Genomic DNA, 57,671 nt, shown 5'->3' with positions numbered 1-57,671 from the left:
CCTGCGTCTGTACTCAAGGAAATACTTTGAATATTAACGCTCATATTATTCGAAATTACTCGTGTAAGTTGGTTGGTAAGTCCTAAAACATCCATTCCTGTAATATTGATAATGGCTTTAAATTCCTCTTGTGAAGAATCAATCCATTTGGCACTCATGATTCTGTAAGCATAGTTAGACTGCATTCCGATTGCATTCGGACAGTCTTTTTTATGCACTTTTATTCCTTCATTTATAGTCACAAAACCAAAAACATCATCACCAGGAATAGGGTTACAGCATTGCGAAAGTTTATAATCTAATTTGTCATGTTCAGTTCCAAAAACCAGCATGTCGTAATTGCTGCTGATAACTGGTTTGTGAATATCTTCGGCTGCAGTATCTTTATTTCGTTTAATTTTATTTTTGAAGAAATTGATAAACGAATTGCTTTTCTGCGCGGCATAATCTTTTAACTGCTGATTTTCAATAGCACCAATTCCAACTCTATAAAATAAATCCAAACTGGTTTTTAGTTTAAAGAAATTTACTAACTCATTTGTAACCTGTTCGTTAAAGGTAACTTTTAGGTGTTTTAATTTTCTAACCAGTAATTCTTTTCCTTCTTCTGCAATTTTTTTGGTGTTCTCGTTCAGAACGTTTTTGATTTTATTTTTAGCTCTCGAAGTTGTTACGTATTCCAACCAGTTTACCGTTGGTTTCTGGTTTGGAGAAGTAATTACTTCGACCTGATCACCACTTTTTAGTTCATAATTCAACGGAACTAAACGTCCGTTTACACGAGTTCCGCGAGTTTTAATTCCAATTTCAGAGTGAATACTGAAAGCAAAATCAAGAGAAGTGGCACCTTTTGGCAACGATTTAATTTCTCCTTTTGGAGTAAATACGAAGATTTCTTTAGAATACAAATTCATTTTGAAATCTTCCACAAAATCAACTGCATTGGTTTCTGGGTTTTCCAAAGCTTCACGTAGTAAGTTTAGCCATGTGTCCAAACCGCTTTCTTCTGTTGCTCCATTTTTATATTTGTAATGAGCTGCGTAACCTTTTTCGGCGATTTCGTCCATACGCTCGCTTCGCACCTGAACTTCAACCCAACGTCCTTTTGGCCCCATAACGGTGATGTGAAGGGCTTCATAACCAGTTGATTTTGGAGATGAAATCCAGTCACGCAAACGGCTCGGACTCGGTCTATAATGGTCTGTTACGATAGAATATATTTTCCAGGCTATGAATTTTTCTTCATGCGGATCGGCTTTGTACACAATTCTAAGTGCGAACTTATCATAAACTTCATCAAATGTTACGTTTTGCGCACGCATTTTTCGACGAATAGAATAAATCGATTTTGGTCGGCCTTTGATAATATAATCTATGCCTTCGTTGTCTAAAGATTTCTTCAAAACCTCCGAAATGTCTTTGATGTATGCGTCCTGCTGTTCTTTAGTTTCGCGAATTTTGCTTACAATGTCATCATAGACTGCAGGCTCAGTATATTTTAATCCTAAATCCTCCAATTTGGTTTTAATGTTATAAAGTCCCAAACGATGGGCTAGAGGAGCATAAATGTATAAAGTTTCAGATGCGATTTTGGTCTGTTTGTATTCCGCCATCGAATCCATGGTTTGCATGTTATGAAGACGATCGGCAAGTTTAATTAAAATTACACGAACATCATCATTCAGCGTCAGAATCATTTTTCTGAAATTCTCAGCCTGCATCGAGGCATTCAAATCTTTTTGAACTAATGAGATTTTCGTAAGTCCTTCAACCAGCTGTGCCACTTTAGGATTAAACAAACGCTCAATGTCTTCAACGGTCATTGGCGTATCTTCTACAACATCGTGAAGTAAAGCCGCAGCGATAGAGGTCGCTCCCAGACCAATTTCTGAGGCAACAATTTTTGCAACTGCAATAGGATGAAAGATATAAGCTTCGCCCGATTTACGTCTCTGCTCTTTGTGCGCATCGACGGCAACATCAAATGCTTTTCTAATTAATTTTTTGTCTGCTGGGGTTAAAGTTTGGTAACTTATTCGAAGTAATTCCTTGTATTCCTGCGCAATAGCTTTGTTTTCTTTTTCGATATCTATTTCTGTCATAACGGCATAGTTCAAGTACTAAAAATAAGAATTAGTTTGAACATACACAAGATTTTAGATTGTTGATTTTAGAGTGCAGATTTTAGATTTTCCATGTAGGAATAAGGCTTCGACTCTGCTTAGCTAGACATTGAAGCAGTCGTTTTTTTAAATTAAAAATTAAAGATTAAAAATTAAAAGTTGAAGACTTTTAATTTGAACCTCAGAACTTTTGCATCTTTGTTCCTTTACACCTTTTAAATTAGAATCCTCTTTGTCTTTTTGCTTCAAAAATTAAGATAGCGGCAGCGACAGAAACATTCATGCTGTCGATTTCTCCTTGCATTGGAATAATGATGTTTTGAGTTGCTTCGTCACGCCATTCTTGCGTTAAACCAGTTGCTTCTGTACCCACAACTAAAGCGGTTGGAGTTGTGAAATTCTGGGTATGATATGAAGTGGAATTCTGTAAAGTGGCGCTGTAGAAATTAATCTTTTTTTCTTTCAAGAAAGCAATAATTTCTGCTGTTGTTCCAGTTGCAATCTGATTCGTAAAAAGGCAACCAACACTCGAACGGACAATATTTGGATTGTATAAATCGCTTTTTGGATTGGCGATCAAAACTGCATCTAAATTGGCAGCATCGGCAGTTCGTAAAACAGCACCAATATTTCCAGGTTTTTCTAAAGATTCTACAACCAAAATTAATGGATTATCAGATAGTTTTAAATCAGATAATTTTAAGGATTTGGTTTTAGCAACGGCTAAAATACCTTCTGTAGTGTCGCGATACGCCAGTTTTTGGTAAACTTCTCTATTGATTTCGATAATCTGAAAAGGAGCTTGTATTAATTTATTGATTTCTGATTCTGAAACTAATTCAGGTAAAAATAGAACTGTTTCGATTTCATAACCGCCTTTTATGGCTAGTGAAATTTCGCGTTGTCCTTCAATCAAAAATGTTCCGCTTTGTTTTCTGGCCTTGGCTTTTTCTTGAAGTAAAACCAAAGATTTGATAAACGGATTTTGAACTGAAGTAATTTGTTTCATTTTTTTTTGAGATGCTAAGTTTCTAAGGCGCTAAGGTACTGAGTTTTTTTCTTCTCGCAATAATTTAAAATAGCCACGAATTCACGAATTATTTGGTTTCATAATCAAAATAAAATTCGTGAATTCGTGGCTATAAAAAACTATTTCTCAAAAACTTCTTTAATCTCAGTTTCTACAGGATGATCGGTTTTGAAATTATATCCCATCAATTTTGCTAAAGTTTGAGCAAATTGTTTTTGATAGAATTGAGATTGTGTTGTTATTTCGCCTTTTGGAGCGATTTCAGGTCCCATTGCGGCAAACCAAATTTCTGAAGCTCCAGGAACATCAGAACCGTGATCTGTCCATTGCGATTTTACTTTGTCGCCGCGTCCGTGATCTACGGTTATGAATAAAGTAGTTTTGTTCTTGTATTGTGGATCATTTTGAACAAAATTCCAGATTTCCTGAATCCATTTGTCAACTTGATTGGCTGCGTCCAAATACGAACGGTATTGCCCATGATGTGCCCACTCGTCGGTTTCTCCGTATGCAATATAAAGCACTTTTGGCTTTTTATTTTTTAGTTCATCTAAAGCTTGATAATGCGTAAAAACATCTAGGCATTCATCCATATGAAATGGTTTATATGAGTTGTCACGCATCTCATTTAATAAGTGTTGAGCTGCTGTTGGTTTATTTCCGCCTACTTTGTCAAAGGCTGAAATTACAGGAAAACCGCTTCTTTCTTCATTTAAAATTCGGTCAAAAGCATCCCATGCGCCAAAAGCGGCAACTTTGCCTTTTAGTTTAGATTGCTGATTTAAAAATTCTAAAACATTTACGTTTGGATTGGCTTTGTATCCGTTTGAGTTGACTTTTAAATCGACATTTCCAGTCATGATTTCGCTATAACCAGGATAGCTAAACCAGTACGGATTGGCAACATCAACTTTGTTTCCTAAATCTCGATTTCCATAAATCTGACCTTTAGAAGCAATTTCAGACCAGAAAAAAGGCATTAGTTTTTTACGTGCTTCTTTTATGTCAGAATTGCTATATTTTTTATAAATGTAAGCACTGTCTCCCTGATTGAATTTTTTGTCATTGGCAATTGCAGGATCAATTCCTTTAAAAACTTCCTGCCATCTAAAACCATCTGTTGTAATGATGATGATATTTTCTGGTTTTTGCGCTTGAGATTGAATGCCTAATAATACGAACAGAATTAGAATTGTTTTTTTCATTTTTATCTGTTTTAATTTGGTGTACTTAGATTGTTATTTTCTTTCAAAACTAATTTAATAATGGAGATAATAGTAAAGCCAATCTGTAAAATAACCATAAGTTAACAGATTAAGCAAGACTATAAAATTCCTCTCGATTTAATCTCCAAATATTTATTAATGGCGTCAAGCGTAAGATTTTCTGGCTGCGTTAAGACAGAATGGATTCCATATTTCTTCAATTCGTTTACGATTAGGCGTTTTTCGAACATGAATTTTTCGGCAATTACTTTGTCATAAACTTCCTGAATTGTAGTGGTTTTTTTATTGATGATGCTGTTCAATTCTGTATTGCTAAAGAAAACTACAACCAATAAATGGCTTTTGGCAATTCCTTTTAAATAAGGTAATTGACGATTTAAACCGTCCATGGTTTCAAAATTGGTGTACAAAATTATTAAACTTCTCTGATTGATGTTTTTCTTAATGTCGACATACAATCTGCTGTAATCACTTTCGAAGAAATCGGTTTTTACATTGTACAAAGTTTCTAGGATTTTTTGCATTTGCGAACCTCTTCTTTCGGCAAAAACTCTGTTTTCTACTTTTTTAGAAAAAGAAAAAAGTCCTGCTTTATCTTGCTTTTTCAGGATGACATTGGATAAAACCAAAGCCGAATTAATCGCATAATCCAATAAACTTAATCCGTCAAAAGGCATTTGCATAACGCGCCCTTTATCAATTGCCATATAGACAGATTGCGATTTCTCGTCTTGAAACTGATTGACCATAAGCGAATTTCTTTTGGCTGTAGCTTTCCAGTTTAAAGTTCGCAAATCGTCGCCTTGAACATATTCTTTAATCTGTTCAAATTCCATTGTATGACCGATTCGTCGTATTTTTTTGATTCCGTATTGAAATAAGTTATTCGAAAAAGCAATCAAATCGTATTTTCTTAACTGAATATAAGAAGGGTAGGTCGGAACCATTTGATCTTTATCAAAAATAAATCTTCTGGAAATGAGTCTTAATGGAGATGAAACATAAATGTTTAGAGAACCAAAATGGTACTCTCCGCGTTCTGTCGGGCGAAGATCATAACCAATTTCTTTTTGCGTCGCTGCTTTTATTGTTTTTACAATTTTGAAATCTCGAACTTGAAATTGAAACGGAATTTCATCAATAATTTTAACCGAAACGGGAAAAGTATAATGGTTTTTTAAATTAATTTTTATCGGATTTAAATCACCATTTGATAATTTTTCTGGCGTAATTCTTTCAGCTTCGAGTCCTGTTCTTGCCAAGTATAAAAGCAAAATGTCAAGCCCTAAAAAAGTAACTAAACCCAAAACAAGCAGCCACACAGCATTATACATATTCGGAAAAATAAAAGCGCAGACAAACAATCCTATAATGCCAATGAGTACATAGAAAAAGAAATTGTTCAGATATAGACTTTTTATGAATTTCAAGTTTTTTCGGTTTTATGTTTTTCTAATAAATTTTAGTGAAGTCATTAAAATCAAAGCCTTCTAAAGAAGCTATTTTCCAAACTCCTCTTTCTTTAATGGTTTTCACTTTGTATTTAAAATCGCCCTTCCACGACCAAGTCCAATCAAAAGACGCTTTATCGTTTTCAATCTTCAGATGGTTGATCGTCATTGTTTTCCAAAAATTTTCTGGGCTGTCTTGGCAATTGCACCACGGATTAGAATCGCTTCCAAATGGAGGTAAATCTCCCTCAAGCCATTCTATTTTTTTAGTTTTAAGATTTGAGTCTATTCTTAAAGCGATTTTATTGTAATTGTCTAAAAACTGTTGCGAAAAGAAATTGGTTTTCTTCAGTTCTTCCAATCTTTTTTTATGTGAGTTTAAATCTAAGCCAATGTATTTATCTCCTTTTTTGTTTGAAATAGGATTGAAATCATTATTGCTATTTTTAGTTTCAACCCATTCGTATAATTTCTTTACTAAAATTTCAATTTCCTGTTTGTCGTTTTTGAAATAAAAAGATTTTTTTTGGGTTTCTAAAACGACAGCATCTGCAGATTGAAAAACAAGCAGCAACAGAAGGGAGAATGATATAAGAAGTTTAGTTGTTTTCAATGTTTTTTTGTTTTTTATTGTTTCAAGTTTCAAGTTTCAGGTTTTGCTTTTCTTTGTCAGGTTGCGAGGAGTCGAAGCTCTTTGCGCTCTTCGACTTCGCTTAGGGTGACAATTTAACTTTTAAGTTTGTTCACCATTAACCATTCACAATTCATAATTATCTCGGAATTTCTACCGTTTCAATAATTTGTTTAATGATTTCTGGACTTGTAATGCCTTCCATTTCGCGTTCTGGCGCTACAATCACACGGTGCTGTAAAACTGGAATTGCGGCTTCTTTAACATCTTCTGGCGTTACAAAATCACGCCCGCGGATTGCAGCAAAACCTTTTGCGGCGTTCAAAATCGCGATAGAAGCACGAGGCGAAGCGCCAAGATATAAAAAGGCATTTTCGCGAGTATTTACTACAATTCGGGCAATGTATTCCAACAAGTTTTGTTCTACTCTAATTTGTTTTACCAAACCTTGATATTCTTTAATTTCCTCACCAGAAAGAATCGTTTTAATAGCATCCAGCTTTCCGTGATCTTGCAACGAATGTTCTCTCTGAATGATTAAAATCTCTTCGTTCAATTTCGGATAATCAATTGTAATTTTAAAAAGGAAACGGTCCAATTGCGCCTCAGGTAAACGATAAGTTCCTTCTTGCTCTATAGGATTCTGAGTTGCGATAACCAAAAATGGCGCTTCCAATTGATAAGCAGAACCATCAATTGTAATCTGGCGTTCTTCCATTACTTCAAAAAGCGCGGCTTGTGTTTTTGCAGGAGCACGGTTGATCTCATCAATTAAAATTAGATTAGAAAAAATTGGTCCTTTTTTGAATTCAAATTCTGAGTTTTTCAGATTGAAAATAGAAGTTCCCAAAATATCTGAAGGCATTAAATCGGGAGTAAATTGGATTCTGCTGAAACCAATATTTAAGGTTTTAGACAATAATTTTGCCGTAATGGTTTTGGCAACTCCTGGAACACCTTCTAAAAGTACGTGACCGTTTGACAAAATAGCAACCAAAAGCTGATCTACCATTTTATGCTGTCCTACGATTACGGTTTCGATTTCTTTTTTGATCGTATTTACGTGATCTAAAAGCGGTCCTAAATTAATTCTTGTTTCAAAATTCACATTTTCATTTGTGATTTCGTTTGATGTTGTATTGATATCGTCCATAATTTGGTCTATTTTCTTTTTGAATTTCGTTTAGAATTTTAATGTAAAATCTTTTCTATTGCTGTATTTATTTTAATCAAATCTTCTTCTAGACTTCCATGATAACTATTTCTGTGATCGTTGATTAACTGAACCACATCGCGAATATCTTTTTCGTCTTTTCCTGTTTTATAATGCAATTTCATTATGAAATCGTCATCAAGTTTGCTGGTGTCAAGCAGATAATCGGTTCTGATTTTTTCTAAAAAGTAAATAATCTTTTTATCAATAATATTGGTATGATCGCCTTCTTGATAATATAAATTTCCAATTGTTTTGGTAAAATCAACGGTTAGATTCTGCAATGGTTTTATGATCGGAACGATTCGCTGCTTGCGTTTTGCATTGAAAATCATAAAAATAAGAATTCCGATTAAACCTAAATACCAAGCCGATTTTAACGCGGGCTGACTCCAGATATATCGCATCGGAGAACTCGAAATCCTTTTATCATTAAGAGTTTTATTGTACCAGAATACGTTTCCTTTCGGAATATAAGAAAGAATATTTTCTGCATATTGATAATGATCTTTTTTCAGCAGATTGTAATTGGTAAAAGCCACTGGCTGCGTATGCAGATAGAGATAGCCGTTTTTATAAGGGACTTCAATAAAATTAATCTGTTTTTCCTTTTTACGGTTCATTTGGTATCCCAAAACCTTTGTGTTTAAAGTGTCTATTTTAGAAAAATAATCACTTAATCCAGTATTAAAAGTATATTTTTTTGCGCCAGCTTTTTTGTTTGCCATCCAAACCGAGATGCTGTCATTGGGCATAAAATCGGTTTTCAGTTCTATTTTCAAAGAATCTAGCAATACTTTCGGGAAGACTTTCATACTCAAAAAAGCATTATTCCCGTGAGAAACAAAATATAGAATTTCTTTCATGGATTGCTGGTCAATATTATCGACTTCAGAAATATTCATAAAAGTACCTTTAACTTTATAGGTTTGTACATTTTCGCTAGAATTATATTGAGAATCCAAATATTCATAAGGCGTCTGCGTAGAAATTCTTTCTACTTTCTGCTTAAAAATACCGTCAGCTTCTTGGTCGAAAACGTATAATCCAAACGGGATTTTATCTTCAACAGAATACGTTGGACTCCAATCAATAGGTTTTGGCTGTCCTTTGTCTACGAGCAATGTTATTCCGAAAATTAAAACCAGAATAGCAATGTATATTTTAACTTTATTATCCATTGCCAAAGGTTTTTAATGCTTTTTTAAATCTATTTTCTGTCTTTCTGAATGTTGCATCATCAATTTCAAATTCACCATACCAAATATAATTGTACAGATAAGAAAGATAAGTAAACTCTTCTTTGTGAGCAGGATTATGCAGTTCGTACAAATAATCCGAATTGGTTTTTTCGATATCCCATTCAATATAATGATGTTGCGCCATTACTTTTAAAAGCCATAAATAATAATATCGCACGGCAATCCTCTTTTCGCCAGCTTCGATGCTTTCTTTAATAAGTTTTTCAAAATCTAAAAGATGGATATTTTTTTCGGCATCAGAATAAAACAAAGCTCTTTTGTCGGCATTCTTTCCAAAAATCCACATTCCTTCTCGTTTGATTAATGCCTTGACAATAAAGTATATTAAAAGTATAACAACCAGAACAGCAATTATTCTAAACAAAATTGAAATAAAGTTTAGAGATGATTTTACGCTTCCGAAATTAAACAAATTGGCAATTTGTCTAGCGAGCCAATGTTTAAAATGATCCCACCAGCTTTTTTCGGGTTCTTTGTATTCGTAAACAAAGTCCTTATCGTTATATTTTTTGTTGAAATCCTTTTCAAAATGTCTGGCTTCTACAGCTCCAGAATCTACCTTGATATCTTTTTCGGTATACTTAATTCCAGCAATTTTTGGAGGATTTTCTTCAACCAGAGTATCTTGAGCATAGAACGGACTCAGACAGAAAAGAAAATATAAAATAATAACAAACCTATTCATTTGTAGTATCTCCAATTAAATCAATTGATTTCGATTCTTGTTTGTCTCCTGACTCTAAACTATAATAAATCATTCCCTGATTCACGATAATAATGTTGTTGAAAATGTTGCCAAGAACAATTAGCACAATTACGACAATCGTTATAAAGCCAATCAGTAAAGGCGAAGATTCTATAGAATCTGTATGGTCTGAAGCAGAATTGCCAATTAAATAGGCTAAAGCGATAAACATACCCACAAAGTACAAACACATTGTTATGGCAAACTGGACAAACTGCATTATCATCATAATAATAAAAGTTGTTCCAATTGTATTCCAAAAATCCAATTTTACTAAATCGTAAGCGTGTTTTAGAGATTCAAAAAAGCGTTTTTCTTCTGTAAGATAACTGTAAAAATGCAGGTTTAAAAAGGTAAATAATGCTGGTAATGCAATCATTATCAGTGGAATTCCAATAATAATGAAGCACAGAAAAAACAAGATGATTAAGGCAATTATTAAAACCGGAAAAACTAAAAACAAATAGCCTATGCTGAATTTTATTAATTTAAAAAGAACTTTAAAAAAACTTGCCGAGAGATCATTCACTTCAAGATCTTCTTGGCCAGCAGCAATCAATTTTAAATATAAAACCGGATAAGCATAATTAAACAATGACATGATAAAGAATAAAAAAACGCAGATAAATACCAATGCAATGACCAATCCTTCATTATGATTGAAGTATTCAAGAAGATCGCTTTTTAATTGATTGTTTTCGAGACCAGATTCTTGGATGTGTTCAAAATTGACTTTAAGGAGCGTATAAATTACTATGGCAAAAAGAAGTAAAAATGCTCCATTTGTGATAAAAAATATCTTGAAAAAGTTCTTTCCGTAATTTTTGAAAAAAGTAAAAGTATCGCCTAGATTATCACCTAATTGTCTTTTTCTGTAAAGCTCGAACATTATAAATGAATTGGTTTTGAAGTTATTTTTTTGTGTACAATAAATGGGTATATCAAGTAGTAAAATGAAATTATTGCCAGTGTCAATAAAATAATAAAACTACTTAGCCAATTGGGCATATCGATTGAATATCGTGTAATAAAACCTTCTAAAAATCCAGCGCTTATGGTGAAAGGAAAAGTGCTTAAGAATATTTTAAAGCTGTTTTTGAAACCGATTTTAAAAGAATTTACTCTAGAAAAAGTTTTAGGAAATAGGATGGAAGCTCCTAAAATAAATCCAGCTGTAGTCTCGATTACGATGGCAAAAATCTCCATAGAACCGTGAATCCAGATGCCTCGAACGCTTTTCCAGAAAACGCCTTGTTCGTAGAAAAAATACTGAAAAGAACCGAGCATAATACAGTTTTGAAGAAAAACATTAAAAGTTCCGATTCCTGCAAAAATTCCGTAGAAATAACATCTCGCACCTACAAAAAGGTTATTGACCGTAATGCCAATAAAACTTCCCCAATTGCTGCCCGAACCATATACGGCCATCGGATTGCCTTTTTTGATGTTTTCTAAAGTCATATTTACATAATCGTCACCTAAAATGAGGCGCACAAAATCACGATCATAACGAGCAGAAAGAACTCCGATAGAAACGGTAACAAAAAATAAGGCAAATGCATAAACCAAATACCTTCTGTATTCGTAAACCAATAAAGGGACTTCGATTTTAAAGAAATCTACAAGCCGATTCTGATCGGTGCGTTTGGTTTTATAAATTTTTTGATAAATCTGAGAGGCAAGATGATTGAGATACACAACCGTTTTACTTTTAGGATAATACGTTTGAGCATACGACAAATCATTCATCATTTGAATGTACAAATTAGCTAATTCATCAGGATTTTTTTTAGCTTTACCAAAAATTGCCAGCTCAAACTCGAGCCATTTTTCTCTGTTTTGTTTTATAAAGGCGATTTCTCTCATTGTAGGCTAAAATATGAAATATGTCAGAATTATCTATTAATACGACACAAAATGTCAAAATAAATTTTATTGCGGCTTCGGTTGGTGAAAGACTGGGTGCTTTTTTTATCGATTTGTTTATTGTAATCTGTTATATAACAGCACTTTCCATAATACTTTTTGATTGGCTGGAACTCGATAGATTGATGGTTAATTTAGACGGCTGGTCGCGTGGAGCAATTTTTTTATTATTGTATTCTCCCGTTATAGTTTATTCGCTGGTTTTAGAAAGTGTTTTTGAAGGACAGTCGCTTGGCAAAAAATTACTGAAAATTAAAGTCGTAAAAATTGACGGTTATCAGGCAGGTTTTGGAGACTATTTAATTCGCTGGTTTTTTAGAGTAATAGACTTTTTTACTTTTTTCGGACTTCCGGGACTTATCACGGTTATTACGAGCCAGAAATCACAACGATTGGGAGATATGGCGGCAGGTACTGCAGTGATTACTTTAAAAAATAAAATCAACATTAGCCATACTATTCTAGAAGATATTGGCGAAGCTTATGTGCCAACGTATCCTTTAGTAATAAAGCTTTCAGATAATGATATGCGTATTATTAAAGAAACTTATCAAAAAGCGGCTGCTAAAAACGATCATGAGATTATTTACAAGCTCGTTGCTAAGATCGAAAGTGTTACAGGAATTAAAAATCAATCTGGAAACAACAGTGATTTTATAAGAGTGATTTTAAAAGATTACAATTTTTACACGCAAAACATGTAATTTTTTTATTTGAAAAATTGTTTGATTTTTCTGTTTTTTATTGATAATTTTTTAAAATTTCTTTGTAAATTTATATATAGATAATTAATTCATAAATTTCCAAACAAATGAAAATTACAAAGCCTTTTCTCGTATTACTAGTACTATTGTCTGCTTTTGTGAGTTTTGCCCAAAGCGGAAAAAAATTAGATAAAATTATAAAAAGAGATTATCAGATTATTGAATGCACAGTTTTAAAAATGTCTGATAAAACAGTAGAATATTCACTTCCGGGAGAGACCGTTCAGATTTCGCTAGACGTTTCTCAGATTGCCAAAATTGATTTTGCAAGCGGAAGATCTCAAACCTTTGATATTTCTCCAAACACTAGCAGTGCTGATCAAAGTACAAATATTGCAAGCGCTGAGATGAAACGTAATACAATTGCCGTATTGCCAATTCCGTATGTAAATGCAGATAATCAGCAAGGTTCTGAAGATATGGCAAAATTTGCTCAAAACGATTTGTACAACAAATTGTTAGATAAATCTTCAAACATTTTTCCGCTAACAGTTCAGGATTTAAGAACAACAAATAGTTTGTTGCACAAAGCTGGAATCGACCATAATAACATTGACGAAACGCCAATAGAAGATCTTGAAAAAATATTAGGAGTTGATAATATTGTGGCCGCAAAAGTTTCATACACAATTGGAACCGGTACTACAGCTACCACATATAACAGCGGAAATGCAAAAGTGAGCGACAACAACAAAAAAGTAACCACAAATGATATTTCTACAACAACCGCAAACAATCAGACGTATTACTATTATACGGTCTATTTTGACATGTATAGAAATACAGATAAAATCTATTCACAAACCCGTAAGCCTTTGCTGGCAGTAAAAGACGGTTGGATGGATTCTATTTCTTATTTATTAAAAAGAAGTCCGATTTACGTGAAAAAATAAGAAACGTTTATGAGTAAGAGTTGTTAACATTATTCGGTACAACTTTGTAACTTTGACCCTTTGCATCTTTGTAACTCAAAAAAAATGTTTCACTTACTTGATATTATTGGGACAATGGCGTTTGCAATGTCAGGCGCCTTGACCGCAATGCACAAAAAACTAGATCCGTTTGGGGTTTTTATCATTGCATTTGTAACTGCCGTTGGAGGCGGAACACTTCGCGATGTCTTAATCGGAAGAACTCCTGTGGGCTGGATGCGTGACATGCAATATGTGTATGTGATCATTTTAGGATTTTTTCTAGCGATTCTTTTTAGAAAAAGTTTCGATAAGCTTCGAACTTCATTGTTTCTTTTTGATACAATCGGGCTCGGAGTTTTTACTTTAATTGGTTTAGAAAGAGGAATTCTAACAGGACTTCATCCCGCAATTTGCATTGCCCTTGGCACCATGACAGCTTGTTTTGGAGGCGTAATTCGTGATATTTTGTGCAACGAAATTCCAAACGTTTTTAGAGAAGAAATCTATGCCACAATCTGTATTTTTGGCGGAATGGTATTTTTTGGATTGCGAAAACTAAATTTAAACGACGACATTTTATATTTAGTTACCTCGCTTGTGATTATTGTGATTAGATTAATGGCAGTAAAGTATAAATGGCATTTAAAAGCATTTGATCATAAATAGAGATGAAATATACCATAAAAAAGTATTCTCAAGAAGATTATTCAATTTGGAACGATTTTGTCGCTCAAGCCAAGAATGCCACGTTTTTGTTTCACCGCGATTTTATGGAATATCATAAAGATCGTTTTGATGATTTTTCGCTTTTGATTTTTGAAGATGAAAAACTACGCGCTATTCTTCCCGCGAATAAAAAAGAAAATGCCATTTATTCGCATCAAGGACTTACTTACGGCGGATTGGTTTATTTGCCGAAATTGAAAGCAGAAAAGGTTGAATCCATTTTAGATGAAATTTTACTTTTTTTGAAAGAAAATAAATTCGAAACCTTTTATTACAAACCAATCCCGAATTTTTATTTTTCTGAAGGAAACGCAGCAATGGATTTTTTTTTGTTGAAAAGGGGAGCGATTCTAGAACGAAAAGAAATGAATTTAGCAGTTAATCTGCAAGCTCCTTTAAAGATTTCTAAAAGCAAAATGAAGCATTTTAGAAGAATCGAAAATTTAGATTTGGATATTTTTGAAGAAGAAAATTTTGATCCATTTTGGGAAAAAATTCTTGAGCCAAGATTAGCAGAAAAATTTAATGTAAAGCCAGTGCATTCCAAAGAAGAAATGGCACTTTTGAAATCTAAATTCCCGAAAAACATCAGACAATATTCTGCTTACAGAAATGATGAAATTATAGCTGGAATAACGATTTTTGAAACCAAAAATGTTATAAAATCGCAATATGGCGCCACCTCAAAAACAGGAGAAGAATTTAGAGCGCTAGATTTTTTATTCATTAATCTGATTCATAAATACAAACGAAAAGGAAAGCATTTTTTCGACATGGGAATTGTGGGTGAAGAAAATGAATTAGGTTATAATCAGGGACTTTTAGTCCAGAAAGAAGAATTAGGCTGTTCTGTTTATAATCAAGACTTTTATAAAATACAAATAAAGTGATACCATTCTTAGACCTAAAAAAAGTAAACGAACCGTATGAAAGCGCTTTTCAGGAAAAACTGAAATCGGTTTTAGAGAACGGCTGGTATATTTTAGGGAAAGAAGTGGAAACATTTGAAAAAGCTTTTGCCGAATATTGCCAATCAAAATATTGCATTGGAGTAGGAAATGGTTTTGATGCTTTGGTTCTTATTTTTAAAGGCTATATCGAACTCGGAAAGCTCAAAAAAGGCGATGAGGTTATTGTTCCAGCAAACACATATATTGCAAGTATTTTAGCCATTTTACAAGCCGATTTAGTTCCTGTTTTGATCGAACCAAGATTAGAAACCTACAATATAAATCCAGATTTAATTAAAGAAAAAATCACTTCAAAAACAAAAGCCATTTTAGCCGTTCACTTATATGGACAATTGGCTGAAATGCAAAAAATAAGCGAGATTGCAGAAAAGAATGATTTGATATTGGTTGAAGATGCAGCACAATCTCATGGAATAGAAAGGTTTAAATTCCAAAATTTAAATTCCAAATTCCAATCGCACGAAAATCTAAAATCTAAAATCAACAATCTAAAATCAGCAATCGCTTACAGTTTTTATCCAGGCAAAAATCTTGGCTGTTTAGGCGATGGAGGAGCAATTACAACAAACGATTCTGAGTTGGCAAAAGTGCTTTTTTCGCTTCGAAATTACGGTTCAGAAAAAAAATACCACAACGAATATGTTGGCGTAAATTCGAGATTAGACGAACTGCAAGCGGGTTTTTTAAATCTAAAACTTCCCAATTTAGATTCTGATAATGAAATAAGAAGAGCAATTGCAAAACGATATATATCAGAAATTAAAAATGATAAAATTGTGCTTCCGTTTTGGGATTTTTCTACTAATCATGTTTTTCATTTGTTTGTCATTCGAACAGAAAAAAGAGAGCATTTACAAGAATATTTAGCTCAAAATAACATCCAAACTGTTATACATTATCCAATTCCTCCGCATAAGCAAAAAGCTTTTTCGCAATGGAATAATTTGTCATTTCCGATAACTGAAAAGATTCATAAAGAGGTGTTAAGTTTGCCAATGAGTCCAGTTTTGACAGAATATGAAGTGGATTATATTGTTGAAATTTTAAATCAATATTAGTTTGAGTTTTTATAGAAAAATAATTCAAACGAATTTGTTTAAGATTACTTCTTTAAACAGTTTGAGTGTTGCTTTAAAAATCGGAATTGGATTAATTACTTCAAAAATATTAGCAGTTTTTGTTGGGCCAAGCGGAATGGCTCTAGTTGGAAATCTTCGCAATTTTTTGACTTCATTGGAAAATATCGCCACTTTAGGTTTTCAAAATGGAATTGTAAAATACACTGCTGAAAGCGAAAAAAGTAGAATTGAACTTCAAAAAATAATTTCGACCGTTTTTATTGCTTTAATAGGAGTTGCGATTCTCTTAAGCATTATTCTTTTTTGTTCAGCTTCTTATTGGAATGAAAAAATCTTTGAAGATAATACAGAATATTTAATTGTTTTTAAAACCTTATTGTTTGTCTTGCCAACTTACGGACTTTCTATATTTTTTATTGCTGTAATTAATGGTTTAGGCAAGTTTAAAAAAGTAATTAGTATTAATATTATTGGAAACATTGTAGGGCTGTTGACTTCTGTTTTTCTGATAATTCAATTCAAAACCATTGGAGCTTTAATAGCTATTATAATTGCTCCAGCATTGCTGTTTTTCATCACGTTTTATTTAGTTCAAAAAGAGATTCAGATTTTTCAATTTATAAAATTAGATGTCTTCGATTTTAAAGTTTTGAAAAATCTTTCGGCTTATTCTTTAATGACACTGGTTTCGTCTGTTTTCGGTCCTTTTGTATTTCTTGCAATTCGAAATCATATTATTCAGGATTTAGGAATAGAACAAGCTGGATATTGGGAAACCATGGCGCGAATTTCAAGCTATTATTTAATGTTTGTCAGTGCAATTTTGAGTGTTTATTTTCTGCCAAAATTGTCCAAAGCTCAAAATAATCAGGAAACTAAAAGTGTTTTTTTGCAGTACTATAAATATATTTTACCAGTTTTTGCACTTGCGTTGGCAGTACTTTATTTGAGTCGCTTTTTTGTTATTCAATTGCTTTTTACAAAAGAATTTTTACCTGTAACCGATTTGTTTTTTTGGCAGCTTTTGGGTGATGTTTTTAAAGTTTGCGCTTTAATCTTGGGGTATCAGTTTTTCGCAAAAAGAGAAACTTTGATGTTTGTTTTAACCGAATTCTTTTCGTTGTCAGTCTTATATTTTTCTAGTTTGTATTTTATTAAAGAATTTCAAATTGAAGGTGTTGTTATGGCTTACGCCTTTGAAAATTTAATCTATTTACTTGTATTAGTTTTTTACTTTAGAAAGAACTTATTTTAAAAACGCAGTTTTATTTCAAGAGGGATATATTTTATAAATAACCAAAAATCTAAGGTTCTATAGGCTTTTTCCATTTCAAAATGCAGTCTTTTCATCAGCGCCTTATTCTCTTCTTGTGTTTTATTTAATGCAATTGCCTTTTTTATAACCAAATAGGAGGAATGGTTTATTTTTCTGGTTCGCGAATTAAATTTTTTATAAAATTGATTGCCCAAAGAGGAACCAACTTCTCTTTTTTGAACTAAAATGGAATCAATGAATTCAAAATTATAATTTCTGGAAGCTCTAATCCAAAAGTCCAAATCTTCATAAGCAAGATTTTCGTCGTAGCCATTAAGCTGTTCCAAAACTTCTCGCTTCATCATTGAGGAGACAGAACAAATCATGCTGCTTTGATTTAACATTGCTAAATAAATATCTCCTGAAGCGGGTTTTTTTATCGTTTTTTTTTCGGTGTCAACTTCATAATAATAACGAACATGATTGTTGTTTTCTGAAATTACTTCGGCATTTCCGTAAACTACAGCAAGATTTTTTTTATTAGAACTTAAGAAAGTATTCACTTGTTTTTCAATACAGTCCTTCAATAGAATATCATCAGCAGCTAAATCTATTATATATTCTCCTTTTGCAAATTGAAATGCTTTATTAAATGTTTTAGTATTTCCTAAGTTAATTTTGCTTGAAATAAACTGAACTGTTGGATAATCTTTAAGCCAATCTACGATAACTTTTTTAGAATCATCATTGCTACAGTCGTCTGCAATAATAAGTTCAATGTTTTGATAGCTTTGGTTTAGTACCGAATTTAATGCTTCAACTACAAACTTTTCATGATTGTAACATAAACAGATAACAGAAACTAAAGGTAGGTTTTGCATAAAAAGAATTGCGCTTTGAAACATCCAAAATTAACGAATATTGTAAAGGTTTTATAAAAATTAAATAACAAACTATATTTAGTATTTCTATATTTGTTTTACCATGAAAAATGAGGCAAATAGCTTTTTTGAAGAAGATGACATCGAAATTTTAATTTCTACAATGAATCGAGATTCATTAGATTTTTTAATTCCAATGTTTCCTTATTCGCATTTTTCTAATTTTTCAATTTTAATTGTAAATCAAACCCAAAAAGAGAAAATTTTAACTTCAGATTTTTCTAATATAAGAGTTATAAATTCCTTCGAAAAAGGTCTGGCAAAAAGCCGAAATTTAGCTTTTGAAAATGCTATCGGAAAAATTCTAGTCGTTGCTGATGATGATGTTGTATATCAAGAAGGATTTACCGCCAAAATAGTCGATGCTTATAATAAATTCCCCCAAGCGGCTGCGATAAATTTCTCAGCAGTAAATTCAAATGGAAGTTTACTTAAAAAATATCCTCTAGATTCTAAATCCAATTTGAATATTTTTGATATTCTGAATACAAGTTCAATAGAAATGACTTTGAATAAAAAGATTATTAATGAATCGGAAGTTTTATTTGATGAAAATTTTGGTTTAGGAGCAATTTTCGAAATGGGAGAAGAAGCCATTTTTTTATCAGATTTGAAAGCAAACCAGAAACAGCTTGTATTTGAACCTCAGTCTATTGTAATGCATAAAAATCAGACTTCTTCAGAAAAGAAAAGTCTGGTTGATAAATATTATATACAAGGTGCACTATTTTCGAGAATGTTTAAGAAGAAATATATTTTCTGGCTCTATCTCAAACTGTTTTTTGATTTAAAGCAGAAAAAAATAAAATTTGATAACATAAAGACCGTTTTAGAAAGTGCAAAAAAAGGACATGTAAAATTTGAACAAATCCAAAATGAAAATAAATAATAACGGTTTCCAAATTATTCCGATCCCGAAAATTGAGGAGCGAAGAGGGAATTTATCTGTAATTGAAAATGATACTATTCCTTTTGATATTAAAAGAGTGTATTATTTATATGACGTGCCAACAGGATCTGAGCGAGGCGGACATGCGCATAAAGAACTTCAGCAGTTTTTAGTTGCTTTAAGCGGTAGTTTTGATGTGGTTATAAATGATGGAAAAGAGGAAACAATTATTGCCTTAAATAAACCATACGAAGGTCTCTTGATTAAATCTGGAATTTGGCGGGAATTGAGAAACTTTTCTTCAGGTTCTATTTGTCTGGTTGTGGCTTCAGAAGTCTATATCGAAGAAGATTATATTCGGGATTTTGATGAATTTGTAAAATATGCTAATCATAGATAGAAAAATCAAACCCAATTCTTTTTAGAGTGTTTTTTGATTTTAAAAATATGCGTAGAAAAACAGAAGGCATTTTTAATAAAAGCTGAATTTTTAAACTAATATTTTGTGGGGCAACATCTTTTAGATAAAAGTTCGCTTTTTCCTTATTTCCAAAAATATAATACCGTAGACCGTATTCGATTCTGTATAAATCTAGAAAATTTTTGAGTGACGAATTTTCTTTTTCAGATTGTTTGAACTGTTCAAAATCCATCAACTTCATTGAGTTTACATATCTTTTAGCAAGACTGTCTGGAATGTTATTGTTATAGATAGCTGTTGTTTTATTTGTGAGAGCAACAGTATGTTCTATGCCAATTTTAGTCCATAACTCTAAATCTTGGCCATTTGTAACTCCTGGCGTAAATCCTTGAAATTTTTGTAATATTTCTTTCGGAATTGCCAGAGATGAAGTCCATGTAATTCTAAAAGGTCTGTTTGAGAAAAAATAATCGGGAACAATTCCTCTAAAAGATTCATTGATTCCATTGTAAACAGGAATTTGAAAATGTTTTTTTGATATTCTGATTTTATGGCGTGAACAATAAATGCCACAATCAGGAAAATCGCGATACAAATTGGCTAATTCCTGCAAATGATCTGCAAACCAAAAATCGTCTGCATCCATAAATGCAATCAATTTTCCTTTTGATTTTTCTATCCCGAGATTTCGTGCAACTGAAACGCCTTGATTTTCTTGATTGTAAACTTGTATTCTGTCATCATTAAAACCGCGTACTAAAACTTCGCTATTGTCAGTCGAACCATCGTTTATTACAATGATTTCATAATCAATAAAAGTTTGGCTTAGAATACTTTTAATTGTGTTTTCGACATGATTTGCCTTATTGAATAAAGGAATAACAATAGAAAAAAATACCATGACAGTTTATTGTTTTAAATCACAATAATAACCCAATTTATAAAAATCTAATAAGTACAAATTAGGACTTTTTGAAGTCAAATTATTAAGGACCTGTTTTTTACTTATTTTGTACATCAATTTTAAAACTCCTGTTAAGTGAAGTTTTTTTAAAACTACATAAATCTTAGTCAGTTTAACGTCTTTAGAATCTATTTTTCTATAAGAAATTAAGTTGTAAAGATTTCTAACAGCTTTTTCGGTTTTATTGATAAAGTCTATACTGTTTTCATCATTGCAATGAATTAGTATATTTTCAATATGAGTAATAGGAACTGAATTTAACTGCAGCTTCTTTATAAAAACAAGGTCTTCGTAACCGTATTCATGTATGAATTCAGCAAAAGGATATTGCAGAAGAATTTCCCTTTTTAAAAGTAAATTCCAAGTAAAAACAAAATCATACTTGTTTTTAAGTCTTTGACTTAAAGTTTTTACTTCTCTGTTTCTGCCATATTTCCATCGAAGTGTTTTTTCTTTGGGAGGAATGCTGTCAGAGTATTTAACGCCTCCAGAAACTGCATCCGGTGTTTTTGATAACAAATCAATGTATTTTTTAAGATATGATTTGCTTTCTGGAAAGGCATCAGCTTCCATTATCAAAACATAATCATATTTTGATTTGGAGCATAATGAGTTGATGTTTCTACCTCTTCCTAAATTTTTTTTGTTAATAGAAAAAAAGCAGTTTTCTAAAGAATTTATTTGATTGTTTTCTTTAACAAATTTTTTGCTGGCATCATCTTGAACAATGATTTCATATATAATTCCTAAATCATCAGCTTGATGTTTAAGCTCTACAACAAGCGGTAAAACATCATAATTATAAACCGGAATTAAAATGGAAAGCATTACACGCTTCTTTGAACCACTTCGAAGATTCTTTCATCTTCACATTTCAAAGTCTTAGAAGGGAATTTCATTAATAAAGCATAATCGTGAGTTGCCATAATTACAGTTTTACCTGCGGCGTTGATCGCTTTTAGCACTTCTAATACTTCAGAACTCGTTTGCGGATCAAGGTTTCCTGTTGGTTCATCGGCCAAAATAAATTCTGGATCGTTAAGCAATGCTCTTGCAATCGCAACACGTTGCTGTTCTCCGCCAGAAAGCTGATGAGGCATTTTGTTTACAAAATCTTTCATGCCTACTTTGTCCAAAACTTCATCGATTTTGTGCTGCATGGCTTCTTTTTCTGTCCATCCTGTTGCTCTCAAAACAAAAAGCATATTGTCTTTGATGGAACGGTCTGGGAGCAGCTTAAAATCTTGGAAAACGATTCCAATTTTACGTCTTAAATACGGAATATCGTTTTCTTTTAAAGTTGCCAAATCAAATTCAACAATATGTCCTTCGCCTTCAATTAACGGCAAATCAGCATATAAGGTTTTTAGGAAACTACTTTTTCCAGAACCAGTTTTCCCAATAATGTAGATAAACTCACCATGCTTAACATCTAAATTAATGTGAGATATAATTTTTCTTCCTTCTTGATATATAGTGACTTCTTTAAGAGACAGTACGGTTTGTGACATAATAAAATTGGTTTGAATGGTAAAAGTACTAAGATAACGCTTGTATTCAAAATAAATTTCTCTGATTTCTGAATAAAATTGCGAAAAATGACAATAAAAAAAATAACCATATAAGTTATATAAGCTCATTTTTGATGCACGAGTGTAAAGGTTCTTGCTTATAATAACTTACATTGTTTATACGGTTTAAAAATAAAGTTTGAAAAGCCGCGATTTGACGTTTTATAAAGCATATAATAGCATTAGTTTGATAATTTGTTCATAATAAAACGGCAAAACGTTTCGTTATAACCCGTATAAAATGATACATTTGAATACTAAATATTATTAAAATGCGTAAACTTTCCAGGTTCTTTTTATTCCAAATTTTCCTTGCTTCGAGTATAGCTTCAGCACAAAAATCGGCTATTTATACTTACGAATTAAAGGATTTTGACAAAGCACTGGCTTTATATAACGATAAACAATATGCTTCGGCACAACTGATTTTTGAAAAAGTAAAATACAATGCGACTAACGAAGAAGTTCAGTCAGATTGTGCGTACTATATTGCCAATTGTGCGATAAGAACCAACAAAGCAAATGCTGATGCTTTGGTGGAACAATTTGTGAATGATTATCCGACGAGTACCAAACAAAATCAGGCTTATATTGAAGCCGCGCAATATTTTTTCGAACAAGGGAACTATCCAAAAGCTTTACAGTGGTTTGATAAGGTAGATGAAAGTTACATGAGCAAAACTGAGTCTGATAAGTTTAATTTCATGAAAGGCTACAGCTATTTTAATGCTAAAAAGAAAAAAGAAGCTACCAATTATTTTAATAAAGTTGTCAATTCTAAAGAATATGGTTCGCAGGCAAAATATTACTTAGGTTTTATGGCGTATGAAGGCGACGATTACAAAGAAGCAACTAAATATTTTGATGAGGTTTCTGGCGAAGAAAAATACAAAGAAAAACTTTCGTATTATCAGGCTGACATGAATTTCAAATTAGGAAATTTCCAAAAAGCGATTGATTTAGGATTGGTAGCCATGAACAAATCGAACGATATTGAAAAATCGGAACTGAATAAAATTATTGGAGAAAGTTATTTTAACTTGAAGCAATACGGAAAAGCAATTCCATATTTAGAAAAATATGCTGGTAAAAAAGGAAAATGGAACAACACCGATTTTTATCAGTTAGGATATGCGTATTATGAGCAGAAAGACTACGAAAAAGCAATTTCTCAATTCAATAAAATTATTGAAGGAAAAGATTTTGTTGCTCAGAATGCTTATTACCATTTAGGTTTAAGCTATTTAAATACAGGTAAAAAGCAAGAAGCTTTAAATGCTTTTAAGAATGCTTCTGAAATGGATTTCAACGCGCAGATTCAAGAAGATGCCGCTTTAAATTATGCTAAATTAAGTTACGATATCGGAAATGCTTATCAAGCCGTTCCAGGTATTTTATTAGATTTCCTTAAAAAATATCCAAACAATTCTAGCCGTGCAGAAGTAGAAAAACTTTTGGTTGATTCTTATATTTCTTCTAAAAACTACAAAGAAGCTTTAGTTTTATTAGAAAAAAATAGATCTGCTGAGAATAAAGCAGCGTATCAAAAAGTGCTTTTCTATCGCGGATTAGAATTGTACAACGAAAATAATTACCAAGAAGCGGGTAAAATGTTCAGAAGTGCGATCAGCGAACAAAAAACGCCTGAGTTTACAGCACGTGCCACTTTCTGGAAAGCAGAAACAGAATATTTGAACGACGATATACAAAATGCTTTGTTAACGTACAAGCAATTTGCTGGAATGGCTGCTGCAAAATCTACAGATGAATATAAAAACATCAATTACAATATTGGTTACACGTATTTTAAACTGAAAGAATACGATCAGGCTGCAAATTCTTTTCAAGCTCAGATTGATAATTCGCCTTCAGACAAAGTTCGTTTAAACGATTCTTATTTGCGTTTAGGAGACTGCCGTTTTGTGACTTCAAAATATAGCGCTGCTAACGAGGCATACGCAAAAGCGATTGCGGCTAAAGGCGTAGATGCTGATTATGCGCAATTCCAAAAAGCACTTTCTTACGGATTCATGTCAAATAATGCGAAGAAAGTCGACGAATTGAATAATTTCCTTCAGATGTACAAAAAATCGTCTTACAGAGATGATGCTTTGTTCGAATTAGGAAATACTTACGTTGCAGAAAAGAAAAACGATCAAGCTTTGAAAACGTATGATCAATTGATTTCAGAATTCCAAAACGGGTCTTTTACTTCAAAAGCAATCTTAAAACAAGGTTTGATTTATTATAATTCAGATCGCGATCAGCAGGCTTTAACGAAATTTAAAAAAGTAGCGGCTGAATTTCCAAAAACGCCAGAAGCTTTAGAAGCGGTTTCAACAGCAAGATTAATCTATGTTGATTCAGGAAAAGTAGACGAATATGCAACTTGGGTTCGTACTTTAGATTTTGTTGAGGTTTCAGATGCTGAATTAGATAACGATACTTATGATGCTGCCTTTAAACAATACAGCCAAAATAATAGCAAAGCGGCAATTACAGGTTTTGGAGGTTATGTGAGTAAATTCCCAGCAGGATTACACGCTTTAGAGGCTAATTTCTATTTGGCGCAATTGTATTATGCTGAAGGTTCTGAGACAAAATCGACATCAAATTACCAATATGTAATCGATCAGCCTAGAAATGAATTTACAGAGCAGGCTTTAAATAGATTAGCTCAGATTTATTTGAAAGCAAAAGATTGTGATAAAGCAATTCCGGTTTTAAAACGTTTAGAAGCCGAAGCTGATTATCCGCAGAACAAGACTTTTGCGCAGGCAAACCTAATGAAATGCTATTATGACAAAAAAGATTATGACAATTCGGTTACTGCTGCTGAAAAAGTTTTAGAAAACCCAAAATCGGATGCTGGAGTAAAAGCAGACGCACAAATCATTGTAGCAAGAGCGGCGATTCAAACAGGAAACGAGGATAAGGCTAAAATTGCTTACGCTAAATTAATGACAACTTCAAAAGGAGAATTAGCAGCAGAAGCGTTGTATTACGATGCCTATTTTAAAACCAAAGAAGGGAAATTTGATGCTTCAAACACCGCTGTTCAAAAATTGGCAAAAAGCTATTCGGCGTATAAATATTACGGAGCAAAAGGTTTGGTGTTAATGGCGAAGAACTTCTACGGACTAAAAGATAGTTATCAGGCGACTTATATTTTGGATAACGTAATCAACAATTTTACAGATTATCCAGATGTTGTCGAAGAGGCGAAAAAAGAATTGAGGGCTATTAAAGCAGAAGAGTCAAAAACAAATTCGTCGATTAATAGATAAGAAAAAAGATAATAGAGTATAGAGAAAAGAATAAAGAGTATAGATATTAAAGCAAAGATTGGAAAGTCTATTCTCTATGTTCTATTTTCTAAAAGAAAAAAAGAAAGAAATGAGTTTACCTTTTTACATAGTTGATGTTTTTGCTGATAAGAAATATGCCGGAAATCAGTTGGCAGTTTTTTTAGATGCTGAGAATTTGAGTTCGAAAGAAATGCAACAGATTGCGCGCGAGATTAATTTTGCGGAAAGCACATTTGTAACCAAACTGGACAGAGAAAACAATAAAGCAGAAATAAGAATTTTTACTCCTGCTCACGAAATGCAGTTTGCAGGTCATCCGATTATTGGGACTTCTTGGGTTTTGATGAATAAGATTTTTGAAAATTCGCCTAACGAAATAAAATTAGAAGTTCCGATTGGGCCAATTGCAATCAATAAAACCGAAGATTTGATTTGGTTAAAAGCAGCACAGCCAAAGTTTTGGGATGTTTTTGCAAAAGAAGATTTTCCGTCTTTCAGTAACTTGACAATTGATGATTTTGACAATCAATATTTGATACAAGAAGTGACTACGGGAAGTGCATTTGTAATTGTTCCGTTAAACAGCAAAAGAGCTTTGGAGAATTTAGTTTTAGATAAAGATAAAACCGATAAATGGTTGAAACAGCATTGCAAAACAGATCACAGAGGACTGTATTTTTATAGTTTTGAAGATTCGAAGCTGGCAACCAGAATGTTATGTGTAGAAAATAATCAATTGGTGGAAGATGCAGCAACAGGAAGCGCAAGTACTTGTCTGCAGGCCTATCTTTTAAAATATCATTCTCCTGTAATTGAAGTAACAAACCATCAGGGAGATTACATTGGCCGACCGTCTGAAATTTATTTTGATGGAAAACTTAGCGGAGATCTGTTTGATATTAAAATAGGAGGAAAAGCTCAGTTTGTGGCTAAAGGAGAGTGGGAAGCTTAAACAAGATTATAGAAAATAGAACAAAGAAAAAAGATTTTAGAATATAGAAAGAGAACAAAGAGTTTTTAGGATAAGAATTAGATAAGTCTATTTTCTATACTCTTTTCTCTATACTCTTAAAAAGAAGAAATATGAAATTAAATTGCCAGTATAAAATTATCGTTTTGCTAGTATTATTTGCTGTTCAGTTTTCGTTTGCACAGGTAAAGAAAAATGAAAGCATCGGAACTGAGACTGTGAATGTAGTAAAACCTTATTCGCCGACTGTTTCAGATGCTTTTAAAGTAAAAGAAACACCTTCGCTTGACGATAGCGGGAATCAGCCGAAAGAAGTAATTAAATATAGTATTCTGTCTGTTCCTGTGGCTTCTACTTTTACGCCTTCAAAGGGAAAGGCTGAAGGTGTGGAAAAAGCTAAAAAAGAAAGATTGTTTAATAATTACGCGACTTTAGGACTTGGAAATTACAGCACTTTGAACGGTGAATTATTCGTAAATCAGGATTTGGGCAATAATGATTATGTAGCCGGAATGTTTCGCCATCACTCTTCTCAAGGCGGAATTAAAGATGTTGAATTGAATGATGAATTTTACGATACATCAATAAATGTTGGTTACGGTCAAAACAATAGAGATAATACTTGGGGAGTCGATTTAGGATATCAAAACCAAATTTATAACTGGTACGGACTTCCATCAGATTTTGGATCAACAATTCCAGATCAGCGTTATGATTTGGTAAACAGCATTAATCCAGACCATTCTTATAATACCATTTGGGTTGGCGGAAATGCAGAATTTACAGAAAGTATTTTTAGTAAGCTTTCTGCGAAATTCACTCATTTTGCAGACAGTTATTCTTCATCAGAAAACAGATTTTATGTAAAGCCTACTTTTACAGTTGATGTAATGGATCAGGCAATTAAAACCAATGTAATTGTAGATCATGTAAGCGGATCTTTTAAAAACAATTATTTTCAAGATAATACAGAAGCTTTAAAATACAGTTTTACAAATGTTGGAATCGAACCAAGTTTTGTAATCAATGAAAACGAATGGACATTAGAACTAGGAGCTGGAATATATTATAGTGCAGATTCTGAAAACAGTGGCAATAAATTTTATTTCTATCCAAAAGTAAATGCTTCATATAGATTGGTTGGCGATTTGATGATTTTTTATACAGGAGTTAATGGAGCTTTAAACCAAAATTCGTATGCCGATTTTGTGACCGAAAATCCGTTTTTGTCTCCAACTTTAAACATGCGTCCATCAAGCACACAATACAATGTTTTTGCAGGTTTGAAAGGGAAATTGGCAAACAATGTAAATTATAATTTGACTGCTTCTTATTTGAACGAAAAAAACAAAGCTTTGTTTAAAGCAAATGATTATACAGAAGTAATTACAAATGAAGATTATGCTTTCGGAAACTCATTTGGAGTAGTGTATGAAGATATTAGAACATTCCGTTTCTACGGAGAATTAAAAGCTGATTTCTCTCAAAATGTAACTTTCGGAATCAACGGAACTTTTAATAGTTATAATACAGACAATGCAGTTGAAGCATGGAATTTGCCATCAATGAAATTAAGTTCGACTTTAGACGTTAATATTACAAAGCAATGGTACGCAGGATTGAATGTGTTTTATGTTGGCGAAAGAAAAGATATGCAGACCAATACTTCTTTAGGAATTGATGCTACGCCAATTACTTTAAAAAGCTATTTTGATGCTAATGCTCATGTTGGATACAAATTCAACGAGCGTTTGACGTTTTTCTTAAAACTGAATAATATTGGAAATCAAGCTTACGAAAAATGGTTGAATTATCCTGTACAAGGATTCCAAGTTTTAGGAGGTGCAAATTATAAATTTGATTTTTAAGGCTTAATGCCACAAAGACACTAAGGCACAAAGATTTTATAAAAGATAAAGTGCCTTTTTTTTCAGCCATGGGCTCATGAATTTTTTGGAGTAGATTCGTGAATTCGTGGCTGTTTTTTTTAATTTTATAAAATGGAAATTATATTACGTCAAGAAAATAAAAAAGATTTTGAAAGTGTTTTTCAATTAATAGAAAAAGCTTTCGAAAAGGAAGAATACAGCGATCATAAAGAACAGTTTTTAGTAGAAAGACTTAGAAATTCTGACGCTTTTATTCCTGAATTGTCTATCGTTGCAGAACTTGATAATAAAATAGTCGGGCATATTTTATTTACTAAATTGAAAATTAAAAATGATTTAAATTCATTTGAATCTCTAGCACTTGCTCCAGTTTCGGTTTTACCAGAATTTCAAGGAAAAGGAATCGGCTCTAAACTTATTTTACAAGGACATGAAAAGGCAAAAAGTCTAGGTTATAAATCTGTTATTTTATTAGGTCATCAAGATTATTATCCAAGATTTGGATATGAACTTTGTGAAAAATACCATATCAAAATGCCTTTTGATGTTCCAGCAGAAAACTGTATGGTTATTGCATTAGCAGAAGACGGTTTAAAAGATGTAAATGGAGAAGTGGTTTACCCAAAAGCTTTTTTCGAATAAAATTTGAAAAATCATTCTTAGCGCCTTAGTGCCTTTGTGGCAAAACAAAAAAAACTTTGCACCTTTGCACCTTAGAACCTCAGTACTTTTAAAAAAAAATGACTTTCAAAGAAAAAATATATTCTCACTATACTCAAATGGTTCAAGACAGAATTGATGTTTTTAAGGACATGATTTCAGGCTTGACCGAAGATTCGAAAAACGATGCAAAAGGTTCTGCAGGCGATAAGCATGAAACGGCTTTGTCGATGATGCATATTGAGCAAGAAAAACTGACCAATAAATTAAAGGAAGCACTAGAGCAAAAAGCAATTTTAGATAAAATAGACCCGCTTAAAACAACAGAAAACATCGTTTTAGGCAGTTTAGTAAAAGCCAACGGAATTTATTTATATGTGAGTGTTGCGCTTCCTAAAATTGCAATTGACGGAATCAATGTCATTGCGCTTTCTCCACAATCTCCTTTAGGAAATCATTTAATGGGAAATAAAGCAGGATTTCAATTTGAAATAAATAAGACGCATTATACAATTCAGAGCGTTGAATAATTGTTTTTTAATGTTTAGTCCCTGCAGGACAATTTTATTAATACGTAATTTTTTTTTCTACCGATATTTAATCTCTACGAGATATTTTTTGTGTATTGTATTCGATTTCTAATAAATAACTCCGCTAGGAGTTAAATATTGGTAGAACTATAATCGAATGACGCATTGTCCCGTAGGGACTAAATATAAGAAGCCTTCAATATAAAGTCTTTGATTTTATTAAAATTATAATTTCAGAACAACTTCATTCCTTCTCTTTAAGAATTTTTTATCATTAATGGAATAACTCAAAATTTAATTCAAAAAATCAGTTTAAAGTTTCAATTTTCAACCAGTTTTATAGTCAAAATTAAAAATTTTAAGTTCAGACCTTATTTTTACTTTTAAATTTTACATTTTATATGTAAAAATAAAATTTTGGTTTTAAATTGTAATTGAAATTAATATTTATGTTTTTCAATTGTAACTAATATCACATCTTTGCCTTATCAAATTAAAATTTACAAAATAAAAATATAAAATTATGTGTGGAATTGTATGTGCCTTTGATCTTAAACAAAAAGCTGAAGCTTTAAGACCTCAAGTATTAGAAATGTCAAAAATCATTCGTCACCGTGGACCAGACTGGAGCGGAATTTTCAGCAATGATAAAGCAATTCTTTCTCATGAGCGTTTGGCAATTGTAGATCCAGCGTCAGGAAAACAACCTTTATTTACTGAAGATAAAAAATTGGTTTTGGCTGCAAATGGTGAAATCTACAACCACAGAGACCTTCGTAAACAATTTACTGGAAAATACAACTTTCAGACTGAAAGTGACTGTGAAGTTATTTTAGCTTTATATAAAGAAAAAGGAGTAAACTTCGTTGATGAACTAAACGGAATCTTCGGATTTGCAATCTACGATGTAGATAAAGACGAGTATTTTGTTGCTCGTGACCATATGGGAATTATTCCGTTGTATATTGGTTGGGATCAGCACGGGACTTTCTATGTGGCTTCTGAGTTAAAAGCTCTTGAAGGATACTGTACAAAAATCGAATTATTCCCTCCAGGACATTATTTATCAAGCAAAGACGGTGAATTTGTACAATGGTACAAAAGAGACTGGACAGAATATGATGCAGTAAAAGACAACGAAACAAGTATTCCAGAAATCAGAAAAGCATTGGAAGCTGCAGTTCACAGACAATTAATGAGTGACGTTCCTTACGGAGTTTTACTTTCAGGAGGTTTAGATTCTTCTATTACTTCGGCTGTGGCTAAGAAATTTGCTCAAAAAAGAATTGAGTCAGATGACACTACAGATGCTTGGTATCCGCAATTGCACTCTTTTTCAGTTGGTTTAGAAGGTTCTCCAGATTTAGCTGCAGCAAGAAAAGTAGCAGATCATATTGGAACTATTCACCACGAAATCAAATTTACGATCCAAGAAGGATTAGATGCGGTTCGTGATGTAATTTACAACCTTGAAACATATGATGTAACTACGGTTAGAGCTTCAACTCCAATGTGGTTAATGGCGAGAGTGATCAAATCTATGGGAATCAAAATGGTTCTTTCGGGAGAGGGTGCAGATGAGTTGTTTGGAGGATATTTATACTTCCACAAAGCGCCAAACGCTAAAGAATTCCACGAAGAAAACGTTCGTAAATTAGGAAAACTTCATATGTACGACTGTTTACGTGCCAACAAAAGTTTAGCGGCTTGGGGAATCGAAGGTCGTGTGCCATTCTTGGATAAAGAATTTATGGATGTTGCCATGCGTATCAACCCGCAAGATAAAATGATCAACAAAGAACACCCAATGGAAAAATGGGTAGTTCGTAAAGCTTTTGAAGATATGCTTCCGGAAAGCGTAGCTTGGAGACAAAAAGAGCAATTCTCTGATGGAGTAGGATACAGCTGGATTGATACTTTAAAAGAAGTGGTAGCTAGAGAAGTTTCAGACGAACAATTGGCAAATGCGAGATTTAAATTCCCATTGCAAACGCCAACATCAAAAGAAGAGTACTACTATCGTTCAATTTTTACAGAACATTTCCCAAGCGATGCAGCGGCATTATGTGTGCCTCAGGAAGCAAGTGTGGCTTGTAGTACAAAAATTGCTTTGGAGTGGGATGAAGCTTTCAAAAACTTAAACGATCCATCAGGAAGAGCAGTAGCAAATGTTCATGATGATGCTTACGTTAAAGCGTAATTAAGAGTTTAATTTTTAGAATTAGTATATATATTGCGGAAAAACGTTCTCTTGTGAGAGCGTTTTTTTGTCTTAACTGTTAAATTAAATAATTAAGACCTCTCTAAAATCTGTTATTTGTAATTATTTAACTTTCTTTTAATATATTTGAAACCCCATAAAAAAAACGTTAAATGCTATTGTGTTTTAAGAATTTAATAGCAGGAAGCAAAAATTAATATTTAGTTTTGCTTTGTATGAAAAATTTTAATGATTTTTTAATGTTCAGTTAGCCTAAAAACTGAATATAAAATAAATAAAAATAGAAGTATTATGTCTGGATTATTGGCCGTAATTGGAAAAGGAAAAGACCCGAAACTTGTAAAAGAACTTTCAGAAAGAATGTCTCATCGTGGTCCTGATGAAAGCGATGTTCATATTATGGAAAATGGCAGTATTCTTTGTCATGAAAGTTTATCAATTATCGATCTTAATTCGGGAAGGCAGCCAATTCAAGGAACTAATAAAGCTTGGATGGTGCATGACGGGGAAATCTACAATTATAAAGAACTTAAAAATACGGTATTAAAGCACCATACTTTTAGAACAGAATCAGATTCAGAAGTAATTGTACATCTGTATGAAGAATTTGGATATGATTTCTGCAATAAATTAGATGGAGATTTTGCTTTTGTGGTTATCGATGGAGATAAATATATTGCTGGCCGTGACCCGATTGGGGTAAAACCTTTGTATTATGGTTTGGATGAAAGAGGACGAATTTATTTTTCGTCAGAAATGAAATCTATTGCAGACCAATGCAAATCGTTTTCTACTTTTCCTCCAGGACATTATTATACAGCAAAAACTGGTTTTGTAAAATACTATCGTCCAGAATACGAAGACCATAAAAATGCAACTCAGCCACTAGATTTAGAGTTAATTCGCGAAAGCTTAATTCAGGCAACGCGCAAACGTTTATTGGCAGAAGTGCCTTTGGGAGTTGTGCTGTCAGGAGGTTTAGATACTTCGTTGATTTCAGCTATCACTTCGAGATTGCTAAAAGAAAAAGGCGAAAAACTGCATTCATTTTCTATCGGATTAGATGCTGATGCTCCAGATAATGTTGCGGCAAGAAAAGCTGCTGAGTTTTTAGGAACTGAACATCACGAAATTCATTTTTCTGTAGAAGAAGGAGTAAAAGCCTTAGAAAAAGTAATTTATCATATCGAAACGTATGATATTATTTCTGTTAGATCTGGTGTGCCAATGTATTTGCTTTCTAAAGCTATCGCTGATCAAGGTATAAAAGTAATCTTGTCTGGCGAAGGAGCTGATGAGGTTTTTGGTGGGCATTTGTATTTTAGAAATGCGCCTTCAGAAGAAGAATTTCAGGATGAAACGATAGAACGAGTACAGAAGCTTTTTACAGCCGATTTGCTTCGTGCGGATAAAACGACAATGGCAAATGGTCTGGAAGTTCGAATCCCGTTTTTGGATACTGAATTTTTAGATGTTGCCATCCGAATTAAAACAGAAGAAAAGCAGCCAAAAACATATGATGGCGTTGAAAAATACATTTTAAGAAAAGCTTTTGATACAGAAGATCCTTATTTGCCTTCAGAAGTTTTATGGCGTCAGAAAGAACAATTTTCTGATGGTGTAGGATATAGTTGGGTTGACGAGTTGATCGAATATTGTGCTTCGCAGGTTACAGATGAGCAATTGGCTGGGGCAAGTGTTGAATTTCCATACAATTCGCCAACAACCAAAGAAGCGTATTTATACAGGTCGATTTTCCATAAATTCTATCCGCAGGTCAGTGCAGCGCAAACTGTTCGAAAATGGATACCAAAATGGCAGGAAAATCTTGATCCAAGCGGACGAGCAAATGCTGCGCATTTAAATGGAAATTTTGAAACTGTAAAAACTACTGTGATTGCTTAAAACGGTAAATTCCAAAAAAGGAAAAAAATCTCAAAAAATAAATTCCAAATTCCAAATTGGAATCGATATAGAAAAGCCGAAATGCATCAAAAATGTATTTCGGTTTTTTGATTTAATGTTTTTAAGTACATTTTAAAATTTTCATTTAGAGTGCCAAAGTTGGAGCTTTGGGTTTTAATAAAATTGAGATTTATCCTAAGGTTTTTGGATTTGAGATTAGGACTTTAAAAATGAGATTTAGAGTTTCAAAGTTGGAATTTGGAATTTGACATTTTATAATTACAATTTACAATTTAGAATTTAGAATTTGGAATTTCAATTTTGTAATTTTCCTTTTTTGGAATTTCAAAAACAGTTAGATTTTTACGTTATTTCCATTTTTGGAATTCGGCATTTAAGAAATTGGAATTTAATTTTAATTTTTTTTTGTTTTTCAGACAATTGTGTTAATAACTTAGGTGCTTTAAGTCGTAATTTGCTGGGTATATAGCTCGCGTTTTTATATATTTGCGTGTTAGACAGTAAATACATTTTTAGAATAAATTATATGAGCGAAGAAATCAAGAAGAACAATTATTCAGCAGATAGTATTCAGGCATTAGAAGGAATGGAGCACGTAAGAATGCGTCCATCAATGTATATTGGAGATGTAGGGGTTCGAGGACTGCATCATTTAGTTTATGAGGTTGTTGATAACTCTATTGATGAGGCCATGGGAGGGCATTGCGACACCATTAGTGTCTCAATAAACGAAGATGGTTCTGTTACAGTTGAAGATAACGGACGTGGTATTCCAGTTGATTTACATAAAAAAGAAGGTGTTTCTGCACTTGAGGTTGTAATGACAAAAATTGGTGCCGGAGGTAAATTCGACAAAGATTCATATAAAGTTTCAGGAGGTTTGCATGGGGTTGGGGTTTCTGTAGTAAACGCTCTTTCTGTTCACATGAAATCTACTGTATTTAGAGAAGGTAAAATTTACGAGCAGGAATACGAAAGAGGAAAAGCCTTATATCCTGTAAAACAAATCGGTGAAACAGAGAAAAGAGGTACGCGCCAGACTTTCTTCCCAGATGATACTATTTTTCAGCAGACTACTGAATTTTCATATGATACGCTTTCAGCTCGTATGCGTGAACTTTCTTTCTTGAATAAAGGAATTACAATTACGTTTACCGATAAGAGAGAAGTTGATGAAAAAGGAGAATTTAGAAGTGAAGTTTTTCATTCTGATGAAGGATTAAAAGAATATATCCGTTATTTAGATGGAAACCGTGAGCCGATTATTTCTCACGTAATCAGTATGGATCACGAAAAAGGTGAAATTCCAGTTGAAGTTGCTTTGATCTATAATACAAGTTATACTGAGAATATTTTTTCTTATGTAAACAATATCAATACGCACGAAGGAGGAACGCATTTGCAAGGTTTTAGAAGTGGTTTGACAAGAACGCTTAAAAAATATGCCGATGCTTCTGGAATGTTAGATAAATTGAAATTCGAAATCTCAGGAGACGATTTCCGTGAAGGATTAACCGCTATTATTTCGGTAAAAGTGGCGGAACCTCAGTTCGAAGGGCAAACTAAAACTAAACTTGGAAACAGAGAGGTAGTTTCTCCGGTTTCTCAAGCAGTTGGAGAGATGTTGGAGAATTATTTGGAAGAAAATCCAAATGATGCAAAAGTAATTATCCAAAAAGTAATCTTAGCAGCTCAGGCACGTCACGCAGCTAAAAAAGCTCGTGAAATGGTACAGCGTAAAACCGTTATGGGCGGTGGAGGATTACCAGGTAAATTATCAGATTGCTCTGAGCAAGATCCAGCAAGATGTGAGGTTTACCTTGTCGAGGGAGATTCGGCTGGTGGAACAGCAAAACAAGGACGTGATCGTAACTTTCAGGCGATTTTGCCATTGCGTGGTAAGATTTTGAATGTTGAAAAAGCGATGCACCATAAAGTGTTCGAAAACGAAGAGATTAGAAATATCTTTACTGCATTAGGAGTAACGGTTGGAACTGCTGAAGATAGTAAAGCGTTAAATCTTGAAAAACTAAGATATCATAAGGTAATCATCATGTGTGATGCCGATGTCGACGGTAGCCACATTTCTACCTTAATATTAACGTTCTTCTTCCGTTTCATGAAAGAACTTATCGAAGAAGGCCACGTTTACATTGCAGCGCCACCTTTATATTTAGTTAAAAAAGGAAACAAAAAAGAATATGCTTGGAATGATGTTCAGCGTGATCAGGCTAACGAAAGAATGGGAGGAAGTGCTTCTATCCAGCGTTATAAAGGTCTTGGAGAGATGAACGCGGAACAATTATGGGAAACTACAATGGATCCAAATTTCAGAACATTACGTCAGGTGAATATTGAAAGTCTTGCTGAAGCTGATCAGGTTTTCTCTATGCTGATGGGGGATGAAGTACCGCCACGTAGAGAGTTTATCGAGAAAAATGCAGTTTACGCAAATATCGACGCATAAAATGAAAAATTAATAATTTCAATTCGTTTAATTGTTTAAATTTACTAGACAATTAAACGAATTGTCTTTTTAGAGAATAGACATAATTAATAACCGATAAAGTAAAAAATATGAAAGTTACCATTGTAGGAGCAGGAAATGTTGGAGCTACCTGTGCAGATGTCATTTCTTATAGAGAAATTGCAAGCGAAGTAGTATTGTTGGATATTAAAGAAGGTTTTGCAGAGGGGAAGGCGCTGGATATTACACAGTGTGCCACAAACACAGGTTTTAATACCAGAGTTTCGGGAGTTACCAACGATTATTCTAAAACCGCGGGAAGCGATGTAGTAGTAATTACATCAGGAATTCCGAGAAAACCAGGAATGACTAGAGAAGAATTAATAGGTATTAATGCAGGAATTGTAAAAACAGTTGCCGAAAATGTACTAAAATATTCTCCTAATACTATAATTGTCGTAGTTTCCAATCCGATGGATACGATGACGTATTTGGCTTTGAAAGCTACAGGTCTTCCGAAAAATAGAATAATAGGAATGGGCGGTGCTTTAGATAGTTCTCGTTTTAGAACTTACCTTTCATTAGCTTTGGATAAACCCGCAAATGATATTTCGGCAATGGTAATTGGAGGTCATGGAGATACCACTATGATTCCGTTAACGCGTTTAGCTTCTTATAATGGAATTCCAGTATCGCAGTTTCTTTCGGAAGAAGTATTGCAAAAAGTTGCAGCAGATACGATGGTAGGAGGAGCTACTCTTACTGGGCTTTTAGGGACTTCGGCGTGGTATGCGCCAGGTGCTTCTGTAGCGTATTTAGTTGACAGTATTCTAAACGATCAGAAAAAAATGATTGCATGTTCTGTTTTTGTAGAAGGAGAATATGGACAAAATGATATCTGTATTGGAGTGCCATGTATAATTGGTAAAAACGGAGTAGAAGAGATAGTTGATATTAAATTAAACGATCAGGAAAAAGCATTATTTGCTAAAAGTGCAGATGCCGTTCGTAGTATGAATGATGCCTTAAAAACGATTTTAGTATAATAAAAACGGCAAAAAAGAAAAGAAGCTGCACTTTTGCGGCTTTTTTTTTGAGATTAATTAATAAATAAATTGGTTAATATTTTCGTTAATTATATATTTGCTCGGTTTAAAAAAAAATTGGTAATTCGTGATCTCGTTTTTTTGTTTTAAAAAATCATGTCAGGGCTTATTTTATGGGACTTTAAAACAAAATCAAAAATAAAACATAATTAATTTTTAGTAATAATGCAGAATAAAGGACTTATTAAATTTTTCGCAATTCTATTTGCATTGGTAAGTATTTACCAACTATCCTTCACTTTTGTGGCAAATAGTGTCAAAAGTGAAGCTAAAGCTTTTGCAGGAGATAATCCTGATAAAGAGCTGAAATATTTAGATTCTATTGGTAAAGAAAAAGTATTAAATCTTGGTTTTACTGATTTCACTTATAACGAAGTGAAAAACAAACAGCTTAATAAAGGTCTTGACTTAGAAGGAGGAATCAACGTTATTCTTCAAATTTCTATTAAAGATGTATTAAAAGGTTTGGCTAATAATTCTAAAAATCCAGTTTTTAATAAATCATTAGCTGATGCATCTGCAAACTTAGAAGGAAACAAAACATATTTAAATAAGTTTTTTGAAGCTTTTGAAGCAAATTCAAAAGGAACTGTAAAATTAGCATCTCCAGATATTTTCGCTAACAGAAGTCTTCAAGGAGAAGGTGGGGTTGACTTTCAGATGTCTGATGCGCAAGTTCAAAAAGTGATCAAAAGAAAAGTTGATGAGTCTGTAGAAAGTGCTTTTAAAGTATTAAGAGAGCGTATCGACAAATTTGGTGTTACTCAACCAAATATTCAAAAATTAGGAGAAACAGGAAGAATCTTAGTTGAGCTTCCAGGTGCTAAGGATGTTGATAGAATTAAAAAATTATTAGGTGGAAAAGCTCAATTAGAGTTTTGGGAAACTTTCAAAATTGAAGAAATTGGAAATTTCTTAGTATCTGCAAACGAAGCTTTAAAGAAAACAGAAGTTAAAAAGACTGAAACTAAAACGGTTGCTAAAGATTCATTAAATGCATTATTAACAGATGCTAAAGATTCTTCAGATGTTAAAAAAGGAAACAATCCTTTATTTGATAAAATGATCGTTCAAGGTGGTGGACCAGTTTTAGGATACTTTGCTCCTAAAGATACTGCAGCTATCAATGATTATTTCAAAAGACCAGAAATTAGAGTATTATTGGCTGCTGACCAACACTATGCAAAATTTGTATGGAGTAAGCCAACAACTATAAAAGATCCTAAAGCTAAAGATATTAAAAGCGCTGCTGATATCGAAGCAGTTGAATTATATGCTTTAAAAGGAAACAGAGACAATAACCCAGCAATGAGCGGTGGTGTTGTAACTGATGCAAAAGATACTTTTGACCAAATGGGTAAACCAGCTGTTTCTATGCAAATGAACAGCCAAGGTGCTAAAGTTTGGGAAGAATTGACAGGTAGAGCATTCGCTCAAAAAAGCTACATTGCTATTGTATTAGATGATATCGTATATTCTGCTCCAGGTGTAACAAGCGGTCCTATTGCTGGAGGAAGATCTGAGATTACAGGTTCATTTGATGTAGCTGAAACTAAAGATTTAGCTAACGTATTAAATGCAGGTAAATTACCAGCTTCTGCAGATATTATCCAGTCTACTGTTGTTGGTCCATCTTTAGGACAAGCGGCTATTGATGCAGGTACAATTTCTTCTGTATTAGGTTTCTTATTAGTTTGTGTTTGGATGGTATTCTATTATGGTAAAGCTGGTTGGTATGCAAACCTTGCGTTATTATTGAACTTATTATTCTTATTCGGAATTATGGCAAGTTTTGGTTTTGTATTGACATTACCAGGTATTGCAGGTATCGTACTTACATTAGGTACTGCTGTAGATGCGAACATTATTATCTACGAAAGAGCGAAAGAGGAATTGCGTGAAGGAAAATCTCTTTCTGAAGCAGTTACAGCTTCTTACGGATGGCATGGTGCAATGCGTTCTATTATTGATGCTAACGTTACTCACGTTTTAACTGGAGCTATCTTGTTCATTTTCGGAACAGGTCCTATTAAAGGATTCGCATTAACATTATTAATTGGTATCGTAACTTCATTGTTTACATCAATCTTTATTGCGAGAATCTTCATTGACAGAAATATTGCAGGAAAAGCAGATTTGACTTTCTCTACAAATATTACTAAAAACTGGTTTACAAACTTCCACTTTGATTTCATTAAAATCAAAAAATTCACTTATATCTTCTCTTCAATTGTTGTTGTGGTGAGTTTAATTTCTATCTTCTTCGTTAACGGATTAGATGAAGGTGTTGATTTTGTTGGAGGAAGAACTTTCCAAGTTAAATTCGAAAAACCGGTTGATGCTACTGCAGTTTCAGATGAATTGTCTGCAGCATTCGGTACTCCGGTTGAAGCTAAGATTTTAGGTGATGATGATCAATTGAAAATCACTACTAAATATAAAATTAAAGAAGACGGTGTTGCTATCGATGAAGAAGTAAACCAGAAATTATACGCTGCATTACAGAAATATTTCCCAAATACTACTTATGATAAATTTATCAATTCATTTGATGGTAAGAGAGTTGGAGTATTGCAAGCTTCTAAAGTAGGTGCTTCTATCTCTGAGGATATTAAAACTAACTCTTACTGGGCAGTTCTTGGTGCAATGGCAGTTATTTTCTTATACTTAATGGTGTCTTTCCGTAAATGGCAATATTCATTAGGTGCGATTGCAGCAGTTGCGCACGACGTAATCTTCGTATTAGGAATTTACTCTTTATGCTACAAATTCATGCCATTCCATATGGAAATGGATCAGCACTTTATCGCTGCGATTTTGACTGTAATTGGTTACTCTATGAATGATACGGTAATTGTATTTGACAGGGTGAGAGAATTTATCATCGGAAACCGTAAAGGTACCTTCGAAGATATCGTAAACGCTTCTATTAATACTACATTATCTAGAACATTGAATACTTCATTAATGATGATCATCGTATTATTAACGATGTTTATCTTCGGTGGAGAGTCTATCAGAGGATTTATCTTCGCAATGTTAATCGGTATTATCGTGGGGACTTACTCTTCATTATTTATTGCTACACCAGTATTGGTTGACACGATTTCAAGTGATGAGAAACACACAATTGAAGACAAACACAATAAGGCATAATTAAAACCTTGTTTGATATAATAGAAAGATCCAGTGAAAACTGGATCTTTTTTTTATGTTTGCATCTGCCAATCCAAAACGAATTATGATCCAAAAACAAATATTCTTTATTGCTGTTTTATTAGCGGTATTTCAGCTTCAAGCGCAAGAGAAAAGCAGTAATTATAGATTAGGTTTGAGTTATGGTTTTGGAAGTGAATTTAGTAATACCGATTATACTTTTGAAAATCATTTTTATAAGGCGCAACTCTATTACAAGATCAAAGAGACTAAAAATTTTGAATACGAAGTTTTAATTCAGTCCGAAATCAATTTTGGAAAACATCAATTATTGAATTATTATTTTGTAAAGCCAGAGAAACCAGATTTCGAGCAGAAAAGAATAGAATATACGAAAATGAAGGAGGTGATGGAATATGTTCTGAATATTGGATTTGTGGTTAGAAAGCCAATTGGGAAAATGTGCTCGATATATATATTAGGAAGTGTTGGTCCTCTTATTACAGATACAGAAACAGAGAGAATGTCAAAAGGATTTGCTTTTGCTGATGTTTTAGCAGTTGGTTTTACTGCAAGTTATCATAAATTTCAGTTTGATCTTCGCCCGAGTTTGCGGCACGTTTCTAATGCAGGTTTAGGAAGCAGTAATGCAGGATATAATACTAAGAATATCGAATTTGGTATTTCGTATCAACCATAAAAAGAAAATGCCCAATACTTTAAATATTGGGCTTTTTTTATGAATTAAAATTGTTTTATGCGTCAGCTAAAGGATTTCTTTGTGCTCTAATAACAAAGAAAAGTCCAATAATGATAAATGGTATGCTTAGCCATTGTCCTGTCGAAAATAAGCCTAATTCGCTCTCAAAACCGCCTTGGCTTTCTTTTACAAACTCTACGATGAAACGCACAACAAATAAAAGAACTAAAAACAATCCGAATAAAAGTCCAGATTTAAGTCTTGCATTTGTTTTCCAGTATAAAAAGTATAAAATAGCAAAAACAAAAACGTAACAGATCGCTTCGTAAAGCTGAGTAGGATGTCTTGAAGGTACCTCGGCTAATATGTTTGCAAATCTTGGGTCTGAAGCTATTGCGTTATAAGCTTCTTTTGGATCGGCTATTCCTGTTTTCTGTACGGCTTCGGCTTTGCTGAATTTGTCGTGAAGAAAACGGATTCCGAATGCAGAGTCAGTTTCGTGACCAATAATTTCAGAGTTAAAGAAGTTTCCTAAACGAACAAAAATAGCACCGCTTGCAACAGGAATTACAACACGGTCTAAAATCCATAATAACGGACGTTTTAATATTTTTTTACTGTAATAGTACATCGCAACAATGATTGCAATAGCTGCGCCATGGCTTGCTAATCCTTGGAAACCTGTAAAATGAAATTCTGGTTCAAATCTAAATGGAAGGAAAATTTCAAGTAAATGATTTCTGAAATATTCCCAATCATAGAAGAAAACATGACCTAAACGAGCGCCTATTAAAGTGGCTAAAACGGTCCAAACGAATAAAGAATCCAGTTTTTCAATCGATTCGTTTTCTCTTTCGAACATCTTTTTCATTAGGAACCATCCTAAGCCAAATGCAATTACAAACATTAGGCTATAATATCGGATCATAAAAAATCCTAAGTTGATTCCTTCAGAAGGATTCCAAACTAAATTTAAGGCGTGTGTCATGTATAAATGTTTTTATATAGCTGTAAAAATAAATATTTAATGTAAAGTACCGCTTTCTAAAAAGTTAATGTTTGTGGTTGCATTTCTTTTCTGGTACAGGATCGTAACCGCTTCTTCCCCAAGGATGACAGCTTAAGATACGTTTGATGCCTAAAAATCCGCCATAAAACAATCCGTGAATTTGCAGTGCTTGAATCATATATGTCGAACAAGTTGGCTCAAATCTGCAAGAAGCCGGTGTAAACGGTGAAATGGCAGTCTGATAAAAACGGACTAACAATACAAACGGATATATCAGAATTTTTGAAAACATATTTTTCTTGTATCGTTTAGTTGGTGTTCAATACTCAGTTTTTAGTGTTCAGAATGAATGAAACACTAAAAACTAATATTGAATACTTTTTTATTGAATGCTAAAAGTAGTTCCTTCTTTTCCGTCTTTAAGCTGAATTCCCAAAGCAATTAATTGATCGCGAATTTGGTCAGAAAGCGCAAAGTTTTTATCTGCTCTCGCCTGATTTCTCATTTCGATAAGCATGTTTACTACACCTTCCAGTTTATCGCTATCGCCATCAGCAGCTTTGTCGTCATTAAGTCCTAAAACGTCAAAAACAAAAGCATTTACGGCTTTTTTGAAATCGGCTAAATCATCAGCAGAAATCGTTTCTTTGCCATCTTTTAATAAATTGATGTAGCGAACGGCTTCAAACAGCTGCGCAATTAAAATTGGCGTGTTGAAATCATCATTCATTGCATCGTAGCAAAGCTGTTTCCAAGCAGCAAAATCTATTGAACTAGAATTTCCTGCAGTAATATTTGGTAAAGCATCTAGTGCTTCCATCAATCTTTTATATCCTTTTTCGGCTGCAACAATAGCATCATCAGAAAAATCTAAGATGCTTCTGTAGTGTGCTTGAAGCATGAAAAAACGAGTTACAGAAGCAGAAAATGGTTTGCTTAAGATGTTGTTGTCTCCGCTAAGAATTTCGCCTGGAAGAATATTGTTTCCAGTCGATTTTGCCATTTTCTTTCCGTTTAAAGTAAGCATGTTCGCATGCATCCAGTAATTTACTGGCGCCTGACCTGTGCAAGCTTCATTTTGAGCGATTTCACACTCGTGGTGAGGGAATTTTAAATCCATTCCGCCTCCGTGAATGTCAAAATGATTCCCAAGATATTTGGTGCTCATGGCAGTACACTCTAAGTGCCATCCAGGGAAACCATCACTCCAAGGTGAAGGCCATCTCATGATATGTTCCGGCTCTGCTTTTTTCCAAAGCGCAAAATCTTGTGGATTTCTCTTGTCAGATTGCCCGTCAAGATCACGTGTGTTTGCCAGCATATCATCGATATTTCTACCGCTTAAAATACCGTAATTATTAGTCTCGTTATATTTTACAACATCAAAATATACCGATCCGTTTGCCACATAAGCGATGCCTTTATCGATAATTTTTTTAATAATTTCAATTTGCTCAATAATATGCCCTGTTGCTGTAGGCTCGATGCTTGGAGGCAAAAAGTTGAAAGCTTTTAGAATGTTGTGGAAATCTACAGTATAACGCTGTACTACTTCCATTGGTTCCAATTGCTCTAAGCGTGCTTTTTTAGCAATTTTATCTTCACCTTCATCCACGTCGTCTACGATATGTCCAACATCGGTTATATTTCGAACATAACGAACTTTATAATCCAAATGAAGAAAATATCTGAAAATTACATCAAAAGACATAAAAGTTCTCACGTTTCCTAAATGGACATTACTATATACGGTAGGTCCACAAACATACATTCCAACGTTTCCTTCATGGATTGGTTTGAAATCTTCTTTTTCACCCGAAAGTGAATTGTATATTTTTAAAGGCTGACTGCTATATAGTGGCATATTTTTTAATGTTTGTTGTTTATTGTTTTTGGTTTATTGTTTTTGGTTTATTGTTTTGGGATGAAATTGTTTATTTGAATTTTAGACCTTTGATTTCACATTTGTTTAAATAGTTCATCATTGCCCCAATTTTGTTTTTAACAAGTTCAACCTTTTCATTCAGTTTTAAATGTTGTTCCTGATTAATCAGTTTTTTATCAAAGGCTCTATAGGATTGAGATTTTACTTCGCCAGCAGAACCTTTTGCAATACTTAAAAAATTAATAAATTCTCGATTGCCATTTCTTTCAAAACCTTCTGCGATATTATCCATTATTGAACCAGAACTTCTATCAATTTGATCTTTTAACGAATAGTTTGTTTTCAAGTTTGTATTTTGAATTAGAAATTCAATTTGAAGACAGATTTCTCGAGCTAATCTCCAAATTTCTAAATCTTCAAACTTTTCTATTTTCGCCATAAAAACAACAAACTATAAACTAAAAACAATAAACATTTTAGAATTGAGTGTCTAGCTTAATATAATCTAAAAATTCTCTTTTTGTTTGTGGCTCTTTGAATTTTCCTCCGAACTCAGAAGTTACTGTGCTGCTTTCGATATCTTTAATTCCGCGAGAGTTTACGCAAAGGTGTTTTGCATCAATAACGCAGGCTACATCTTCTGTTCCTAAAGCTTTTTGAAGCTCTTGAACAATCTGCATAGTTAGACGCTCTTGTACTTGAGGTCTTTTTGCATAATACTCTACGATACGGTTCATTTTTGATAAACCAATAACGCGTCCGCTTGAGATGTAAGCAACGTGAGCACGCCCGATAATTGGCAGTAAGTGGTGTTCGCAAGTAGAATAAACCGTGATGTTTTTTTCTACAAGCATCTCGCCATATTTATAATTATTGTCAAAAGTAGAAGCTTTTGGCTGTTTTGCAGGGTTAAGGCCTCCAAAAATTTCTTTTACAAACATTTTTGCAACTCGATTTGGAGTTCCTTTAATGCTGTCATCCGTCAAATCCATTCCTAAAGTTTGCAGGATGTTTTCGACATCTTTTTTAATTTTTTCTATTTTTTCTTCATCAGTGATGTCAAAAGCATCCGCTCTTAGAGGGTTTTTTGCATTACTGCTGAAATGACTGTCACCTATTTCGTCTAAAAAATCTTCGTTATTTATCATTAAGAACTACTATTATATGTGGTATATCTTTTTAAGGCGGTAAAGATAATTAATAAATAGGAAACCTTTTCTATGGTTTTTAGGATTTAATTACTACTTTTTGGATATAATTTAAATTTTAAAGAGAAATATTGTTATTAAAAACAAAAAAGACAACAACGAAGAACGTTATTGTCTTTTTAAATCGATTATAATGAATTGATTATCTGTTGTTGTAAACCAGTAAAGCTTCCTTTAAGATATTTACAGCAGTAATCAAATCTTTTTTGTTCAACACATAAGCAATACGAACCTGATTTAGTCCCATTCCAGGAGTCGAATAGAAACCTTTTGCAGGAGCAATCATTACCGTTTCGCCATTTAAATTATAACTTTCAAGAAGCCATTGCGCAAAATCGTCTGAATCTTCTATCGGAAGTTCGGCAATGCAATAAAAAGCGCCTTTTGGTTTTGTTACCACAACACCTTCAATCTTGTTTAATTCGGCAATTAAGGTATTGCGACGTTCTTTGTATTCGCCAATTACTTCATCAAAATAACTCTGCGGAGTGTCTATAGCAGCTTCGCAAGCAATCTGCTCAATAGTTGGCGGACTTAAACGCGCTTGAGCAAACTTCATTACGGTTGCCAAGACGTCTTTGTTTTTTGTCACCAGACAGCCAATTCTTGCTCCGCACATACTGTAGCGTTTAGAAACAGAATCAACCATGATTACATTTTGCTGTACATCTTCTAGATTCATTACAGAAAAATGCACATCATCTCCATCGTATAAAAATTCACGGTACACTTCGTCAGCGATTAAGTATAAATCGTGTTTTTTAATTAAATGAGCCAATTGTTTAATTTCGGCTTCAGAGTATAAATATCCAGTCGGATTTCCAGGGTTGCAAATCAGAATGGCTTTTGTTCTTGGTGTTATTAGTTTTTCAACTTCGTCAATACTTGGCAAAGCAAAACCAGTTTCAATAGTAGAAACAAGAGGCACTACAGTTGCACTTGTAGAAGAAGCAAACGCATGATAATTAGCATAAAAAGGTTCCGGGATAATGATTTCATCTCCAGGATCTGTAATTGTGGCCAGTGCAAAAAGTAAGGCTTCAGAACCACCAGTAGTTACAATGATGTCTTCTGTGTTAACGTTTACATTTTGGCGCTGGTAAAAATGAGCTAATTTTTTTCTATAGCTTTCATATCCGGCAGACGGACTGTATTCTATAATACTCAAATCAATATTTTTTACCGCCTCGATGGCCACTTCCGGTGTCTTGATATCCGGTTGACCAATGTTTAAATGATACACCTTGTGTCCTTTTTTCTTTGCTAAATCAGCAAAAGGAGCCAGCTTGCGTATCGGAGATTCGGGCATGTTTCTTCCCTTGTGTGAAATTGTCGGCATGAGTATAAATTATTGAAGTGCAAATTTGCATTTTTTTTTCCAATTTAACGTAAACAATACGGGTACTTGCAAAAATGTAACAATAATAAATATATTTACTAATTTTATAATAAAATATTGTCAATGAAAAAATATATAGTATTGTTTTTTGGGTTATTCTTACCTTTTTTGCTTTTTGGACAAGGCGATTTTTTATTGGAAAACAATGCAACAAAGGCCACAATTCCTTTTAAATTGATAAATAATCTTGTTTTTATTCCGATAAAAGTAAATGGAGTTGAGCTTAACTTTCTTTTAGATTCTGGTGTCGAAGAAACGATTCTGTTTAGTATGGAAGAAAAGCAGGAAGTCAGTTTTAATAATGTGGAAAAAATTAAACTCCGCGGTTTAGGAAGCGAGGAAGAAATAGAAGGCCTGAAATCGACAAAGAATATTTTGGAAACGCATGGTCTGAAATCCAATGATCATATGGTTTTTATTATTTTAGACCAAAGCTTCAATTTGTCTTCTCATATCGGAATTCCTGTCAATGGAATTATCGGCCATAAATTCTTTCGAAATAACTATGTAGAAGTTAATTACCAGAAAAGGAAAATAATAGTTCATGCGAAGAATAATAAGTTTGAGGAAAGACTAAATAAAAAGTTTAGAATGGTTCCGATAACAGTAGAAAAATCAAAACCCTACATCATGACAACAGCAACGGTCAATAATGAAGAAATTCCGGCAAAGCTTCTAATTGATATTGGAAATAGTGATGCTTTCTGGGTTTTTGAAAATGATAAAATCAAACTCCCAAATAAAAATTTTCCAGATTTTTTAGGAAAAGGATTTAGCGGGGATATTGAAGGGCATCGTGCTAAAATTGATAAATTTTCGATTGACGAATTTGATTTTAAAAAACCAATCGTTTCTTTTCCTGATTCTGCCTCCATTCGGAACGTTAAGATGGTCCCAGGACGTATTGGATCTGTTGGTGGCGAAGTTTTAAAACGATTTACTTTGGTTTTGGATTATAAAGGGAAAAAACTCTACCTGAAAAAGAATAGCAAATTTGGAGAACCTTTTACCTACAATAAAAGTGGAATCACGGTTCAGCACAATGGACTTCAGTGGGTACAGGAAACAGTGCATTTAGAAACCGTGCGAGTTGCTTCCTCGATGGATGAATTGCAGGAAAAAGAGAAGAACAGCAATAATTTTAAATATAAATTTGCTCTAAAGCCTGTTTATGAAATTGTAAACGTGCGTAAGAATTCTGCAGCTGAAAAATGCGGACTTCTTAAAGGTGACATTATTATCAGTATTAATAAGACACAGCCGTATAAATATACTCTCCAACAGATTAATAATCTTTTAAAATCGGAAGATGATATTTGGATTAATATCGAGGTTGAACGAAATAGTGTGGTGCTTAAATTTAGATTTAGGCTAGAAGATGAATTGTAAAAAAGAACTAGGTCATAATTTTTGATTTATTATGAAAACAGCGTTTTAAGATGTTGTATTGTAGAAATGTTTGCTTTTTGTGAAAATAAGTTTACTAAAAAACGTGTTTTTTGTTAAATATTTTCTTATGTTTAGTAAAAAATTTAATCTATGGCAAAAAACTACATTAGCTACCACTGTTTTGTATTGTTTTTTATTTTTTTTACCCTCATTTCTTCAAAACTAACTGCACAATGTGCTGGTGATGATAATACAAATGAATTAATTTGTGACGTCTCTAATCCAATTTATCAATCGGTAAATTTATTTTCTTTATTAGGAGGTTCTCCAGTTCCTGGCGGAACATGGACAGGAAGCAGCAAGCAAGGTTTAGATGCTGCTAATGGTATTTTGAACGCGCAACTTATTCTTGGCGGTGGAACGTATTATTATACTTATACTGCTCCCGCGACTTCAGGATGTACAGATAATAAAGCTGTAGTTACAATTACGATAGGCGCATATGTGGGGGTTGGTTCGGAAGCTACTGTTTGTAATAAAAATCGAACTTTTAATCTTTTTACGGCTTTTGACAGTAAAGTAATGGGACCACATGTAAACGGGACATTTAAGACTGACAAAGGAGAGCCCGTAGAATCTTCAATAACGATTGACCAATATAAAACCAAAACTACACTTAACTTTATCTATACCGTGCCAGCTGTGCTTGCATGTTCTCCCGACGAAAAGTCTACCAATGTGCAAGTAACTATTTATATAGCTCCAGAAGCAGGAGAACCACAGCATTTGGAGTTGTGCGGCACAACCGATTTGGCAGTATATACCGATTTGAATTTAAATGATAGGCTTACTGGTGAAGACCCAGATGGAACTTGGACAGGTATCGGAATAACATCGCCCACTGATCATACTATTAATCTTCAAGAATTATTTGATGCAAATGGGCCAGGAGAATATTCTTATACGTATACTGTTTTAGCTGTTCCTAACAGCTTTATATGTCCTGATGATAATGCTACTGTAAAAATATTGCTCGAAAAAAGACTCGATTTTACAGGGTCAAAAATCGCAGTTAGCAAAGATATCTGCGAATCGGAAATTGCCACAGCAACGTATTCGGCAAAAATTACGCAAGGGCCAGACTCTATACCTAATGGAGTATACGAGGTTAGTTTTAGTGTTGTCGGACCGGGAGCGTCTGGATCTGAAACTATAAGAGGAAATTTTGCAAATGGAGAATTTAACTTTCCAATTCGATCTTCTTATTTTAAACAAGTGGGGCAATATACCATAACGGTTACGCGTATAGTGTCAACATCAAGTAAAGGAAAATGTGTAAATATCTTTAGTCCGTTTTCAACTATTTTGACTATTTATCCATTACCGCGTTTGACTAATGCTACATTATCGGCGCTTCCTATTTGTCAAAATGATGATGCTACAATTCAAGTCACAGCGCCTCAATTGCTCGATGGAAATTACCGTGTCTCTTATAACGTAAATGGAGATAATTTGGCTCTTGGCGAAACAGCAGAAATGCAATCTATTGGAGGAAAGGCTTCTTTTATAGTTCCAAGAAGTTTGAATACTAGAAGCGGATTATCGGTAATTAGTATTTATAGCATCACTGATATTACAAATCCTTCGCCTCAATGCAACAATACGGCAAATGTAGCAGGAAATTTAAATATAAATCCGCTTCCAAATGCAGTAACTGTGGTGGCAAAAGTTAATGATTTCTGTTTGAATGCTCCTGTTACTGTTGCAGTTTCTGGTTTAGGAAGCTTAACGAATGCCAGTATTTCTTACGCATTGTCTGAAAGCAATTCTTCATCTGTGCAAACTATTGCAAAAGCAGTCACAAATGGAAAATTAGATTTTATTATTCCTGCCGAATTGCTTTTAAATACAGGAACAACAAAAATTACATTATTGAATTTAACCAATACCGTTACAAATTGCGATGTAGATTTAATCAATGTTACAGATGATTTTGTAATAAATCCAATTCCGCCAGCACCAGCTGTAACAGATCAGCAGTTTTGTAAAGTTGATGAAGCAGTAATAGCCAATTTAGAGCCCAAAGGGGCGCAATATAAATGGTATAATTCGGCAACAGCAACAACACCGTTAGCAGTTGATTATGTTTTAAAAACAGAAGATTATTTCGTTAGGGAAACTTCAGCAGCGGGCTGTACTTCAGAACCAGCCAAAATTTCGGTAATTATAAACGATACGCCAGCTCCTGAAATGACAGAAACGCCAGACTTCTGCGGATTGGCAAATCCGAAAATAAGTGATCTTTCTAATAAAACAAATGTTCCCACAACCGTTGCTTGGTATGATGCAGTAGATGGAAATTTATTGCCTTCAACCACATTATTAGTCCATAATGCAACTTATTACGGATATGATTTGAATGAAGTAACAAGATGCTTGTCTGAAAGTTATAGAGAAGTTAAAGTCTCTTTGCAAGACTGCGAGGTTGCTCAGTACGAATTCTTTATTCCAGACGGATTTTCGCCAAACGGAGATGGCGTAAACGACTCATTTGTGATAAAAGATATTGAGTTTTTATACCCGAATTATACACTTGAAATTTATAATAGATACGGAAACGGAATGTATAAAGGAGATAATAGTAAACCAGCTTGGGATGGTAAAAATTATGAAAAAAGCGGTATCGCGGGAGGTATCGCGCCCAACGGAGTTTATTTTTATGTGTTGCATTTCAATAAAGACAATAAACCGCCCAAACAAGGCCGTCTTTATTTAAATCGATAATCTGTTTTTACATTTTAATATAGTTTTCAAATGAAAAAAATAATACTCCTTATAAATTTTCTTTTCTATTTATCGGTCTCTGCACAGCAAGATCCAGAATACACGCATTATATGTACAATATGAGCGTAGTCAATCCTGCTTATGCGACAGGCGTTCCTGCTATGATGAATTTTGGCGGATTGTATAGAACGCAATGGGTGGGCGCTTACGGTGCTCCAAAAACATTTACTTTTTTTGGACATACGGCGATCAATGACAAAATAGAAGCAGGAATCTCTTTTATTTCAGATGATATTGGAGATGGTGCTAAAAAAGAAAATAATGTTTATGCCGATTTTGCCTATGTTTTAAAATTAGGCGGAAAAAATAAATTGTCTCTAGGTTTAAAAGCAGGTTTTTCATCCATGCAAACCAATTTTAACGGATTTCGTTTTACAGATCCGCAGACCGATTTAGCTTTTGCAGAAAATATAAATGCAACCAAACCTAACATTGGAGTTGGAGCTTACTATTTTAGGGATAATCTCTATGTCGGACTATCTGTGCCGAATTTGCTTAAATCAAAATATATTGAAGAAAAATCGGGAGTTAATGCTTTTGGTTCTGAAGAAATACATACTTTTTTAACGGCTGGTTATGTTTTTCAAGTGAATGATAAATTGAAGCTAAAACCTGCTTTTATGTCAAAATTTGTAAAAGGCGCACCGATTACTTTAGATGTTACAGCCAATGTTTTGTATAATGAAAAGTTTGAATTTGGAGCAGCCTACAGAATCGATGATTCAGTTAGCGCTTTATTCAACATTAATGTTACGCCGACACTGAGAGTGGGTTACGCCTATGATTATACGCTCACAAATTTCGGCCAGTTTAATTCAGGAACACACGAGATCATGCTGTTGTTTGATTTGGATCTATTAGGAAAAGGATTCGATAAATCACCAAGATTCTTCTAAAATGAAAAATATGAAAAAATTACTTGTTATTATATTCGTATTTTCAATACAGTTTATAAGTGCACAGGATCAGGAATTGATTAGAGCAAAACGTTTTTTTGATAAAACATATTACAGCGAAGCCATTATTTTATACCAAAAATTAGCCGACGAAAGACCTTCACAAGAAGTCATTAAAAACTTGGCCGATTCTTATTTCTATACCAATGATTTGGTTAAAGCGCAGCGTTATTATCGTCTTCTGATTGGCAATTACAGCAATAATTTAGACAGAGAATATTATTTTAGATACGCACAGACTTTAAAAGCAACAAATAGTATCGATGATGCAAATGCCAATTTAAAAGAATATTATGCTAAATCTTCTAATCCAGAAGATAGAGCCAATTTTGAAAAAGAACTTAAAACTTTAGAAAATGTTACTGCGATCGGTAAGCGTTTTGAAATTAAAAACCTTGCTATAAATACGCCAAATTCTGAATTTGGAGCAGTTAAATACAAAGAAAATCTAGTTTTTGCAGGAGTTAAATTGAAACCTGGTTTATTCGATAAAAAATACAAATGGGATAACGAAACCTATTTGAATTTAGTTTCAATTCCTTTAAAAAACATCAATTCGGCAGATTCTATCGTTCATTATTTTGCTAAAGAATTAAAAACTGGAATGCACGAATCGAATGCAGTTTTTACAAAAGATGGCAAAACGATGTATTTTACGAGAAACAATTCTAAAAATGGCAAGAAGAAAAAAGACGATAAAAAAATCTCAAATCTTCAGATTTTTAAAGCAGAATTAGTAGAAGGAAAATGGACCAATATTACATCGCTTCCATTCAACAGTCCGAATTATTCTGTTGAGCATCCCGCTTTGAGTGCCGATGAAAAAGTATTGTATTTTGCTTCAGACATGCCGGGTTCTTTGGGATCATTTGATATTTATTCAGTAAACATAAATAAAGGAGCATTTGATACTCCGAAGAATTTAGGGCCGCAAGTCAATACCGGTAAGAGAGAGCAGTTTCCTTTTGCTTCGGGAGACAATAAATTATATTTTTCATCAGACGGACATTTAGGTTACGGATCATTAGATGTTTTTGTTTCTGAAATAAATGGAAATGACTATTCAAAACCAGTAAATGTTGGACTTCCGTTAAATTCTAATTTAGATGATTTTGCGTTTAATATCGATTCTAATACCAAAGAAGGATTTTTTGCTTCAAATAGAGAAGGAGGAAAGGGAAGCGACGACATTTATCAATTCAAAGAAATAAAAGATCTAATCGTTGAAGATTGCAAACAGTTTATTGCAGGAACAATTACAGATGTAGATACGCAATTGGCTCTAGAAAGTGCAACAGTATTATTGCAGGATTCAGAAAATAAAACCTTAAATACAATCACAACTTCTGCTGACGGAAAATTCAGTTTTACGGTTGCCTGTGAGAGTTCGTATAAAATAAGCGCTTTCAAAGAAAACTATACCAATGCTTCTAAAATATTGACCTTAGATAAAACTAGAGATAAAGTTAACGATGCTTCTTTGGCTTTGAGATCTTTAGAAGCCATCAAAAAGGAAGAAAAACAAATTGCTGAAAATAAGAGAAAACAGGAAATTATTATTGAAGAAGAGAACAAGAAAAAAGAAGCTTTGGTTGCGCTTGAGTTAAAAGAAAAAGAGAAAAAAGCCAAAGAAGCCGCAATTGTTGCAGCTGAAGTTAAAAAACAGGAAAAAGTAAAAGAGATTTTAGCGAAAGAAAAAGATGTTATAAAAGACAAAGACCGTTTAATAATTAAAACAGATCCAATTTACTTTGACTATAATATGTGGTACATTCGTAAAGAATCAAAAGTGGTTCTAGGAAGAGTTGTCGAACTAATGAAGAAATATCCTGAAATGAAAATCGAAATAGGATCGCATACCGATTCTAGAGGAAATGCTAAATTTAATGAAGATTTATCCCAAAAGAGAGCTAATTCTACTAGAGAGTTTATTATTCAATCGGGAATAGATGCCCAAAGGATCACAGCAAAAGGTTATGGTGAATCGGTGCCAATTATAAAATGCAAAACTGATGACTCGTGCTCAGAAGAAGAACATGAATTAAACAGAAGATCTGAATTTGTAATTAAAAATTTGTAACTTTTTTGAAACTTAGTAAACCCGATAAGTTTTAAACCTGTGGGGTTACATTTTTACAGAAAAACTTTGTCAAAAACCTTTTTGTTGAAACCTTTTTTCTTTAATTTTATAGTAATATCAACAAAATGAAAAAATATTATGAGAAATCTAACCTTATCTTGTTTGCTTTTATCCTTCATTGGATTGCAAAGCTGTAAAAATGAAGAAAAACAAAAAGCCGCTGAAGCTGCAAAAGCAGAAGCTGAAACAATAGTAAGCACGGCATGTTACAAAGCAATTTATGAAAAGGACACAATAGATTTAAAATTAAATACTTTAAAAAACGGAAAATTAACTGGAGACATGGTTATGAGAGTCGCACCTTCAACTGTTAGAACGGGTGAAGTTGCAGGAGAGTTTCATGGAGATACGCTGTTTGTAGATTATACTTTTAAAGACAACGTAAACGGGGACAAAACATTCAAAAATCCGATGGCACTTTTAAAACGCAATAATCAGCTTATTTTAGGAAACGGAACTATGCAGACTACAATGGGAGTTACTTATTTAGTAAAAGACAAACCAATTGACTTTGAAAGCGTAAAGTATAAATTTGATACCGCTGAATGCACTGCTAAATAAAGAAGAAAGATTTGAGAAGCAAGATGTTTCTCTTCAAAAATAAAACGAAGCTGTCTCAAAAGGACAGTTTTTTTATTGGACAGAAATATTTATAACATTTTTTTATCTGTAAAAACCCCAGCGGGGTGAAATATTTATAGAATTGGTAATATCAAAAATGGATAAAGCTCCAGAGGAGCGACATATTTTTTCTGTAGAATTAATATATCACGCTCCTCTGGAGCTTTATGTTGTAAACATTTATTCTTTTGCTATAAATATTTCGCTTCTCTGAAGCTTTAAAAAAAATAGCCGTCCATTTGAGACAGCTATTTTTGTTATTTTAGATTATTTGATTCTTATTGAACTTCACCCTTAATTTTAAGAGCTACTCTTCCGTCAGGATAGTTTACTGCGTTTGTTTCAACAGTAATAGTTTTACGGATAGGTCCTGCGACCATATTATATTTTACATCAATTTTTCCTTTTTTGCCCGGCATAATGGCTGCCGCAGGTTTAGTCACAATAATTGAACTTACTGTAGATTCTGCACCTGTAATTAATAAAGGAGCATCTCCAGTGTTGGTAAATTCAAATGAACGAAGCCCATTGTCACTTTTAGAAATTTTTCCATAATCAATTGTATTATCAGGGGCTGCAAATTCAATTTTTGGGCCATTTTGCGCATAACTTATTGCACTAAACAATAAAACTGCAATAAAAGAGGCTGCATTTTTCATATGAAATCTTTTTTTAATTGTAAGTAAATATACATTCTTTTAATTAACACACAAATTATTATTTCTCTTTTTATAGTCTACTTAATTATTTACTTTTGCTGTCAGTTATAAATACAAAAATTGAACCATTTTTTTGTTTAACTGTTTAATCGTTTATTTGTTTAATCCTTGAGATTGATTTATAAATGATTTTTTTAAACAGCAAACAAGAAAGCAAATCAATTTGAAATTCGATGATCAAAACCGATTAAACGGTTAAACAAATTAACGATTAAACAACCCTAGTAAATGACAATTCCAGCACAATTTGACGCTAAGACGATTGAGAGTAAATGGTATGATTACTGGATGAAAAACAACTATTTTCATTCAGAACCAGATCATAGAACACCGTACACCATTGTAATCCCACCGCCAAACGTCACTGGAGTCCTTCACATGGGACATATGTTGAATAATACGATTCAAGATGTTTTAATTCGTAGAGCACGTCTTAAAGGTTTCAACGCTTGTTGGGTTCCTGGAACAGATCACGCTTCGATTGCTACCGAGGCAAAAGTAGTAGCGAAATTAAAAGCTGAAGGAATCAATAAAAACGATTTGACCCGAGAGGAATTCCTAAAACATGCTTGGGAATGGACAGATAAATATGGTGGAACAATCTTAGAACAGCTTAAAAAATTAGGTGCTTCTTGCGATTGGGAACGCACTAAATTTACAATGGATCCAGATATGTCTGCTTCTGTAATTAAATCGTTTGTGGATTTATACAACAAAGGATTAATCTACAGAGGATACCGTATGGTAAACTGGGATCCAGAAGCAAAAACTACTCTTTCTGACGAAGAAGTAATTTACGAAGAACAGCAAGGAAAATTATTTTTCTTAAAATATAAAATTGAAGGTTCAGAAGATTTCTTGACCATTGCTACAACGCGACCAGAAACTATTTTTGGAGATACTGCCATCTGCATTAATCCGAATGATGAGCGTTTTACACATTTAAAAGGTAAAAGCGCCATCGTTCCAATTTGCGGTCGAGTGATTCCGATTATCGAAGACGAATATGTGGATGTTGAATTCGGTACAGGATGTTTGAAAGTAACGCCTGCGCACGATATGAACGATAAAACATTGGGTGAAAAACACAATCTTGAAATCGTTGATATTTTTAATGAAGATGCGACATTAAACAGCTTCGGATTACACTATCAAGGAAAAGACCGTTTTGTAGTTCGTACTGAAATTGAAAAAGAACTTCAAGAAATTGGAGCTTTAGCAAAAACAGAAACACACTTAAATAAAGTAGGAACTTCTGAAAGAACAAAAGCGGTAATCGAGCCAAGATTATCAGACCAATGGTTCTTGAAAATGGAAGAATTGGTAAAACCAGCAATTAAATCGGTTTTAGAAACAGGAGATATTAAATTGCATCCAAAACGTTTCGAAAATACTTATGCGCATTGGTTAAACAATATTCGTGATTGGAATATTTCTCGCCAGTTATGGTGGGGACAACAAATTCCGGCTTACTATTACGGAGACGGAAAAGAAGATTTCGTAGTTGCAGAAAACATCGAAGATGCGTTAGCATTAGCAAAAGAAAAAACCAACAACCCGCAACTAACAACCGACAGCTTAAAACAAGATGTTGACGCATTAGACACTTGGTTTTCTTCGTGGTTATGGCCAATGTCTGTTTTCGGTGGTATTATGGATCCAGAAAGTCCAGATTTTAAATATTACTATCCAACAAATGACTTGGTAACGGGTCCGGATATTTTATTTTTCTGGGTGGCAAGAATGATTATCGCAGGTTACGAATATGCAGGCGAAAAACCATTTACAAACGTATATTTGACAGGTTTAGTTCGTGATAAACAGCGCCGTAAAATGTCTAAATCATTAGGAAACTCTCCAGATCCTTTAGACTTGATCGAGAAATTTGGTGCCGACGGTGTTCGTGTAGGATTGCTTTTAAGTGCTTCTGCAGGAAACGATATTATGTTTGACGAAGAATTATGCCTTCAAGGAAAAGCGTTTTCAAACAAAATCTGGAATGCTTTCAAATTGATTAAAGGTTGGGAAGTTTCTGAAACTATAGCACAGCCAGAATCATCAAAAGTAGCTATTGAATGGTACGAAGCTAAATTACAGCAGACTTTGGTTGATATTGAAGATAATTTTGAGAAATACAGAATTTCAGATTCATTGATGGCAATCTATAAATTGGTTTGGGATGATTTCTGTTCTTGGTTCTTAGAAATGATTAAACCTGCATACCAACAGCCAATTGATAGCATAACTTTCGCGAAAGCGATCGAAATGTTAGAAAACAACTTGAAGTTATTGCATCCATTTATGCCTTTCTTGACAGAAGAGATTTGGCAGTTAATTACGGAAAGAGCTCCAGAAGAAGCTTTAATTGTTTCGACTTGGCCAGAAGTAAAACCGTTTGATGCAAAATTAATTGCTGATTTCGAAAATTCTATTGAAGTAATTTCAGGAATTAGAACCATCAGAAA

Annotated in this window: 46 protein-coding genes (2 of these 46 cut by a window edge); 25 read left to right on the top strand and 21 right to left on the bottom strand. The window is 33.4% G+C overall.

The window, feature by feature from the left end; genetic code table 11:
* From GR162_RS18910 to GR162_RS18865, 10 genes are all read right to left on the bottom strand, one after another.
* Positions 1 to 2,102, bottom strand: partial view of a bifunctional (p)ppGpp synthetase/guanosine-3',5'-bis(diphosphate) 3'-pyrophosphohydrolase gene (locus GR162_RS18910; protein WP_008462217.1) — the 5' portion only. 118 nt of this gene lie to the left of the window's left edge; the window shows 2,102 of its 2,220 coding nt (coding positions 1-2,102); it begins with the start codon at positions 2,100 to 2,102; its stop codon lies off the left edge, out of view.
* A gap of 241 nt (positions 2,103 to 2,343) precedes the next feature.
* Positions 2,344 to 3,132, bottom strand: a complete 789-nt coding sequence (locus tag GR162_RS18905; protein WP_160783391.1) for an RNA methyltransferase — start codon at positions 3,130 to 3,132, stop codon at positions 2,344 to 2,346.
* A gap of 140 nt (positions 3,133 to 3,272) precedes the next feature.
* Positions 3,273 to 4,358 carry an LTA synthase family protein gene (locus GR162_RS18900; protein ID WP_160783390.1) on the bottom strand — a complete coding sequence of 362 codons (1,086 nt, stop codon included), beginning with the start codon at positions 4,356 to 4,358 and terminating at the stop codon, positions 3,273 to 3,275.
* Positions 4,359 to 4,477: 119 nt separating this feature from the next.
* Entirely contained in the window at positions 4,478 to 5,809 is a 1,332-nt protein-coding gene (locus GR162_RS18895; RefSeq protein WP_035690549.1) for a DUF58 domain-containing protein, read from the bottom strand.
* 22 nt (positions 5,810 to 5,831) lie between these two features.
* Positions 5,832 to 6,443, bottom strand: a complete 612-nt coding sequence (locus GR162_RS18890) for a hypothetical protein (RefSeq protein ID WP_160783389.1) — start codon at positions 6,441 to 6,443, stop codon at positions 5,832 to 5,834.
* 157 nt (positions 6,444 to 6,600) lie between these two features.
* Entirely contained in the window at positions 6,601 to 7,614 is a 1,014-nt protein-coding gene (locus tag GR162_RS18885) for a MoxR family ATPase (protein ID WP_160783388.1), read from the bottom strand.
* Positions 7,615 to 7,652: 38 nt separating this feature from the next.
* Positions 7,653 to 8,855: a DUF4350 domain-containing protein gene (locus tag GR162_RS18880; RefSeq protein ID WP_160783387.1), complete on the bottom strand. Its 1,203-nt coding sequence runs from the start codon at positions 8,853 to 8,855 to the stop codon at positions 7,653 to 7,655.
* Entirely contained in the window at positions 8,848 to 9,621 is a 774-nt protein-coding gene (locus GR162_RS18875; RefSeq protein ID WP_160783386.1) for a DUF4129 domain-containing protein, read from the bottom strand. Before GR162_RS18875 ends, GR162_RS18880 begins: the two co-directional genes overlap by 8 nt.
* On the bottom strand, positions 9,614 to 10,570 hold the full coding sequence (locus tag GR162_RS18870; RefSeq protein WP_160783385.1) for a hypothetical protein: 957 nt from the start codon (positions 10,568 to 10,570) through the stop codon (positions 9,614 to 9,616). Before GR162_RS18870 ends, GR162_RS18875 begins: the two co-directional genes overlap by 8 nt.
* A complete protein-coding gene (locus tag GR162_RS18865) occupies positions 10,570 to 11,547 on the bottom strand; it encodes a stage II sporulation protein M (protein ID WP_160783384.1) in 978 nt (325 codons plus the stop codon). The genes GR162_RS18870 and GR162_RS18865 overlap by 1 nt, the downstream gene beginning before the upstream one ends.
* Before the next feature lie 20 nt (positions 11,548 to 11,567).
* Between GR162_RS18865 and GR162_RS18860 the strand changes: the two genes are divergently transcribed.
* The 6 genes from GR162_RS18860 (at position 11,568) to GR162_RS18835 (ending at position 17,316) form a co-directional block, all read left to right on the top strand.
* Positions 11,568 to 12,311: an RDD family protein gene (locus GR162_RS18860; RefSeq protein ID WP_160783383.1), complete on the top strand. Its 744-nt coding sequence runs from the start codon at positions 11,568 to 11,570 to the stop codon at positions 12,309 to 12,311.
* Positions 12,312 to 12,418: 107 nt separating this feature from the next.
* Complete coding sequence (locus GR162_RS18855) at positions 12,419 to 13,264, top strand: hypothetical protein (protein ID WP_091130880.1); 846 nt, start codon at positions 12,419 to 12,421, stop codon at positions 13,262 to 13,264.
* Between the two features lie 84 nt (positions 13,265 to 13,348).
* Entirely contained in the window at positions 13,349 to 13,951 is a 603-nt protein-coding gene (locus GR162_RS18850; protein ID WP_008462233.1) for a trimeric intracellular cation channel family protein, read from the top strand.
* Positions 13,952 to 13,953: 2 nt separating this feature from the next.
* Positions 13,954 to 14,901: a GNAT family N-acetyltransferase gene (locus tag GR162_RS18845; RefSeq protein ID WP_160783382.1), complete on the top strand. Its 948-nt coding sequence runs from the start codon at positions 13,954 to 13,956 to the stop codon at positions 14,899 to 14,901.
* The gene (locus tag GR162_RS18840) at positions 14,898 to 16,040 is read left to right on the top strand and encodes a DegT/DnrJ/EryC1/StrS family aminotransferase (protein WP_160783381.1); all 1,143 of its coding nucleotides are present in this window, start codon (positions 14,898 to 14,900) and stop codon (positions 16,038 to 16,040) included. The genes GR162_RS18845 and GR162_RS18840 overlap by 4 nt, the downstream gene beginning before the upstream one ends.
* A gap of 1 nt (position 16,041) precedes the next feature.
* A complete protein-coding gene (locus tag GR162_RS18835) occupies positions 16,042 to 17,316 on the top strand; it encodes an O-antigen translocase (protein ID WP_237421396.1) in 1,275 nt (424 codons plus the stop codon).
* Here GR162_RS18835 and GR162_RS18830 read toward each other — a convergent pair.
* Positions 17,313 to 18,197: a glycosyltransferase gene (locus tag GR162_RS18830; protein ID WP_160783380.1), complete on the bottom strand. Its 885-nt coding sequence runs from the start codon at positions 18,195 to 18,197 to the stop codon at positions 17,313 to 17,315. The genes GR162_RS18835 and GR162_RS18830 overlap by 4 nt on opposite strands.
* Before the next feature lie 103 nt (positions 18,198 to 18,300).
* Here GR162_RS18830 and GR162_RS18825 point away from each other — a divergent pair, with 103 nt between their 5' ends.
* Positions 18,301 to 19,146 (top strand): glycosyltransferase family 2 protein, encoded by an 846-nt coding sequence (locus GR162_RS18825; protein WP_160783379.1) that lies wholly within the window; start codon positions 18,301 to 18,303, stop codon positions 19,144 to 19,146.
* Positions 19,133 to 19,546 (top strand): FdtA/QdtA family cupin domain-containing protein, encoded by a 414-nt coding sequence (locus GR162_RS18820; RefSeq protein ID WP_160783378.1) that lies wholly within the window; start codon positions 19,133 to 19,135, stop codon positions 19,544 to 19,546. The genes GR162_RS18825 and GR162_RS18820 overlap by 14 nt, the downstream gene beginning before the upstream one ends.
* On the opposite strand, the gene GR162_RS18815 is transcribed toward GR162_RS18820, so the two are convergent.
* The 3 genes from GR162_RS18815 to GR162_RS18805 are packed head-to-tail and all read right to left on the bottom strand — an operon-like array spanning position 19,533 to position 22,042.
* Positions 19,533 to 20,468: a glycosyltransferase family 2 protein gene (locus GR162_RS18815; protein WP_160783377.1), complete on the bottom strand. Its 936-nt coding sequence runs from the start codon at positions 20,466 to 20,468 to the stop codon at positions 19,533 to 19,535. The genes GR162_RS18820 and GR162_RS18815 overlap by 14 nt on opposite strands.
* Positions 20,469 to 20,474: 6 nt before the next feature.
* A complete protein-coding gene (locus tag GR162_RS18810) occupies positions 20,475 to 21,359 on the bottom strand; it encodes a glycosyltransferase (RefSeq protein ID WP_160783376.1) in 885 nt (294 codons plus the stop codon).
* Positions 21,359 to 22,042: a cell division ATP-binding protein FtsE gene (locus GR162_RS18805; protein ID WP_091131383.1), complete on the bottom strand. Its 684-nt coding sequence runs from the start codon at positions 22,040 to 22,042 to the stop codon at positions 21,359 to 21,361. Before GR162_RS18805 ends, GR162_RS18810 begins: the two co-directional genes overlap by 1 nt.
* Before the next feature lie 332 nt (positions 22,043 to 22,374).
* Here GR162_RS18805 and GR162_RS18800 point away from each other — a divergent pair, with 332 nt between their 5' ends.
* The 11 genes from GR162_RS18800 (at position 22,375) to GR162_RS18750 (ending at position 41,035) form a co-directional block, all read left to right on the top strand.
* A complete protein-coding gene (locus GR162_RS18800) occupies positions 22,375 to 25,389 on the top strand; it encodes a tetratricopeptide repeat protein (protein WP_160783375.1) in 3,015 nt (1,004 codons plus the stop codon).
* Positions 25,390 to 25,498: 109 nt separating this feature from the next.
* Positions 25,499 to 26,362 carry a PhzF family phenazine biosynthesis protein gene (locus tag GR162_RS18795; RefSeq protein WP_160783374.1) on the top strand — a complete coding sequence of 288 codons (864 nt, stop codon included), beginning with the start codon at positions 25,499 to 25,501 and terminating at the stop codon, positions 26,360 to 26,362.
* 131 nt (positions 26,363 to 26,493) lie between these two features.
* Positions 26,494 to 28,248 carry a TonB-dependent receptor gene (locus GR162_RS18790; RefSeq protein WP_160783373.1) on the top strand — a complete coding sequence of 585 codons (1,755 nt, stop codon included), beginning with the start codon at positions 26,494 to 26,496 and terminating at the stop codon, positions 28,246 to 28,248.
* Between the two features lie 132 nt (positions 28,249 to 28,380).
* The gene (locus GR162_RS18785) at positions 28,381 to 28,911 is read left to right on the top strand and encodes a GNAT family N-acetyltransferase (protein WP_160783372.1); all 531 of its coding nucleotides are present in this window, start codon (positions 28,381 to 28,383) and stop codon (positions 28,909 to 28,911) included.
* Positions 28,912 to 29,009: 98 nt separating this feature from the next.
* Positions 29,010 to 29,459 carry a hypothetical protein gene (locus tag GR162_RS18780; protein WP_111365260.1) on the top strand — a complete coding sequence of 150 codons (450 nt, stop codon included), beginning with the start codon at positions 29,010 to 29,012 and terminating at the stop codon, positions 29,457 to 29,459.
* A 523-nt stretch (positions 29,460 to 29,982) separates the two neighbouring features.
* Entirely contained in the window at positions 29,983 to 31,659 is a 1,677-nt protein-coding gene (gene asnB, locus GR162_RS18775) for an asparagine synthase B (RefSeq protein ID WP_160783371.1), read from the top strand.
* Between the two features lie 312 nt (positions 31,660 to 31,971).
* Positions 31,972 to 33,585, top strand: a complete 1,614-nt coding sequence (gene asnB / locus GR162_RS18770) for an asparagine synthase B (RefSeq protein ID WP_160783370.1) — start codon at positions 31,972 to 31,974, stop codon at positions 33,583 to 33,585.
* Positions 33,586 to 34,132: 547 nt separating this feature from the next.
* A complete protein-coding gene (gene gyrB / locus GR162_RS18765; protein ID WP_008462259.1) occupies positions 34,133 to 36,073 on the top strand; it encodes a DNA topoisomerase (ATP-hydrolyzing) subunit B in 1,941 nt (646 codons plus the stop codon).
* 110 nt (positions 36,074 to 36,183) lie between these two features.
* Positions 36,184 to 37,119 (top strand): malate dehydrogenase, encoded by a 936-nt coding sequence (gene mdh / locus GR162_RS18760; protein ID WP_160783369.1) that lies wholly within the window; start codon positions 36,184 to 36,186, stop codon positions 37,117 to 37,119.
* 225 nt (positions 37,120 to 37,344) lie between these two features.
* Entirely contained in the window at positions 37,345 to 40,335 is a 2,991-nt protein-coding gene (gene secDF, locus GR162_RS18755) for a protein translocase subunit SecDF (RefSeq protein WP_160783368.1), read from the top strand.
* A gap of 85 nt (positions 40,336 to 40,420) precedes the next feature.
* Positions 40,421 to 41,035, top strand: coding sequence for an acyloxyacyl hydrolase (locus GR162_RS18750; protein WP_237421395.1), 615 nt, complete (start codon positions 40,421 to 40,423; stop codon positions 41,033 to 41,035).
* Positions 41,036 to 41,090: 55 nt separating this feature from the next.
* Here the strand turns inward: GR162_RS18750 and lgt are convergent, their stop codons facing one another.
* The 6 genes from lgt to GR162_RS18720 form a co-directional block, all read right to left on the bottom strand.
* Positions 41,091 to 42,023, bottom strand: a complete 933-nt coding sequence (lgt, locus tag GR162_RS18745; RefSeq protein WP_160783366.1) for a prolipoprotein diacylglyceryl transferase — start codon at positions 42,021 to 42,023, stop codon at positions 41,091 to 41,093.
* 64 nt (positions 42,024 to 42,087) lie between these two features.
* Positions 42,088 to 42,336, bottom strand: coding sequence for a membrane protein insertion efficiency factor YidD (yidD, locus tag GR162_RS18740; RefSeq protein WP_160783365.1), 249 nt, complete (start codon positions 42,334 to 42,336; stop codon positions 42,088 to 42,090).
* A gap of 90 nt (positions 42,337 to 42,426) precedes the next feature.
* A complete protein-coding gene (gene cysS, locus GR162_RS18735) occupies positions 42,427 to 43,908 on the bottom strand; it encodes a cysteine--tRNA ligase (protein WP_066032381.1) in 1,482 nt (493 codons plus the stop codon).
* Between the two features lie 70 nt (positions 43,909 to 43,978).
* Positions 43,979 to 44,368: a four helix bundle protein gene (locus GR162_RS18730; protein ID WP_008462285.1), complete on the bottom strand. Its 390-nt coding sequence runs from the start codon at positions 44,366 to 44,368 to the stop codon at positions 43,979 to 43,981.
* 37 nt (positions 44,369 to 44,405) lie between these two features.
* Entirely contained in the window at positions 44,406 to 45,077 is a 672-nt protein-coding gene (folE, locus tag GR162_RS18725; protein ID WP_066032379.1) for a GTP cyclohydrolase I FolE, read from the bottom strand.
* A gap of 202 nt (positions 45,078 to 45,279) precedes the next feature.
* Positions 45,280 to 46,476: a pyridoxal phosphate-dependent aminotransferase gene (locus GR162_RS18720; RefSeq protein WP_091130830.1), complete on the bottom strand. Its 1,197-nt coding sequence runs from the start codon at positions 46,474 to 46,476 to the stop codon at positions 45,280 to 45,282.
* Positions 46,477 to 46,599: 123 nt separating this feature from the next.
* Here GR162_RS18720 and GR162_RS18715 point away from each other — a divergent pair, with 123 nt between their 5' ends.
* The 5 genes from GR162_RS18715 to GR162_RS18695 all read left to right on the top strand — a co-directional run bounded on the left by GR162_RS18715 (position 46,600) and on the right by GR162_RS18695 (position 54,427).
* Complete coding sequence (locus GR162_RS18715) at positions 46,600 to 47,925, top strand: PDZ domain-containing protein (protein ID WP_008462288.1); 1,326 nt, start codon at positions 46,600 to 46,602, stop codon at positions 47,923 to 47,925.
* Positions 47,926 to 48,075: 150 nt separating this feature from the next.
* Positions 48,076 to 50,709, top strand: a complete 2,634-nt coding sequence (locus GR162_RS18710) for a gliding motility-associated C-terminal domain-containing protein (RefSeq protein ID WP_160783364.1) — start codon at positions 48,076 to 48,078, stop codon at positions 50,707 to 50,709.
* A gap of 30 nt (positions 50,710 to 50,739) precedes the next feature.
* Positions 50,740 to 51,666, top strand: coding sequence for a type IX secretion system membrane protein PorP/SprF (locus GR162_RS18705; protein ID WP_160783363.1), 927 nt, complete (start codon positions 50,740 to 50,742; stop codon positions 51,664 to 51,666).
* Positions 51,667 to 51,676: 10 nt separating this feature from the next.
* Positions 51,677 to 53,806: an OmpA family protein gene (locus GR162_RS18700; protein WP_160783362.1), complete on the top strand. Its 2,130-nt coding sequence runs from the start codon at positions 51,677 to 51,679 to the stop codon at positions 53,804 to 53,806.
* 138 nt (positions 53,807 to 53,944) lie between these two features.
* Positions 53,945 to 54,427: a hypothetical protein gene (locus tag GR162_RS18695; protein WP_160783361.1), complete on the top strand. Its 483-nt coding sequence runs from the start codon at positions 53,945 to 53,947 to the stop codon at positions 54,425 to 54,427.
* Positions 54,428 to 54,765: 338 nt separating this feature from the next.
* Here GR162_RS18695 and GR162_RS18690 read toward each other — a convergent pair whose 3' ends face one another.
* On the bottom strand, positions 54,766 to 55,146 hold the full coding sequence (locus tag GR162_RS18690) for a DUF1573 domain-containing protein (protein ID WP_008462293.1): 381 nt from the start codon (positions 55,144 to 55,146) through the stop codon (positions 54,766 to 54,768).
* Between the two features lie 288 nt (positions 55,147 to 55,434).
* On the opposite strand from GR162_RS18690, the gene GR162_RS18685 reads away from it, so the two are divergent.
* A protein-coding gene (locus tag GR162_RS18685; protein ID WP_160783360.1) for a valine--tRNA ligase crosses the window boundary here: on the top strand, positions 55,435 to 57,671 show its 5' portion. 397 nt of this gene lie beyond the right edge of the window; only the first 2,237 of its 2,634 coding nucleotides appear in the window; its start codon is at positions 55,435 to 55,437; the stop codon falls past the right edge of the window.

Origin of the sequence: Flavobacterium sp. HBTb2-11-1 (assembly GCF_009826975.1) — a bacterium.
Lineage (GTDB): Bacteria > Bacteroidota > Bacteroidia > Flavobacteriales > Flavobacteriaceae > Flavobacterium.
Note: the sequence above shows the minus strand (reverse complement) of the source record. Positions and strands in the feature narration are given on the sequence as shown.

What these genes read in the sequence shown, in the direction of transcription:
- GR162_RS18905 (WP_160783391.1), bottom strand. Translation starts at nt 3,132, where the DNA reads ATGAAACAAATTACTTCAGTTCAAAATCCGTTTATCAAATCTTTGGTT.
- GR162_RS18900 (WP_160783390.1), bottom strand. Translation starts at nt 4,358, where the DNA reads ATGAAAAAAACAATTCTAATTCTGTTCGTATTATTAGGCATTCAATCT.
- GR162_RS18885 (WP_160783388.1), bottom strand. Translation starts at nt 7,614, where the DNA reads ATGGACGATATCAATACAACATCAAACGAAATCACAAATGAAAATGTG.
- GR162_RS18880 (WP_160783387.1), bottom strand. Translation starts at nt 8,855, where the DNA reads ATGGATAATAAAGTTAAAATATACATTGCTATTCTGGTTTTAATTTTC.
- GR162_RS18875 (WP_160783386.1), bottom strand. Translation starts at nt 9,621, where the DNA reads ATGAATAGGTTTGTTATTATTTTATATTTTCTTTTCTGTCTGAGTCCG.
- GR162_RS18870 (WP_160783385.1), bottom strand. Translation starts at nt 10,570, where the DNA reads ATGTTCGAGCTTTACAGAAAAAGACAATTAGGTGATAATCTAGGCGAT.
- GR162_RS18865 (WP_160783384.1), bottom strand. Translation starts at nt 11,547, where the DNA reads ATGAGAGAAATCGCCTTTATAAAACAAAACAGAGAAAAATGGCTCGAG.
- GR162_RS18860 (WP_160783383.1), top strand. Translation starts at nt 11,568, where the DNA reads ATGTCAGAATTATCTATTAATACGACACAAAATGTCAAAATAAATTTT.
- GR162_RS18855 (WP_091130880.1), top strand. Translation starts at nt 12,419, where the DNA reads ATGAAAATTACAAAGCCTTTTCTCGTATTACTAGTACTATTGTCTGCT.
- GR162_RS18850 (WP_008462233.1), top strand. Translation starts at nt 13,349, where the DNA reads ATGTTTCACTTACTTGATATTATTGGGACAATGGCGTTTGCAATGTCA.
- GR162_RS18845 (WP_160783382.1), top strand. Translation starts at nt 13,954, where the DNA reads ATGAAATATACCATAAAAAAGTATTCTCAAGAAGATTATTCAATTTGG.
- GR162_RS18830 (WP_160783380.1), bottom strand. Translation starts at nt 18,197, where the DNA reads ATGCAAAACCTACCTTTAGTTTCTGTTATCTGTTTATGTTACAATCAT.
- GR162_RS18825 (WP_160783379.1), top strand. Translation starts at nt 18,301, where the DNA reads ATGAAAAATGAGGCAAATAGCTTTTTTGAAGAAGATGACATCGAAATT.
- GR162_RS18820 (WP_160783378.1), top strand. Translation starts at nt 19,133, where the DNA reads ATGAAAATAAATAATAACGGTTTCCAAATTATTCCGATCCCGAAAATT.
- GR162_RS18815 (WP_160783377.1), bottom strand. Translation starts at nt 20,468, where the DNA reads ATGGTATTTTTTTCTATTGTTATTCCTTTATTCAATAAGGCAAATCAT.
- GR162_RS18810 (WP_160783376.1), bottom strand. Translation starts at nt 21,359, where the DNA reads ATGCTTTCCATTTTAATTCCGGTTTATAATTATGATGTTTTACCGCTT.
- GR162_RS18805 (WP_091131383.1), bottom strand. Translation starts at nt 22,042, where the DNA reads ATGTCACAAACCGTACTGTCTCTTAAAGAAGTCACTATATATCAAGAA.
- GR162_RS18800 (WP_160783375.1), top strand. Translation starts at nt 22,375, where the DNA reads ATGCGTAAACTTTCCAGGTTCTTTTTATTCCAAATTTTCCTTGCTTCG.
- GR162_RS18795 (WP_160783374.1), top strand. Translation starts at nt 25,499, where the DNA reads ATGAGTTTACCTTTTTACATAGTTGATGTTTTTGCTGATAAGAAATAT.
- GR162_RS18790 (WP_160783373.1), top strand. Translation starts at nt 26,494, where the DNA reads ATGAAATTAAATTGCCAGTATAAAATTATCGTTTTGCTAGTATTATTT.
- GR162_RS18785 (WP_160783372.1), top strand. Translation starts at nt 28,381, where the DNA reads ATGGAAATTATATTACGTCAAGAAAATAAAAAAGATTTTGAAAGTGTT.
- GR162_RS18780 (WP_111365260.1), top strand. Translation starts at nt 29,010, where the DNA reads ATGACTTTCAAAGAAAAAATATATTCTCACTATACTCAAATGGTTCAA.
- asnB (WP_160783371.1), top strand. Translation starts at nt 29,983, where the DNA reads ATGTGTGGAATTGTATGTGCCTTTGATCTTAAACAAAAAGCTGAAGCT.
- asnB (WP_160783370.1), top strand. Translation starts at nt 31,972, where the DNA reads ATGTCTGGATTATTGGCCGTAATTGGAAAAGGAAAAGACCCGAAACTT.
- gyrB (WP_008462259.1), top strand. Translation starts at nt 34,133, where the DNA reads ATGAGCGAAGAAATCAAGAAGAACAATTATTCAGCAGATAGTATTCAG.
- mdh (WP_160783369.1), top strand. Translation starts at nt 36,184, where the DNA reads ATGAAAGTTACCATTGTAGGAGCAGGAAATGTTGGAGCTACCTGTGCA.
- secDF (WP_160783368.1), top strand. Translation starts at nt 37,345, where the DNA reads ATGCAGAATAAAGGACTTATTAAATTTTTCGCAATTCTATTTGCATTG.
- GR162_RS18750 (WP_237421395.1), top strand. Translation starts at nt 40,421, where the DNA reads ATGATCCAAAAACAAATATTCTTTATTGCTGTTTTATTAGCGGTATTT.
- lgt (WP_160783366.1), bottom strand. Translation starts at nt 42,023, where the DNA reads ATGACACACGCCTTAAATTTAGTTTGGAATCCTTCTGAAGGAATCAAC.
- yidD (WP_160783365.1), bottom strand. Translation starts at nt 42,336, where the DNA reads ATGTTTTCAAAAATTCTGATATATCCGTTTGTATTGTTAGTCCGTTTT.
- cysS (WP_066032381.1), bottom strand. Translation starts at nt 43,908, where the DNA reads ATGCCACTATATAGCAGTCAGCCTTTAAAAATATACAATTCACTTTCG.
- GR162_RS18730 (WP_008462285.1), bottom strand. Translation starts at nt 44,368, where the DNA reads ATGGCGAAAATAGAAAAGTTTGAAGATTTAGAAATTTGGAGATTAGCT.
- folE (WP_066032379.1), bottom strand. Translation starts at nt 45,077, where the DNA reads ATGATAAATAACGAAGATTTTTTAGACGAAATAGGTGACAGTCATTTC.
- GR162_RS18720 (WP_091130830.1), bottom strand. Translation starts at nt 46,476, where the DNA reads ATGCCGACAATTTCACACAAGGGAAGAAACATGCCCGAATCTCCGATA.
- GR162_RS18715 (WP_008462288.1), top strand. Translation starts at nt 46,600, where the DNA reads ATGAAAAAATATATAGTATTGTTTTTTGGGTTATTCTTACCTTTTTTG.
- GR162_RS18710 (WP_160783364.1), top strand. Translation starts at nt 48,076, where the DNA reads ATGGCAAAAAACTACATTAGCTACCACTGTTTTGTATTGTTTTTTATT.
- GR162_RS18705 (WP_160783363.1), top strand. Translation starts at nt 50,740, where the DNA reads ATGAAAAAAATAATACTCCTTATAAATTTTCTTTTCTATTTATCGGTC.
- GR162_RS18700 (WP_160783362.1), top strand. Translation starts at nt 51,677, where the DNA reads ATGAAAAAATTACTTGTTATTATATTCGTATTTTCAATACAGTTTATA.
- GR162_RS18695 (WP_160783361.1), top strand. Translation starts at nt 53,945, where the DNA reads ATGAGAAATCTAACCTTATCTTGTTTGCTTTTATCCTTCATTGGATTG.
- GR162_RS18690 (WP_008462293.1), bottom strand. Translation starts at nt 55,146, where the DNA reads ATGAAAAATGCAGCCTCTTTTATTGCAGTTTTATTGTTTAGTGCAATA.